General features: G+C 66.2%; 59 protein-coding genes, 1 tRNA gene and 1 other RNA gene (1 of these 61 only partly in view). 41 read left to right on the forward strand and 20 right to left on the reverse strand.

Annotation, left to right across the window (positions count from 1 at the left end; translation table 11 throughout):
• Window positions 1–174, forward strand: a 174-nt coding sequence (locus tag QM019_RS00005) for an integrase core domain-containing protein (RefSeq protein ID WP_282851539.1), incomplete at its 5' end; no start/stop codon positions are given.
• 513 nt (window positions 175–687) lie between these two features.
• Window positions 688–852 (forward strand): hypothetical protein, encoded by a 165-nt coding sequence (locus QM019_RS00010; RefSeq protein WP_282826984.1) that lies wholly within the window; start codon window positions 688–690, stop codon window positions 850–852.
• Window positions 853–880: 28 nt separating this feature from the next.
• Here the strand turns inward: QM019_RS00010 and QM019_RS00015 are convergent, their stop codons facing one another.
• The 3 genes from QM019_RS00015 to QM019_RS00025 all read right to left on the reverse strand — a co-directional run bounded on the left by QM019_RS00015 (window position 881) and on the right by QM019_RS00025 (window position 2,771).
• A complete protein-coding gene (locus QM019_RS00015; RefSeq protein WP_282826982.1) occupies window positions 881–1,048 on the reverse strand; it encodes a hypothetical protein in 168 nt (55 codons plus the stop codon).
• Between the two features lie 70 nt (window positions 1,049–1,118).
• A complete protein-coding gene (locus QM019_RS00020; protein WP_282851400.1) occupies window positions 1,119–1,262 on the reverse strand; it encodes a hypothetical protein in 144 nt (47 codons plus the stop codon).
• A gap of 225 nt (window positions 1,263–1,487) precedes the next feature.
• Window positions 1,488–2,771, reverse strand: a complete 1,284-nt coding sequence (locus tag QM019_RS00025) for an ATP-binding protein (protein WP_282826979.1) — start codon at window positions 2,769–2,771, stop codon at window positions 1,488–1,490.
• 173 nt (window positions 2,772–2,944) lie between these two features.
• Between QM019_RS00025 and QM019_RS00030 the strand changes: the two genes are divergently transcribed.
• The 4 genes from QM019_RS00030 to QM019_RS00045 all read left to right on the forward strand — a co-directional run bounded on the left by QM019_RS00030 (window position 2,945) and on the right by QM019_RS00045 (window position 5,192).
• Window positions 2,945–3,088, forward strand: coding sequence for an antitoxin (locus QM019_RS00030; protein WP_125106143.1), 144 nt, complete (start codon window positions 2,945–2,947; stop codon window positions 3,086–3,088).
• Window positions 3,089–3,191: 103 nt separating this feature from the next.
• A complete protein-coding gene (locus QM019_RS00035) occupies window positions 3,192–3,389 on the forward strand; it encodes a CsbD family protein (protein ID WP_125106142.1) in 198 nt (65 codons plus the stop codon).
• Between the two features lie 97 nt (window positions 3,390–3,486).
• A complete protein-coding gene (locus QM019_RS00040) occupies window positions 3,487–4,584 on the forward strand; it encodes an S-(hydroxymethyl)mycothiol dehydrogenase (RefSeq protein ID WP_125106141.1) in 1,098 nt (365 codons plus the stop codon).
• Window positions 4,581–5,192 (forward strand): MBL fold metallo-hydrolase, encoded by a 612-nt coding sequence (locus tag QM019_RS00045; protein ID WP_125106140.1) that lies wholly within the window; start codon window positions 4,581–4,583, stop codon window positions 5,190–5,192. The genes QM019_RS00040 and QM019_RS00045 overlap by 4 nt, the downstream gene beginning before the upstream one ends.
• A 72-nt stretch (window positions 5,193–5,264) precedes the next feature.
• On the opposite strand, the gene QM019_RS00050 is transcribed toward QM019_RS00045, so the two are convergent.
• The 5 genes from QM019_RS00050 to QM019_RS00070 form a co-directional block, all read right to left on the reverse strand.
• On the reverse strand, window positions 5,265–6,911 hold the full coding sequence (locus QM019_RS00050) for a thiamine pyrophosphate-dependent enzyme (protein WP_125107370.1): 1,647 nt from the start codon (window positions 6,909–6,911) through the stop codon (window positions 5,265–5,267).
• Between the two features lie 165 nt (window positions 6,912–7,076).
• Window positions 7,077–7,613 carry a MarR family winged helix-turn-helix transcriptional regulator gene (locus QM019_RS00055; protein ID WP_125106139.1) on the reverse strand — a complete coding sequence of 179 codons (537 nt, stop codon included), beginning with the start codon at window positions 7,611–7,613 and terminating at the stop codon, window positions 7,077–7,079.
• A 48-nt stretch (window positions 7,614–7,661) separates the two neighbouring features.
• Window positions 7,662–8,480, reverse strand: coding sequence for a hypothetical protein (locus tag QM019_RS00060; RefSeq protein ID WP_125106138.1), 819 nt, complete (start codon window positions 8,478–8,480; stop codon window positions 7,662–7,664).
• 11 nt (window positions 8,481–8,491) lie between these two features.
• Window positions 8,492–9,325 (reverse strand): alpha/beta fold hydrolase, encoded by an 834-nt coding sequence (locus tag QM019_RS00065; RefSeq protein WP_282851401.1) that lies wholly within the window; start codon window positions 9,323–9,325, stop codon window positions 8,492–8,494.
• On the reverse strand, window positions 9,326–9,805 hold the full coding sequence (locus tag QM019_RS00070; RefSeq protein WP_282851402.1) for an Lrp/AsnC family transcriptional regulator: 480 nt from the start codon (window positions 9,803–9,805) through the stop codon (window positions 9,326–9,328).
• A 166-nt stretch (window positions 9,806–9,971) separates the two neighbouring features.
• Here QM019_RS00070 and QM019_RS00075 point away from each other — a divergent pair, with 166 nt between their 5' ends.
• The 3 genes from QM019_RS00075 to QM019_RS00085 all read left to right on the forward strand — a co-directional run bounded on the left by QM019_RS00075 (window position 9,972) and on the right by QM019_RS00085 (window position 12,800).
• Window positions 9,972–10,940, forward strand: a complete 969-nt coding sequence (locus QM019_RS00075; RefSeq protein WP_282851403.1) for an ABC transporter substrate-binding protein — start codon at window positions 9,972–9,974, stop codon at window positions 10,938–10,940.
• Between the two features lie 88 nt (window positions 10,941–11,028).
• Complete coding sequence (locus QM019_RS00080) at window positions 11,029–12,006, forward strand: ABC transporter permease (protein WP_282851404.1); 978 nt, start codon at window positions 11,029–11,031, stop codon at window positions 12,004–12,006.
• Window positions 12,006–12,800, forward strand: a complete 795-nt coding sequence (locus QM019_RS00085; RefSeq protein WP_125106134.1) for an ABC transporter ATP-binding protein — start codon at window positions 12,006–12,008, stop codon at window positions 12,798–12,800. The genes QM019_RS00080 and QM019_RS00085 overlap by 1 nt, the downstream gene beginning before the upstream one ends.
• Window positions 12,801–12,865: 65 nt before the next feature.
• Here the strand turns inward: QM019_RS00085 and QM019_RS00090 are convergent, their stop codons facing one another.
• The gene (locus QM019_RS00090) at window positions 12,866–13,210 is read right to left on the reverse strand and encodes a hypothetical protein (RefSeq protein ID WP_282851405.1); all 345 of its coding nucleotides are present in this window, start codon (window positions 13,208–13,210) and stop codon (window positions 12,866–12,868) included.
• Between the two features lie 129 nt (window positions 13,211–13,339).
• Here QM019_RS00090 and QM019_RS00095 point away from each other — a divergent pair, with 129 nt between their 5' ends.
• The 4 genes from QM019_RS00095 (at window position 13,340) to QM019_RS00110 (ending at window position 16,918) form a co-directional block, all read left to right on the forward strand.
• On the forward strand, window positions 13,340–14,146 hold the full coding sequence (locus QM019_RS00095) for a carbon-nitrogen hydrolase family protein (RefSeq protein WP_282851406.1): 807 nt from the start codon (window positions 13,340–13,342) through the stop codon (window positions 14,144–14,146).
• A 33-nt stretch (window positions 14,147–14,179) separates the two neighbouring features.
• On the forward strand, window positions 14,180–15,070 hold the full coding sequence (locus tag QM019_RS00100; protein WP_241209073.1) for an ABC transporter ATP-binding protein: 891 nt from the start codon (window positions 14,180–14,182) through the stop codon (window positions 15,068–15,070).
• Window positions 15,071–15,132: 62 nt separating this feature from the next.
• The gene (locus QM019_RS00105; protein WP_282851407.1) at window positions 15,133–16,602 is read left to right on the forward strand and encodes a hypothetical protein; all 1,470 of its coding nucleotides are present in this window, start codon (window positions 15,133–15,135) and stop codon (window positions 16,600–16,602) included.
• Window positions 16,603–16,630: 28 nt separating this feature from the next.
• Window positions 16,631–16,918, forward strand: coding sequence for a DUF3039 domain-containing protein (locus QM019_RS00110; RefSeq protein WP_125106130.1), 288 nt, complete (start codon window positions 16,631–16,633; stop codon window positions 16,916–16,918).
• Window positions 16,919–16,920: 2 nt separating this feature from the next.
• On the opposite strand, the gene QM019_RS00115 is transcribed toward QM019_RS00110, so the two are convergent.
• Window positions 16,921–18,273, reverse strand: coding sequence for a nicotinate phosphoribosyltransferase (locus tag QM019_RS00115; RefSeq protein WP_282851408.1), 1,353 nt, complete (start codon window positions 18,271–18,273; stop codon window positions 16,921–16,923).
• A gap of 91 nt (window positions 18,274–18,364) precedes the next feature.
• Between QM019_RS00115 and murI the strand changes: the two genes are divergently transcribed.
• Genes murI through rdgB form a run of 3 tightly spaced genes read left to right on the forward strand, consistent with a single transcriptional unit; the run spans window position 18,365 to window position 20,525 of the window.
• Window positions 18,365–19,204: a glutamate racemase gene (murI, locus tag QM019_RS00120; RefSeq protein WP_282826957.1), complete on the forward strand. Its 840-nt coding sequence runs from the start codon at window positions 18,365–18,367 to the stop codon at window positions 19,202–19,204.
• On the forward strand, window positions 19,201–19,929 hold the full coding sequence (rph, locus tag QM019_RS00125; protein ID WP_125106127.1) for a ribonuclease PH: 729 nt from the start codon (window positions 19,201–19,203) through the stop codon (window positions 19,927–19,929). Before murI ends, rph begins: the two co-directional genes overlap by 4 nt.
• Window positions 19,926–20,525 (forward strand): RdgB/HAM1 family non-canonical purine NTP pyrophosphatase, encoded by a 600-nt coding sequence (gene rdgB, locus QM019_RS00130; RefSeq protein ID WP_282851409.1) that lies wholly within the window; start codon window positions 19,926–19,928, stop codon window positions 20,523–20,525. Before rph ends, rdgB begins: the two co-directional genes overlap by 4 nt.
• A gap of 31 nt (window positions 20,526–20,556) precedes the next feature.
• Here rdgB and QM019_RS00135 read toward each other — a convergent pair whose 3' ends face one another.
• From QM019_RS00135 to QM019_RS00145, 3 genes are all read right to left on the reverse strand, one after another.
• The gene (locus QM019_RS00135; protein ID WP_282851410.1) at window positions 20,557–20,769 is read right to left on the reverse strand and encodes a thioesterase superfamily protein; all 213 of its coding nucleotides are present in this window, start codon (window positions 20,767–20,769) and stop codon (window positions 20,557–20,559) included.
• Window positions 20,770–20,933: 164 nt separating this feature from the next.
• A tRNA-Leu gene (locus QM019_RS00140) sits at window positions 20,934–21,015 on the reverse strand.
• A gap of 39 nt (window positions 21,016–21,054) precedes the next feature.
• Window positions 21,055–22,077, reverse strand: a complete 1,023-nt coding sequence (locus tag QM019_RS00145; protein ID WP_282851411.1) for a nitronate monooxygenase — start codon at window positions 22,075–22,077, stop codon at window positions 21,055–21,057.
• Window positions 22,078–22,158: 81 nt separating this feature from the next.
• Here QM019_RS00145 and QM019_RS00150 point away from each other — a divergent pair, with 81 nt between their 5' ends.
• The 15 genes from QM019_RS00150 to smpB all read left to right on the forward strand — a co-directional run bounded on the left by QM019_RS00150 (window position 22,159) and on the right by smpB (window position 33,931).
• Window positions 22,159–23,382, forward strand: a complete 1,224-nt coding sequence (locus tag QM019_RS00150) for a TadA family conjugal transfer-associated ATPase (RefSeq protein WP_428831941.1) — start codon at window positions 22,159–22,161, stop codon at window positions 23,380–23,382.
• Complete coding sequence (locus tag QM019_RS00155) at window positions 23,379–24,245, forward strand: type II secretion system F family protein (RefSeq protein WP_282851413.1); 867 nt, start codon at window positions 23,379–23,381, stop codon at window positions 24,243–24,245. The genes QM019_RS00150 and QM019_RS00155 overlap by 4 nt, the downstream gene beginning before the upstream one ends.
• On the forward strand, window positions 24,242–25,186 hold the full coding sequence (locus QM019_RS00160; protein WP_282851414.1) for a type II secretion system F family protein: 945 nt from the start codon (window positions 24,242–24,244) through the stop codon (window positions 25,184–25,186). The genes QM019_RS00155 and QM019_RS00160 overlap by 4 nt, the downstream gene beginning before the upstream one ends.
• A gap of 38 nt (window positions 25,187–25,224) precedes the next feature.
• Window positions 25,225–25,425 carry a hypothetical protein gene (locus QM019_RS00165; protein ID WP_125106120.1) on the forward strand — a complete coding sequence of 67 codons (201 nt, stop codon included), beginning with the start codon at window positions 25,225–25,227 and terminating at the stop codon, window positions 25,423–25,425.
• On the forward strand, window positions 25,394–25,771 hold the full coding sequence (locus QM019_RS00170; RefSeq protein WP_282851415.1) for a TadE/TadG family type IV pilus assembly protein: 378 nt from the start codon (window positions 25,394–25,396) through the stop codon (window positions 25,769–25,771). The genes QM019_RS00165 and QM019_RS00170 overlap by 32 nt, the downstream gene beginning before the upstream one ends.
• Window positions 25,755–26,213 carry a TadE/TadG family type IV pilus assembly protein gene (locus QM019_RS00175; protein ID WP_282851416.1) on the forward strand — a complete coding sequence of 153 codons (459 nt, stop codon included), beginning with the start codon at window positions 25,755–25,757 and terminating at the stop codon, window positions 26,211–26,213. The genes QM019_RS00170 and QM019_RS00175 overlap by 17 nt, the downstream gene beginning before the upstream one ends.
• On the forward strand, window positions 26,213–26,638 hold the full coding sequence (locus tag QM019_RS00180; protein WP_125106117.1) for a pilus assembly protein TadG-related protein: 426 nt from the start codon (window positions 26,213–26,215) through the stop codon (window positions 26,636–26,638). The genes QM019_RS00175 and QM019_RS00180 overlap by 1 nt, the downstream gene beginning before the upstream one ends.
• Window positions 26,639–26,744: 106 nt before the next feature.
• Window positions 26,745–27,881 (forward strand): L-talarate/galactarate dehydratase, encoded by a 1,137-nt coding sequence (locus QM019_RS00185; protein WP_282851417.1) that lies wholly within the window; start codon window positions 26,745–26,747, stop codon window positions 27,879–27,881.
• An 8-nt stretch (window positions 27,882–27,889) separates the two neighbouring features.
• Window positions 27,890–28,558: a FadR/GntR family transcriptional regulator gene (locus QM019_RS00190; RefSeq protein ID WP_282851418.1), complete on the forward strand. Its 669-nt coding sequence runs from the start codon at window positions 27,890–27,892 to the stop codon at window positions 28,556–28,558.
• A 32-nt stretch (window positions 28,559–28,590) separates the two neighbouring features.
• On the forward strand, window positions 28,591–29,706 hold the full coding sequence (gene prfB / locus QM019_RS00195) for a peptide chain release factor 2 (protein WP_282851419.1): 1,116 nt from the start codon (window positions 28,591–28,593) through the stop codon (window positions 29,704–29,706).
• 53 nt (window positions 29,707–29,759) lie between these two features.
• Window positions 29,760–31,388, forward strand: a complete 1,629-nt coding sequence (locus tag QM019_RS00200; protein ID WP_428831938.1) for a sodium-dependent transporter — start codon at window positions 29,760–29,762, stop codon at window positions 31,386–31,388.
• Complete coding sequence (locus QM019_RS00205) at window positions 31,385–31,495, forward strand: methionine/alanine import family NSS transporter small subunit (protein ID WP_193128762.1); 111 nt, start codon at window positions 31,385–31,387, stop codon at window positions 31,493–31,495. The genes QM019_RS00200 and QM019_RS00205 overlap by 4 nt, the downstream gene beginning before the upstream one ends.
• Window positions 31,496–31,546: 51 nt before the next feature.
• On the forward strand, window positions 31,547–32,449 hold the full coding sequence (gene ftsE / locus QM019_RS00210; RefSeq protein WP_282851421.1) for a cell division ATP-binding protein FtsE: 903 nt from the start codon (window positions 31,547–31,549) through the stop codon (window positions 32,447–32,449).
• Window positions 32,449–33,363: a permease-like cell division protein FtsX gene (gene ftsX, locus QM019_RS00215; protein WP_193128764.1), complete on the forward strand. Its 915-nt coding sequence runs from the start codon at window positions 32,449–32,451 to the stop codon at window positions 33,361–33,363. The genes ftsE and ftsX overlap by 1 nt, the downstream gene beginning before the upstream one ends.
• 82 nt (window positions 33,364–33,445) lie before the next feature.
• Window positions 33,446–33,931, forward strand: a complete 486-nt coding sequence (gene smpB / locus QM019_RS00220) for an SsrA-binding protein SmpB (RefSeq protein WP_125106109.1) — start codon at window positions 33,446–33,448, stop codon at window positions 33,929–33,931.
• An 88-nt stretch (window positions 33,932–34,019) separates the two neighbouring features.
• Here smpB and QM019_RS00225 read toward each other — a convergent pair whose 3' ends face one another.
• Entirely contained in the window at window positions 34,020–35,870 is a 1,851-nt protein-coding gene (locus tag QM019_RS00225) for a hypothetical protein (protein ID WP_282851422.1), read from the reverse strand.
• Window positions 35,871–36,017: 147 nt separating this feature from the next.
• Between QM019_RS00225 and ssrA the strand changes: the two genes are divergently transcribed.
• Window positions 36,018–36,387, forward strand: a transfer-messenger RNA (tmRNA) gene (gene ssrA / locus QM019_RS00230).
• Window positions 36,388–36,505: 118 nt separating this feature from the next.
• Window positions 36,506–37,033: a type II 3-dehydroquinate dehydratase gene (aroQ, locus tag QM019_RS00235; protein WP_345957383.1), complete on the forward strand. Its 528-nt coding sequence runs from the start codon at window positions 36,506–36,508 to the stop codon at window positions 37,031–37,033.
• 12 nt (window positions 37,034–37,045) lie between these two features.
• Here the strand turns inward: aroQ and QM019_RS00240 are convergent, their stop codons facing one another.
• Window positions 37,046–38,269, reverse strand: a complete 1,224-nt coding sequence (locus QM019_RS00240) for a cobalamin-independent methionine synthase II family protein (RefSeq protein ID WP_282851540.1) — start codon at window positions 38,267–38,269, stop codon at window positions 37,046–37,048.
• 141 nt (window positions 38,270–38,410) lie between these two features.
• Between QM019_RS00240 and QM019_RS00245 the strand changes: the two genes are divergently transcribed.
• Window positions 38,411–39,856, forward strand: coding sequence for an MFS transporter (locus QM019_RS00245; RefSeq protein WP_282851423.1), 1,446 nt, complete (start codon window positions 38,411–38,413; stop codon window positions 39,854–39,856).
• Here the strand turns inward: QM019_RS00245 and QM019_RS00250 are convergent.
• From QM019_RS00250 to aroA, 3 genes are read right to left on the reverse strand one after another with little or no spacing between them, the layout of a single operon-like run.
• The gene (locus tag QM019_RS00250; protein WP_282825877.1) at window positions 39,853–40,665 is read right to left on the reverse strand and encodes an inositol monophosphatase family protein; all 813 of its coding nucleotides are present in this window, start codon (window positions 40,663–40,665) and stop codon (window positions 39,853–39,855) included. The genes QM019_RS00245 and QM019_RS00250 overlap by 4 nt on opposite strands.
• A gap of 29 nt (window positions 40,666–40,694) precedes the next feature.
• Window positions 40,695–41,759 carry a ribosome small subunit-dependent GTPase A gene (rsgA, locus tag QM019_RS00255; protein ID WP_282851424.1) on the reverse strand — a complete coding sequence of 355 codons (1,065 nt, stop codon included), beginning with the start codon at window positions 41,757–41,759 and terminating at the stop codon, window positions 40,695–40,697.
• Window positions 41,760–41,761: 2 nt separating this feature from the next.
• Entirely contained in the window at window positions 41,762–43,189 is a 1,428-nt protein-coding gene (aroA, locus tag QM019_RS00260; protein ID WP_282851425.1) for a 3-phosphoshikimate 1-carboxyvinyltransferase, read from the reverse strand.
• Between the two features lie 118 nt (window positions 43,190–43,307).
• Between aroA and QM019_RS00265 the strand changes: the two genes are divergently transcribed.
• On the forward strand, window positions 43,308–43,931 hold the full coding sequence (locus QM019_RS00265) for a sigma-70 family RNA polymerase sigma factor (protein WP_428831908.1): 624 nt from the start codon (window positions 43,308–43,310) through the stop codon (window positions 43,929–43,931).
• The gene (rsrA, locus tag QM019_RS00270) at window positions 43,928–44,170 is read left to right on the forward strand and encodes a mycothiol system anti-sigma-R factor (protein ID WP_125106100.1); all 243 of its coding nucleotides are present in this window, start codon (window positions 43,928–43,930) and stop codon (window positions 44,168–44,170) included. The genes QM019_RS00265 and rsrA overlap by 4 nt, the downstream gene beginning before the upstream one ends.
• Window positions 44,171–44,714: 544 nt before the next feature.
• Here the strand turns inward: rsrA and QM019_RS00275 are convergent.
• The gene (locus tag QM019_RS00275; protein WP_282851426.1) at window positions 44,715–48,398 is read right to left on the reverse strand and encodes a multifunctional oxoglutarate decarboxylase/oxoglutarate dehydrogenase thiamine pyrophosphate-binding subunit/dihydrolipoyllysine-residue succinyltransferase subunit; all 3,684 of its coding nucleotides are present in this window, start codon (window positions 48,396–48,398) and stop codon (window positions 44,715–44,717) included.
• Between the two features lie 146 nt (window positions 48,399–48,544).
• On the opposite strand from QM019_RS00275, the gene guaB1 reads away from it, so the two are divergent.
• Genes guaB1 through QM019_RS00300 form a run of 5 tightly spaced genes read left to right on the forward strand, consistent with a single transcriptional unit; the run spans window position 48,545 to window position 54,666 of the window.
• Window positions 48,545–49,975 (forward strand): GMP reductase, encoded by a 1,431-nt coding sequence (guaB1, locus tag QM019_RS00280; protein ID WP_282851427.1) that lies wholly within the window; start codon window positions 48,545–48,547, stop codon window positions 49,973–49,975.
• Between the two features lie 27 nt (window positions 49,976–50,002).
• Window positions 50,003–51,358, forward strand: a complete 1,356-nt coding sequence (locus tag QM019_RS00285) for a hemolysin family protein (RefSeq protein WP_282851428.1) — start codon at window positions 50,003–50,005, stop codon at window positions 51,356–51,358.
• The gene (locus QM019_RS00290; protein WP_125106096.1) at window positions 51,355–52,389 is read left to right on the forward strand and encodes a hemolysin family protein; all 1,035 of its coding nucleotides are present in this window, start codon (window positions 51,355–51,357) and stop codon (window positions 52,387–52,389) included. The genes QM019_RS00285 and QM019_RS00290 overlap by 4 nt, the downstream gene beginning before the upstream one ends.
• Window positions 52,390–52,414: 25 nt before the next feature.
• Complete coding sequence (locus QM019_RS00295; RefSeq protein ID WP_125106095.1) at window positions 52,415–53,332, forward strand: ADP-dependent NAD(P)H-hydrate dehydratase; 918 nt, start codon at window positions 52,415–52,417, stop codon at window positions 53,330–53,332.
• Complete coding sequence (locus QM019_RS00300) at window positions 53,329–54,666, forward strand: glycosyltransferase 87 family protein (protein ID WP_125106094.1); 1,338 nt, start codon at window positions 53,329–53,331, stop codon at window positions 54,664–54,666. The genes QM019_RS00295 and QM019_RS00300 overlap by 4 nt, the downstream gene beginning before the upstream one ends.
• Here QM019_RS00300 and metX read toward each other — a convergent pair.
• Window positions 54,663–55,230 carry the final stretch of a homoserine O-acetyltransferase MetX gene (metX, locus tag QM019_RS00305; protein WP_282851429.1) on the reverse strand. It continues 674 nt past the right edge of the window, so the window shows 568 of its 1,242 coding nt (coding positions 675–1,242); its start codon lies off the right edge, out of view; the stop codon is at window positions 54,663–54,665. The genes QM019_RS00300 and metX overlap by 4 nt on opposite strands.

Below are 55,230 nucleotides of genomic sequence, written 5' to 3' on the forward strand. Positions count from 1 at the left end.
CCCTGGAGGACCGTCGAGCAGGTCGAGCTCGCGACGCTCGAATGGGTGTGGTGGTGGAACCATCAACGCCTGCACGGCGAACTCGGCATGCGCACCCCGATCGAGATCGAGGACGCGTACTACGCTGACCTCGAATCAGGCCTCCCGGCGACCGCCGGACAGGGAAACCGATAGGAACGAAACCCAGGCCGATTCAGTACCGGGGGAGCGGCGGGCCGCATACAGGGCGTGTGTGAAGTCATCGAGGTATGTCACCTCATCGAGGATGGGAGAAGTGTGCGACGGGTGCCTTGCAGCCACATCATTGGGGCTGGATCGGGGGGCGAGGCTAGGCCGCGGTTCGCGGTGAGACGTGTTGCGCCCACGCGTTGAGCGATACGACAGGTGCGATCGCGGCGTACGACCCGGAGGTCGTAGGTTCAAATCCTGCCCCCGCAACCAATTCCGCAGAAGCGGCACGAACGCCCTGGCTCTCATGAGCCGGGGCGTTCCGCTTTCCTCAGCGATGCGTCGTCTGCCGTGCGGACGCTGGACGCTCATCGTGGCGTCTGGCGGGCTGGTAGCCGTGAGCGGACACGATGCGCTCCCTGACCATCATCTTCAGCGCCTTCGACCAAGCGCCCCGAAAAGCTTGGAGGCGTCGTCCTGGTCGTAGAAAAGCGACCCGAGGGCGGGCCGATTACGCTCATGACGGCCGGAGTCTCGAATCTGCCCACCGACACCGGTCGGGCCGTAGAACTCGCTGTCGAGGTCGTCAAAGGATTCGAGGCGCTCCGTACCAAGGTCGGTTCAGTCGACGCGCTCCTCGATGTTGAGCGGGAAGAATCCGTCGAGTCGAGCGGCGTGCCGTGAACAAGCCGGTCGTGCTGTCAATGCTTCACTACGAGCATCCGCCGCGCTGGGTCACGATCACCGGTCGAGGGTTGGCGTCGGTCACGGGGTTCGAGTCTGAGGTGTACCTGGCCGACAGCGCGAATCGCGAGATCTGGGCCGTCGCCTCCTTCGTCGATCGATTCAGTTCGTGCAGGATTTCCTGCGTCGGGGCCATGTCGGCGAAACGGCGCGATTCGACGACGGCTCTGGCGACTACCAGATCGAGGCCGACTGAGCCGCTGTGGCTACGAAGTGGCGCCGATGCTGCCCGACACGAGCGCGAACACGGCGAGCGCTCCGAGCTGGAGCTCTCGGTGTACGCGCCACTCTTCGACCTTCCGAAACGGGCCGGTGCGGTTCGTCGCGCGGCCCGTAAATCTGGTCGACACGGCCGCGATCGTGAGGCCGATCGCCGTTGAGAAGCGAATTGCGCTCTCCTCCAGCAACCTGCTGCTAACCCGCCAACGAGCAACATCGCCACCGCGCCATAGGCAGACGCCAGCACGCCCCAACCACGCCAGATAATCACGCGGACGATCTCGCTTCAGCGGCGCTCCCCGGAACATCCACCTGCAATCGCACAACGCGCGCTACTCGGGGGCGGGGCACTCCCACTAGAGCCTGGCGAGGCTTGTGATGTCCTCCTCGAACTCGGCCGCGACCTCCGCCGACACGGTCGTGCGCGTTTGGCGGATCGCCGCATCGAAGTCGGCCTGGCTCGGGCCCGCCTTGAGTGCGTCGCCGCCCGCCGCGACCGCTCGTTCAAACGCGTTCTGGGCCGCGCTACGGGACGCGAATTCGATGTCAGCGGGGGAGAAGCCCTCGGTGGCGGAGACGAGCGAGGCGTAGTCCACCGCATCCTTCGACCGCTCGGGCATAAAGCCTCGCCAGATCGCCGCCCGGGCCTCGGCATCGGGCAAACCGATCGGGATCACGTAGTCGAAGCGTCCATGGCGCAGGAATGCCGGGTCGAGAGCGCGGATGAAGTTGGTCGCGCAGATGAGCAGGCGGCCGGGCTTCTCTCGGAAGTTCGGGATGATCTTGAGCAGCTCGTTCGTCACGCCCTGCATCGGCGAGGGCGGCTCGCCACCGCGGCGCACGGCGATCTCTTCCACTTCGTCGATGAAGACGACGGCGTGGTCGAGCTCGTCGATTTTCTCGAAGGTTTCGCGCAGCTCGCCGGCGAGTCCCCTCGGTGACGCGGCCAAGCGCGAGGGAAACACCTCGACAAACGGCCACTCAAGCCGCGAGGCGATGCCCTTCGCAAACGTCGTCTTGCCGGTGCCCGGAGGCCCGAACAGCACGATCGCGCGCGGGGGCACGACCCCGAACTGTTCGGCGAGCTCTGGGTCGGAGAGCGGCAGCACGAGGCGGCGCTCGAGGGTCTGCTTTTCGTGCTGCATGCCGCCGATGTTGTCCCAGCGATTGCGGTCGAGCACGCGCCCGCCGAGATCGCGTAGCACGAGCACCTGCTCCTGCCGGATGGGGATCGCCCGCTCAAAATAGCGCAGGTGCCGCTTGTCGACGAAGCCAGCCCGCGTCAGCGAGCCGGCGTGCTCCTCGCCATCGGGCACGAGGATCGACATCTTCGAACTGCCCTGCGAAGCCAGGCGGCGCTCGAGTGCGCCGAGCAGCGCGCCGCTGATGCCGCGCCGGCGCCAGGTCGGGGCGACCGCGATGAAGACCACCCAGGCCTGGTCGTGGGCGGCTCGCGCGACCGCGGCACCAACGAGTTCGTCACCCGAGGTGGCCACTACCGCGGTGTCTACCCGGGTCGACGCGAGCACCTCGTTCAGTGAGTAGACCGGCTCGACTCCGGATGCGGCATAGCCCTCCCAGAGGCGCAGAAAGCCGTCGAGATCGGTCGGTTGGAGATCGCGGATGCGCCAGTTCGTCATGGTCTGCCTACTTCGGTGGAGGGACGCTCGTTGGCAACAGCGTACTGAACTCAGCCCGCGCTCCGCGCTGGCCAATATTGAATCGGGTTCACGAACTCAGGAAAACATGCAGGCGGACGTGTCAGCATCCCTGTGCCACAAGCGTGGCGCCAAACCGAAGATATGGAGTGATCATGGGCTTTCTCGATGACGCGAAGGAAAACGTCGGCAACTTCGTGAACGACGCGAAGGACAAGGTTGGGGACTTCGTCGAGGACATCAAGGACGGCAAGCTTGGCAACGAGGGCGACAAGAACGACGAGCAGCCCTCGGCCTAACTCGCCGGGCACTCGCCACCATTGGAGGCTCTGCCCAGACTGGCCTGTAAGGGTAGGTGGAGTTCCGCCGCACCAGTGGTGGTAATCACCGAAGGAGGATTGTATGGGATTCGCTGATGACGCCCGCAACAAGGGTGAAGAGCTTGTTGGCAAAGGCAAGGAAGGCGTCGGTGCCGCGACCGACAACAAGGACCTCGAGAACGAGGGCAAAGCCGACCAGGCCTCGGCCAACATCAAGCAGGGCCTCGAGAATGTCAAGGACGGCATCTCGGACGGCATCGACAAGCTTCGCGGCAAGTAAATCGTCCGCAGCAGTGGCGGGGTGATCATTTGATCGCCCCGCCACTGTCGCTGTTCACCCGTAATCTGAATTCGTAGGCACGCGCAAAGGAGCACTCATGCAGCAAGTACAGGGCGTCATCGCCCGGGCGAAGGACGCGCCCGTAGAACTCGTCACCATCAATGTTCCCGACCCTGGCCCTGGCGAGGCGGTTGTGCGGGTGCAAGCCTGCGGCGTGTGCCACACCGATCTCCACTATGTGCGCGGCGGTATTGGCGACGACTACCCGTACCTCCTCGGTCACGAAGCAGCGGGCATCGTCGAGGCGGTTGGCGACGGTGTCACGAACGTGGCGCCCGGCGACTATGTCGTGCTCAATTGGCGCGCAGTGTGCGGCGAGTGCCGCGCTTGTAAACGCGGTCAGCCGTGGTACTGCTTCAACACCGCCAATGCGACGCAGAAGATGACGCTCGAGGACGGTACGGAGGTCTCGCCGGCGCTCGGTATCGGCGCGTTTATTGAGAAGACCCTCGTTGCTGCGGGCCAGTGCACCAAGGTCGACCCGGCGGCACGCCCGGCGGCCGCGGGCCTCCTCGGCTGCGGCATCATGGCGGGCATCGGCGCGGCCATTAACACCGGCGCTGTGCAGCGCGGCGAATCCGTCGCCGTTATCGGCTGCGGCGGCGTTGGCGTCGCGGCGATTGTCGGCGCCAAGCTCGCGGGCGCGACGAAGATCATCGCGGTCGACGTCGATGACCGCAAGCTCGAGAAGGCGAAGGAACTCGGCGCGACTCACACCGTCAACTCGCGCAAGGTGGATGCGGTTGAAGCCATCCGCGCCGCAACCGACACCTTCGGCGCGGATGTGGTGATCGAGGCCGTCGGACGGCCCGAGACGTACGAGCAGGCGTTCTACGCTCGTGACCTCGCCGGCCGCGTCGTGCTCGTGGGCGTGCCGAACCCCGAGATGGAGCTCAAGCTGCCGCTCGCCGAGGTATTCGGCCGCGGTGGCGCGCTGAAGTCGAGCTGGTACGGCGACTGTCTGCCCGAGCGCGACTTCCCGATGCTCACCGACCTCTACCTGCAGGACCGCCTGCCACTCGACGCGTTCGTGTCGGAGGAGATCGGTATCAACGACATCGACGCGGCATTCGAAAAGATGCACCGCGGCGAAGTGCTGCGCAGCGTCGTCATTCTCGAGGAGGCACAGCAGTGACCGCACGCATCGATCACGGAGTCATCACCGGCACCTTCTCGCTCGACGGCGAGACTTTTGACGTCGACAACAACGTCTGGGTGCTCGGCGACGACTCCGAGTGCCTTGTCATTGACGCACCCCACGACGTTGACGAGATTCTCAAGGTCGTCGGCGATCGCAAGGTGCAGGCCATTGTCTGCACGCATGCCCACGACGATCACGTGCGGGTCGCTCCCGAACTCGCGGAGCGTACGGGCGCGCGCATCCTGCTGAACCCCGACGACCTGCAGCTCTGGGGCCTGACGCACCCCGAGCGCCGTCCCGACGGTGAGATCCACGACGGCGACACGCTCGAGATCGCGGGCAGCGTCGTTCGTGTGCTGGCGACCCCCGGCCACGCGCCTGGCGCGGTGTGTCTCGCGGTGCCCGAACTCGGCGTCGTCTTCAGCGGCGACACGCTGTTCCAGGGCGGCCCGGGCGCCACCGGCCGCAGCTTCAGCGACCGCGGCACGCTCGAGCAGTCGATTCGCGAGAAGCTCTTCCCGCTCGGCGACGAGGTCGTCGTCAAGACCGGGCACGGTGACGACACCACCATCGGTGCGGAGCGCGCACGCGACTGGGTCTAGCGAACCGGTGGCGACGGAAACGTCGGCGGGCCTGGCGATCGAATCGATCGCCAGGCCCGCTTGCATTGGTGGCTAGAACGCTTTCTGACGCTGGTCGACGATGAGGTGAATCAGTGCGAAGGTCTCACCGCGCTGCACGGTCTCGAGTGCGCGCTCGACCGCGGCCGGCACATCGGCGTCGGTCTCGACGCGGATGCCCACGCCGCCGAACGACTCGGCGAACTTCGCAAAGTCGGGGTTCTTGAGCTGGGTGCCCGAGACGCGACCCGGGTAGTGGGCCTCCTGGTGCGTGCGGATCGTGCCGTACTCGCCGTTATCCATGACGATGACGAGTGGCGTCGCGCCGTACTGCGCGGCGGTGGCAAGCTCTTGGCCGTTCATGAGGAACTCGCCGTCACCGGCGATCGTCACGACGACGCGACCCGGGAAGTTCAGGGCGGCGCTGACTGCCGAGGGCACCGAGTAGCCCATCGAACCGTTGCGGGCCGAGATCATCGAGGCGTAGCCGCGCGTGGGGAAGTAGCGGTGCGCCCAGTTGGTGTGCTCGCCCGCGCCAAAGGTGACCATGGCATCCTCGGGCAGACGCTCGACGAGGTTGCCCATGAGTGTCTCCATGGTCGCCTTGCCGTCGTTCGGCGTCGAGCTCGGTGCGGCCGACCAGGTCTGTTGCTTCGCGCGCAGGCGCTGCGTCCACTCACGCCACGAGGCCTTTTCGGGCAGGTCCATGCGTACGAGGTCGCGCACGAAGCTGTGCGGCTTGGCGACGATCTGGTGCGAGATCGGTCCGCTGCGACCCCGCAGCGAGGGGTCAATCGTGACGATGAAGTTGCGCTGGTTCCAGTTCTGGCGCGAGGTAAACCCGCTTGTGATGACGTCGCCGGGAACCGTGCCGACGAACACAATGAGGTCGGTCTCGTCGAGCAGGTCAGCCGAGAAGTTCGGCCGACCGTAGCCCAGGGGGCCGACGTAGGAGGGCGAGTCGAAGGGCACCGTGCCCTCGGTACGCCACTCGGCGGCGGCGGGCAGCGAGTGCTCCTCGAGCCACTTCGTGAGGGCCTCGGTCGACTGAACGCTCCAGTCGTTGCCACCCGTGACGAACAGCGGTTTCTCGGACTCGAGCAGCGCCGTGCGTAGCGACTTCCAGTCATCGACGGTCATGCCGCCGAGGGCCACGGGGATGGTCGGGTGAATCGGGGTGTCGATGAGCTCGGTGATGACGTCCTCGGGGAGACCGACGACGACGGGGCCCGGGCGACCCGACGAGGCCGAGAACATCGCCTCGGCGACAACCTCGCTCGCGCGGGCCGGATGGTCGAGCACCATGACGCGCTTCGCGCCCGAGGCGAACCAGCGCTTCGGGTCGAACTCCTGGAAGGCCTCCTTCTCGCGGTGCTCGAAGGGGATGAGGCCGACGAAGAGGACCATGGCCGTCGAGTCCTGCCACGCGGTGTGGAGCCCAACGTGGGCGTTCGCCGCGCCGGGTCCGCGCGTGACCATGGCGACGCCGGGCAAGTCGCCGAGCTTGCCGTCGGCCTCGGCCATGTAGGCCGCGCCGCCCTCGTGACGGCAGACGATCGTGTCGATCGACGAACCGTGCAGGCCGTCGAGCACGTCGAGGTAGCTTTCACCCGGCACCACGTACACGCGCTTCACACCGTGCGCCTCGAGCGACTCGACGATTTGATGACCGGCCGATTTGCGCTCGACGAGCTGGTTCATCTGTGCGGTGACGACGTCAATCGTCGGAATCGCGCCAGTGGCGGGGGTTTCCATGTAGCAAGCTCCTTTGCAGGTGGGATCAACCCAGAGTGGTCCTTCGGAATTCTGACAAAATTCCCGTTCAAGTTTTTTGAACGACGTTCACCAACCCGCCGGGGGAGTGCGCTACCTCGCGGACTCCTCTGGGTTGCCACCCGAGCAGCTCGGCTGCAGCTCCAGGGGGTCTCGATGCAGCTGCTGGTGGGGGTCGAGCTCATTGAGAATTGCGTCCATTGACCGGTGGAGTTCGCCGACCCCATCCGGACCCTGGGGTGCAAACACCACCTGCCGCACGAAATTCACGTGCTCGGGCGCCGACTCGACGAGGCGCGCGGCCCCGGCCTCGGTCAGCTCAATGTCGGTCGCCCGGCCGTCATGCTCGTTCGGCACGCGGCGCAGCAGGCCCTCGTCCTCAAGTCCGGAGATCACGCGCGAGAGACGGGAGAGGGTCGTGTTGGTGAACACCGCGAGCTGCTTCGTCTGGATGCGGTTGTGCGGCGCGTCTGACAGCATCGCCAGGGCGTAATACTCGGTGAGAGTGAGGTGCGCGTGCTTGCGCATGTGCGAGTCGAGGGCGCTCGGCAGCAACTGGAGGACGCCGAGGAGGCGCATCCATGCGGCACGTTCGTCAACGGACAGCCACTTCGGTTCTTCTTGCGCCATGTGCCGATTCTGCCACAAATTTACTTGAAGGATCAAGTAAATTTGTGGTTACTTTGTCTTCTTCGCCCGCAGTTGTTTGCGCTCCAGGCCGCGCTCGAGTTTCGCCTGCCGTCGCTGAAACCTCGGGTTCGCCGCATCGAGCTGGGCGAGCGTGTCGTCGCTGAGGTCGCCAACGTGCCATCGCGGCGCCGGCCCGAATGCGCCGTCGGCGGTGCGGATCACGTCGTTCGCGAGGGCGCGGTTACCGAGCGCGCCGACGGCGGCGCCGATACCAAAAGGCAGCAGTTTGCCGATGAGCCCGCCGAGGTGCGTGTCCGCGAACTTCGTCAGGAACGACGTCGAGAGTCGCTGGCCCAACTCGCCGACGAACACCTGGGGGAGCGCCTCGGTGACGAGTTCACCCCAGGCCGCCGACTTCAGCAGCGTCTGCGGGGCGCGGGTGCGCACAAACTCGGTGACGAGCTTGCGCCCGCGGTCACCGAGCAGGATGCCCATCACGAGCGCCCGGGCGCGCTCGGGGTCGTCGGTCGCGTCGCCATGGAGCTCCGCCACCGTGAGCGCGTAGAGCGCCGTGAGGTCGAGGAACGACACGACTTCGGCGCTAATGAGCGCGATACCGGTCGCGGTACCGATGCCGGGAATCGCGCTCGCCGCGCCGACGCCACCGCCCGTACCCATCGCGGTGCGCCGATACCACTTCTCGACCACGCGCAGGAGGTCATCGGGAGTCGCCTCCGGAGCGGCCCGTCTCAGGCGACGAACAAACGCGAGGGCCGCCGGGCGCTGCACGCGCAGCGCGCGGTCGAGTGCGCGCACGAGCACATCGCCACGCGATGAGGTTCGTTCGGTTGCGGATTGCTCAGTCATGAGGCGTCAGGCTAGCGTGCCAACTTGCTGAGCACCTCGTCGGCGTGCCGCGTATAGACCGAAAAGTGATTCGCCGTGCGGTCGAGATGAAACTCGCAATTGGGGATGCGTCGGGCGAGCTGCATACTGCCGCGCCAAGGGACCGAAAGGTCGCGCTTGCCCTGCCACATCGTGACGGGGATGCTCTGGTCGAGTTCCGCCGGATCAAAGCCCCAGTCGAAGAGCACGAGCGAGAGGTCCAGAGCTACGCCGCGGGGGCCGCGGCGGAAGGCGCCGACGACCGAGTCGAGAAACGCATCGCCGGAGGCATCCGGCAACCCAAACCTGCGGTCGAGTCCGAGGCCCGCGCGCTGTCTTGCCGAGGTGAAGAGGGAGTTGTGGCCAAGGGCGCCGACGCTCGCCGCGGCACCCGCAAAGATCGCAAGGTTCGGACCCATGGGCATCCCGGTGTACTGCGGGGGCCCCGCAGGCGCCAGGAGGCCGACGCCGGATACCTGCTCCGGCATGGCGAGCGCCGTGGCGAGCGCGTAGGCGCCGCCAGCGGAATAGCCAACGACGGCGAAACGCGACCACGACCTCGCGGCGACAAACGATTCGACGTCGTCGATAAAGTTCGCGACGTTACGGTGCGGGCGCCAGGTCGACAGGGCGAATCCGGGTCGTGAGAGGCACACGACCTGAACGCCAAAGTGCGCGGCCGCTCGGTTGTACAGAGCGGCCTCAAAGCGCGAACCGGGCGCACCGTGAAACGAGAGCACGGGAGGTGCCTGCGCATCGCCGAAGCGCACCCACTGCAGCCAGCGGCCGTCAGCCAGGGGGTGAGTGCCGGCGTAGGAGGGCAACATCTATTCGGTGATCTTTCCGTCCTGTGTCGCGTCGTCCATGAGCGGCAGCACCCGGTCGCGGGCGAGGTCGCGAAGCACGATCGAGGTGCTCGTTCGACCGACGGCCTCGAGCGAGCCGATGCGGTCGATGACGCGCTGCAGGTCGGTGTTTGAGTGGGCCACGACCCGAAGCAGCATGTCCCAGGGGCCGGCCATGGTCGAACAATCGATCACCTCGGGGATGCCGAGAAGCCGATCATGTAAGCCTTCATGCCCAACCCGCTGATCAATTTGCAACATCACCATCGCCTGAACGGGATAGCCCATCTGGCTTGGCTGTAGCTTCGGCACGATGTCCACGAGGATGCCGCGTTCACGCAGGCGGTTTAGCCGCGCTTGCACGGTGGGGCGGGCCACGCCCAAGTCCCGTGAGGCCGACAACACACTGGATTCCGGCCGCCGTGTGAACAGCTCCACGATCTGGAAGTCGAGTCGATCCATAAGTGCACCTTTGCATTCGTGAGGACTGTTGACAGAATGTATAACTAGTTGGGCCTTCCCGGCAATCTCCTGCTAGTTTTCAGTGTTAATCCCACTAGGGACAGACACGTATTTGACAAAGGGGTCGTAGAAAATGCGTATCCGTAAATCTCTTGCCGCTCTCGGTATGTTGGCTGTTGGCTCGCTGGCGCTTTCCGCCTGCTCGAACGGTGGTGGCGACGCCGCCTCGACCGATGGCGCCGCCTCGGGCGACTCGTTCAAGGTCGGCGTGATTCAGCTCGTGCAGCACCCGGCGCTCGACGCGGCCACCGCTGGCTTCGAGCAGGCCTTCACCGACGCGGGCATCGACGTCGAATTCGACGTGCAGGTCGCGAACGGCGAGCAGTCGACCGCCGCGACCATCGCCGCAGGCTTTGCCGGCGACCAGGACATTGACCTCGTGCTCGCCGTCGCGACGCCAGCCGCTCAGTCGGCCGCGACCGCCATCACGAACGTGCCGGTGCTGTTCACCGCGGTCACCGACCCGGTCGCCGCCGACCTCGTCGCGAGCGCCGAGGAGCCGGGCGGCAACGTCACCGGCACTACCGACCTCAACCCGGTCGCCGACCAGATCGACCTGATCACCCAGCTCGACCCGTCGGTTGAGTCGGTCGGCATCGTCTACTCCTCGGGTGAGGTCAACTCGCAGGTCCAGGTCGACCTGGCCCAAGAAAGGGCTGACGAACTCGGCCTCGAGCTGAAGACCGCCACCGTGACGAACGTGGGCGAGGTGCCGACCGCGCTCGACTCGCTCGGTGACGTCGATTCGATCTATGTGCCGACCGACAACACCGTCGTCTCGGGCATCGACACCGTGCTGACCTACACCGCCGACAAGCAGGTTCCGGTCGTCTCGGGCGACACGGGCCCCGTCGAGTCGGGCGCCGTTGCGACGCTCGGCCTTGACTACACGAAGCTCGGCGTTCAGACCGGCGAGATGGCGATTCGCATCCTCCAGGACGGCGAAGACCCCGCGACGATGGCCGTCGAAGAACAGACCGAGTTCGACCTCGTCGTGAACCCCGCGGGTGCCGAGGCCGTCGGCCTCGAGATTCCGCAGGAGATGCTCGACGAAGCCGCTACGGTCGTCGAATAATCCAATCCCACGTGCACACGGGTGGCCGCGCCACAATTGCGGCCACCCGTTTGTGCTCAAAACCCACCATTTTTGAGAGGAGACGCACGTGATTGGTGCATTTGAACTCGGCCTGATCTACGCCGTGGTGGCGCTCGGCGTGTATCTCACCTTCCGCATCCTGAACTTCCCCGACCTCACGGTCGACGGTAGCTTCACTACCGGCGCCGCTGTCGCCGCCGTGTGCCTGAGCTACGACATGAACCCCGTCCTGGCGATCCTGCTGTCATTCGCCGCGGGCGCCATTGCGGGCGCGATTACCGGTGTGCTCCACACCTACGGCAAGATCGACGGTCTGCTCGCCGGAATCCTGACGATGATCGCCCTGTGGTCGGTCAACCTGCGCATCATGGGGATATCCAATGGCACGGCCGCCCTTTCAAATGTCGGTATTCGCAGCTCGGAGAGCGCGTTTAGTGGCCTGCGCGAGGCCGGCCTGCTCGGCACCTGGGGTGCCGTCGGCATCCTCTTCGTCGCCGTGTTCGTCCTGAAACTCGTGATCGACTGGTTCTTGTCGACCGACCTCGGCCTTTCGATTCAGGCGACGGGGAACAACGAGCAGATGATTCGCTCGTTCGGCGTGAACACCGACGCGATGAAGATTCTCACGCTCGCGCTCTCGAACGGTCTCGTCGCGGTGGGCGGCGCGCTCGTCGCGCAGTACACCGGCTCGGCGGACATCTCGATGGGTGTGGGTCTGATCCTCATCGGCCTCGCGTCGGTCATTCTCGGCCAGGCGTTCTTCGGCAACCGCTGGGTGTGGCTTGCGAGCTTCGGCGTGATTGTCGGCGCCGTGCTGTACCGCCTCGTCATCTTCGCGGCACTTTCAGCGGGCCTCAGCAACACCGACGTTCGACTCATCACCGCCGTCATCGTCGTCATCGCGCTGCTGATTCCGCGCTTCGGCATTGGCAAACGACTCGGACTCGATCGCCTGATGCGTGGCAAACAGACCGAACCGGCCGCGGCTCCGGCCACAACCGAGGCTGAGCCCGCAGCGGTACCGGCAAAGGAGGCGCAGCAGTAATGCTCGACATCGACAAGATCTCCAAGACGTTCTTCCCGAACACCGTCAACGAAAAGAAGGCGCTCGCCGACCTCGACCTGCACCTCGCCGACGGCGACTTCGTCACCGTCATCGGCTCGAACGGTGCCGGCAAGTCCACACTGCTCAACGCGGTGTCGGGCAAGCTCAACGTCGACCGCGGTGACGTGCGCATCGACGGCACCTCGGTGCGACGGATGCCCGACTACCGTCGCGCGCGCTACATCGGCCGCGTGTTCCAGGACCCGATGGCGGGCACGGCGCCCGACCTCACGATCGAGCAGAACCTTGCCCTCGCCCTGCGTCGCGGCAAGCCACGCGGGCTGGGCATGGGCATCACCTCGAAGCGCAAGCAGCTCTTCCGGGACGAACTCGCGCACCTCGACCTCGGGCTGGAGAACCGGCTTACGACCCTAGTCGGGCTGCTTTCGGGTGGTCAGCGGCAGGCGCTGTCGCTGCTCATGGCCGGGTTCACGAACCCGTCCATCCTCCTGCTCGACGAGCACACCGCCGCGCTCGACCCGGCACGCGCCGCGCACGTGTCGGAGCTGACGCGCCGCATTGTGTCGGAGTCGGGTCTGACGACCCTGATGGTGACGCACAACATGCAGCAGGCGATCGACCTCGGCAACCGCCTCGTCATGATGCACGACGGTCGCATCATCTACGAGGTCGCGGGCGAGGCGAAGTCGAAGACCACCGTGGAGGACCTCCTCGGCCGCTTCGCCGCGATCAAGGGCGCGGTCATCGACGACAAGACGATGCTCGCTACCTAGTCATACCAACAAGACGAAGGGCCGCCCCACCGATTGGTGGGGCGGCCCTTTGTTTTGTGGTTGCGCTAGACGCGCTTTTCCCCCTCGTTGGGCTCGTCGTCACCCTCGTCGATGTCGTCAAATTCTTCGTCGTCGAGGTCGTCTTCGTCGTATTCGTCGTCGACCTCGTAGTCGTCGGCCCACTCGTCGAGCAGTTCGGCGGCCTCGTCGGAGTCGGCGGCCTCTTCGATCTCGACGTCGCCACCGCCCCAACTGCGGACGACGACCTCGATCTCTTCAGAGTCCTCGAGACTGTCGTGCAGGTTTGCCTCGTGCTCGGTCGCGAGCATGGCGGCCTCGTCTTCGTCCTTGGCCTCGACGACGAGACCCGAGACGACCTCGTACCGCAGCATCACGGCATACTTCGGCATGGGGGATTCCTCTCAACGGCGACACCCGGTGCGTCGCGACCACGACTGACGCTAGCGCGCTATTCCGTAGGAAACAAGTGACTCGGCGGCCGCGCAGGGGATTTGGGGAAAAGCCCGTAGGCTGGCCGCATGTCAGAGGCAATTGCATGCGCAGTGAGTCAGTTCGCACCAACCCTCGACGCGTCGAAGAATCTGCGCTTGCTTCGCGACCATCTCGCGATCGCGACCGACCGCGGCGCACGCATGTTCGTCGCACCCGAATACAGTTCGGGCTTCGACCGCGATTACGGCGACTGGATGCACTCGGTCGCGCAACCGCTCGACGGCGACTTCGCGACCGCGCTCGGCCAGCTGGCGGCAGAGTTCGGCGTCACCCTCGTGGCCGGGATGCTCGAGCAGGTCGGCGATGGCGTCGCGAACACGCTCGTCGCGTTCGGTGACACCGGTGAACTGCTCGCGGCGTACCGCAAGGTGCACCTCTATGACGCGTTCGCTGGACGCGAGAGCGAGTGGCTGACCGCCGGCGACCCGAGCGAGCCACCGGCAGTGTTTGAGGCGTACGGCGTCACGATCGGTCTGCAGACCTGCTACGACCTGCGTTTCCCGGAGTCGAGCCGTCGCCTCGTTGATGCGGGCGCTGACGTGCTCGCGGTGCCGGCCGAGTGGGTGCGCGGCCCGCTCAAGGAACACCACTGGCGAACGCTGCTCAGCGCGCGAGCGATCGAGAACGTCGCCTACGTCGTGGCGGCCGACCACCCGGCACCGATCGGTGTTGGTGGCAGCAGCGTCGTTGACCCTCGCGGCGTCACCATCGCGACGCTCGGCACCGACACCGGTGTGGCGATGGCCTGGCTGGATCCGGCAGAGGTCGCCGCAGCCCGAGATCAAAACCCAGCGTTACGTCTTCGTAAGTACACGGTGCGCGCGTCCGACTAAGTTGGCTGTGGGGGGATTGCTAGCTTGGAAGATGTGACGAAAACAGACGAACAGGGAGAGCGCGGGGAAAACCGCGATCTCGGCCTCGGCAAGAAGACGGCTGAGGGCCTGTCGACCATGACGCCGATGGCGCGTCAGACCGAGGCAGCGCCGCGAACGCACGGTGGTGAGGCCCTCTACCTCGCCGAGTTGACGAAGAAGTTTGGTCGACACACCGCGGTCGATCACCTGAGCTTCACCATTCCGCAGGGCTCCTTCTCGGCCATCGTTGGGCCGAACGGTGCCGGCAAGACCACAACGCTCTCGATGATTGCCGGTCTGCTTCCGCCGAGCCATGGCACGGTTGAAGTGTTCGGCATCGACGCGTGGCGTGACCGCGCGAAGGCACAGCAACTCATCGGCATTCTGCCCGACCGCCTGCGCATGTTCGACCAGCTCACCGGCGCACAGTTCTTGTCGTATGTCGGCGCAGTGCGCGGCGTCAAGGGTGAGACGCTGCGCGAGCGCATGGAATACCTCCTCGACGACTTCGGCCTGCGTGACGAGGCGAATCGATTGGTTGTCGACTATTCACTCGGTCTGCGGAAGAAGCTCGCGCTCGCCGCGACGCTTATACACGCGCCGAAGCTGCTGGTGCTCGACGAGCCGTTCGAGGCGATCGACCCGGTGTCGGCCGGCACGTTCATCGACGTGCTCAACAGCTATGTGAACCGCGGCGGCACGGTCGTGCTCTCGAGCCACTCGATGGACCTCGTGCAGCGAGTCTGCGATCACGTCGCCGTCATTGCCAAGGGCGAGCTGCTGGCTGAGGGCACCGTCGACGACGTTCGCGGCAATGTCTCGCTCGAAGAACGATTCCGCGACCTCGTTCGTGGCCCGGGGCAGACGGAGGGGCTGGATTGGCTCGAAATCTCCTTCGGGTGAGCTGGGGGAGCGTCGCTGCGTCCCTGCGGCCCCGCGCGCAAATCGGGGCCTCTACGCTTTGGATGCTCCTGCTCACGATTGTCGGTGCGCTCAGTGCCGGCGCGCTCATTCACAGCGGCACCGCTGGCAGCGATGCCGCGGCGCTGCTGTGGACCCCGCTGCTGGTGCTGCTCGTGCCGATCGCGGCCTTCGGGCTCGGCGTGCTCGGGCATCCGAGCGATGCCCTCGATGCGCGCCGTATCGCCGTGCACGGACGCGGCCCCGCACGTGCGGCGAGTACGACGCTCGCGCTCGGCTTTGTTCAGCTCACCTCAGCCATCGCTCTTGTGCCCTATGGTGCGCTTGGCCTCGCGCTGCAGCAGCGGCTCGACCCCGGCGTCGCCTGGTTGCTCGCCGCCGTCGGCTGGGCCGGCTGCGTGCTCGCGCATCGCCTCGGGGCACGTGCCGGACGCGCGGTTTCAGCGCGCCGCACGACCCGCGAGGTTGGCGCCCTGTTCTGGTACGCCGTGTCGGTGCTCGGCGCGACCGTCGCCTTCGCGCTGCTGTTCCTGCCGTGGCAGGAGGTGGCCGACGAGGCGGCCCAGCTCATCGCCCGAGGCCTCGACTGGGTGCCCGGCGCGAGCCTCGCGCTGGCCGGTTCGGTCGGCGACCTCGGCACGATCGTCGGAGTCAATGTCGCCGTAGTGCTGCTGGCCGCGGTGCTCGAATGGCTGCTTTCGCGCCGCGACGCGCAACGCGCAATGTATGTGCGGGGCAGCGGCGGCCGCGTCAACCTGGGCATCTTCGCTTCAGCACCGGGGTCTGCGACCTGGTCGATCGCGGCCCGCACCTGGCTCGCGTGGTTGCGTGACGGCCGCTACCGGCTGACGCTCATCACCATCGCGATCTTGCCGCCGCTGCTCGTGATCCCGTTGTGGATCGCCGGTGTCGGCGCGGCTGAGCTCGTGCTGCTGCCCGTGCCGATCTTTGCGCTGCTGTTTGGCTGGGCCTTGCACAACGACATCGCTTACGACTCGACCGCCCTGTGGCTCCACGTCACCGGTGGGCTGCCGGGCCGCGCCGACCGCCTCGGCCGCGCAATTCCCACGCTCATTACGGGTGTGGTGCTCATCCTCGCGGGCTCGGCGCTCGTGCTCTGGGTTACCGACGACGCGCTCCGGGCCGTCCTCGTTGCTTCGGTGTCACTGGCGCTGCTCGGCACCGGGGTCGGCGGCTCGTCGATCATGTCGGCGGTGTCGCCGTACCCGGTGGCGCGACCCGGCGAGTCGCCCTGGTCACAGCCGGTCTCAACGTGGGGCGGCTCGTTCGCCGTCCACGGCATCAGCCTGCTCGTCGAACTCGCGATCTGCGCACCCGCGATTTGGCTCAGCGTGCTCGCCCTACTGTCGGATGATTGGTCGGATGCGCTGCTCGCGGTCGGCGTCGCGCTCTGCACGGGTGTGCTCGCGTGCGTGGCTGGCATTCTCATCGGCGGCCAGGTCTTCACCGCTCGACGAACCCACCTACTCAACCGCGCCACTCTCATCGACTGAGACTCGAGGCCCCGAGTAGTCTTGGCGCATGACTGGATTCGCACGTACCGAAGATCCCGGCTCGATTGGGTCGGGCGGCAGCACGGATGTGCTCGACCGCGAACTCGAACAGCTCATCGAAGATGAGCAGTACGACGACGGCGACCACGACAAGTTTGCGCACTACGTGCGCAAAGAGAAGATTGTCGAGTCGGCCGTGACGGGCAAGCCGGTTCGGGCGCTCTGCGGCAAGAAGTGGCTGCCGAATTCAAACCCCGACCGGTTCCCGATCTGTCCTGACTGCAAGCGCATCTATGAGCGGATGCGCGGCGAATAGGCCTAGGCCCGGGTCGTGATCCCGTCCTCGTCGACGTAGAACGTCGTGAGGGCGGGTTCTCCCTTTCCGAGCCGGCGCGCGGTCCGAGGCAGCTCGGCGAGCGCCGCAGCGCAGTGCTCGCGGGCCGCGGCAACGCCGGCGGCACCAAGCCATTGGCGGTCGAGTTCGCCGTTGACGACGTAGTCGACATAGAGCGGGCGGTCGTCATGGTCGCCGATCGGCGCACCACCGAGCGAGATGAGCTCACCTGTCGCGACGCCGTTTTCACGACGGCGCAGCGGGAACTTCACGCCACCCACCGATTTCTTCCCGGGCGAGGCCTTCGCGACCGAAACCCACTCATCGGCCTCGTTCTTGCGGGCCACGAGCTTATAGACCATTCCGGAGGCGACCGAACCGGAGCCCGTGACGACGCTTGTACCCACGCCGTAGGAGTCGACGGGCGCCGCGGCGAGGCCCGCGAGGGTGTACTCGTCGAGGTCGTTTGTCACGGTGATCTTCGTGTTCACGGCGCCGAGATCATCGAGCTGCTCGCGCACCTCCCGCACGAGCACCGGGAGGTCGCCGGAGTCGAGGCGGACTCCGCCGAGGTCGGTGCCTGCGACCTCGACCGCGAGGCGAACGCCCTCGGTGACGTCGTAGGTGTCGACCAGCAGCGTCGTGCCGACGCCGAGCGCATCCACCTGGGCTTGGAAGGCCGCGCGCTCCGACTCGTGCAGGAGCGTCCAGGAGTGCGCCGCGGTGCCCATCGTGGGAACACCCCAGCTGCGGCCCGCCTCGAGGTTCGAGGTGGCCGAGAATCCTGCAATGTACGCGGCACGCGCGGCAGCGACGGCGCTGCGTTCGCCGGTGCGGCGCGAGCCCATCTCAGCGAGCGGCCGACCCTCGGCAGCCGAAACCATGCGGGCGGCGGCCGACGCGACAGCGGAGTCGTAGTTGAAGACGCTGAGCAGGAGGGTCTCGAGGATCACACCCTCGGCAAACGTCGCATGCACCTCGAGCAGCGGTGACTGCGGGAAGTAGACCTCGCCCTCGCGGTAGCCGCGAATCGAGCCCGAGAATCGGTAGTTCGCGAGCCAATCCAGCGTCTGCGCAGAAACGACGTTCGCGTCGCGCAGAAACTCGAGCTCCGCATCCTCGAACCGGAATCGTTCGAGCAACTCGATCGCGCGCCCGAAGCCCGCGACGACGCCGTAGCGCCGGTCGTTCGGCAGGCGTCGCGCGAAGAGCTCGAACATGCACTCACGATCGGCCGTGGCGTCCTGCAGGGCGGCTTCCACCATCGTGAGTTCGTAGTGGTCGGTGAGGAGCGACGTCGCTGAGGGCAGTGCCGGGCGTGCTTCGGGGTTCGACATAGGCACAGAGTAACGAATCGGGGGAGTGCCGCCGCTGTACCTGGTCGCATCCGCAGGCATTGCGATGGCCAGCCGGGTACGATTGCCGGTTGTGAGTAACGCACCGATTGGCATTTTCGACTCCGGAGTCGGGGGTCTCACGGTTGCACGCGAAGTGCGCGCCCAACTGCCGCACGAGTCGATCGTGTACATCGGCGACACCGAGCACACGCCCTACGGTCCGCGGCCGATCGCCGAGATCCGCAAGTTCTCGCTCGAGATCCTCGATCAGTTAGTCGATGAGGGCGTGAAGATGCTCGTGATCGCCTGCAATTCGGCCTCCGCGGCTGTTTTGCGCGATGCCCGCGAGCGCTATTCGGTGCCGGTGATTGAGGTCATCGCGCCGGCTGTGCGCGCGGCGGTGAGCGCCACTCGTTCGGGCCGAGTCGGCGTGATTGGCACGCACGCGACGATCAGTTCGCGCGCCTACAACGACGCGTTTGCTGCCGCCGTCAACGTGCAACTGTTTTCGCAGGCGTGCCCGGCGTTCGTTGAGCATGTCGAGGCTGGCGATACGACGAGCGAAGAGCTCATCGCGATTGCCCGCGAATACCTCGCGCCGCTGCAGCAGCAGCAAATCGACACGCTCGTACTCGGGTGTACCCATTACCCGCTGCTGCAGGGTGTGCTCGGCTATGTCATGGGCGGCGACGTGCGGCTGGTGTCGAGCGATGTCGAGACGGCGAAGGATGTCTATCGCACGCTGCTCACGCGCGGCTTGTTGCACGACGGCACCACCGAACCCACATATGAATACCGGGCAACGGGCGAAAATACCGCTGCCTTTGTCACCCTCGCGAGCCGCATCCTCGGCGGCGAGGTGTCGAGAGTTGAACATCACCCCACCGGCGTAATTGACCTCGCCGGCCACACTCTGAAGGAGAACTCATGACCACTCGTGCTGATGGTCGCGCCGTTGACGAGCTTCGCGAAGTCTCGATCCAGCGGGGCTGGAGTGAGCAAGCCGAGGGGTCGGCCCTGATCTCGTTCGGCCGCACGCGCGTGCTCTGCACGGCGTCGTTCACGCCGGGTGTGCCGCGCTGGCTCACGGGCAAGGGCACCGGCTGGGTAACGGCCGAGTATTCGATGCTGCCCCGCGCCACGAACGAGCGTTCGCAGCGCGAGTCGGTGAAGGGCAAGATCGGCGGCCGCACCCACGAGATCTCGCGTCTGATCGGCCGCTCGCTGCGCGCCGCGATCGACATGGAGGCGCTCGGCGAGAACACGATCGTGCTCGACTGCGATGTGCTGCAGGCCGACGGCGGCACGCGCACCGCGGCCATCACCGGCGCGTTCGTGGCCCTCTCGGATGCCGTGGACTGGGCCCGCACACAGAAGCACATCCCGCGCAAGGCCGAGGTGCTCGCCGCATCCGTCTCGGCAATCTCGGTGGGCATCATCGACGGCACGCCGATGCTCGACTTGCCCTACGAAGAAGATGTTCGCGCCGAGACCGACATGAACGTCGTGATGACCGGCACCGGCAAGTTCATCGAGGTGCAGGGCACGGCCGAGAAGGCGCCGTTCGACGGGACCGAGCTCAATGCGCTGCTTGCCTTGGCGATCAAGGGCAACGCCGACCTTGCCCGCATCCAGTCCGAGGTGCTCGCGCGATGACGCAGCGGGCCGTCCTCGCATCGAAGAACGCCCACAAGCTCGCGGAGCTGCAGCGCATCCTTGGCGCTCAGCTGCCCGAGCTCGAACTGCTGTCGTACGACGGCAAGGCCCCCGTCGAGTCGGGCCTCACGTTCGAAGAGAACGCGCTGATTAAGGCCCGCGCGGCGGCACAGTCAACCGGTCTTCCTGCGATTGCTGACGACTCGGGTATCTGCGTCGAGGTGCTCGGCGGTATGCCCGGGATCTTCTCGGCGCGGTGGTCGGGGCCCGACCGCTCGGATGCCGACAATGTCGACCTGCTGCTCTGGCAGCTGAGCGATGTACCCGATTCGGCCCGCGCGGCGCAGTTCGTGGCGGTCGCCGCGGTTGCGCTGCCCGACGGCACTGAGTTCACGGTGCGCGGAGAGTGGCCGGGCCGGATCGTGCGCGAGGTGCGTGGCGCGGGTGGCTTCGGCTACGACCCGGTGTTTCTGCCCGAGGGCGAGACGGAGTCGGCCGCCGAGATGACGGCGGAGCGTAAGGACAGCATGAGTCACCGCCGACGCGCCTTCGAGGCGATTGCGCCCGAGCTGCAGCGCCTGCTGAGCGCGGCGTAGTCGCCTGCCCTGCGCGCTGGTGGGCTGACGCTTAGGCCTCGGCGAGCGGGAAGACGAGAAGGATGCTCGACGCCGGAGCGACGACCTTGGCCTGGTCGCCGGGCACCTCGCGGTCGGCGAAGACGACGCGGTGGCCGGGCATTGTCACGGGGCCAACGCCGAGGAGCGGACCGCTCGTCGACGTGACTGGACGCGGGTACATCACCGTGATCTCGATGGAGGTGTTCGCGACGCCTGCCGGCAAGGTCGTTCGTGTGGGTGGCACAACCGAGCGCTCGTGGTGGCTGACGTATCGAACGCACGTCAACTGCGATCAGCGGCGTCCACGATGGGACTGGGCTGGCGGCGGAAACAGCGACGGCCCGATTGCCCGGCAAATTGCTGGGGCAGTCGGGCCGTGGCCTCAAGTGCGGAAGGCGGGACTTGAACCCGCACGCTCGAAAGCACAGGAACCTAAATCCTGCGTGTCTGCCAATTTCACCACTCCCGCGCGACTCCCCATCTTAAGGGTTTCTGGGGAGTGGCGGTGTCACAGCGCTTCGCTGAAGCGGGAGAGGAGCTCCTCGGTGGTCTCGTCGCGGCAACTGCGGTAGTTCTCGCCCGCCCACAGGTTGAGGTACTCGGGGCTGTCGCTTGAGGCATCACGAATCGGCTTGGTCAGGAAATGCACGATCGGGTAGCTCGCTGGTGCGACGAGATCGAACTCATCTATGAAGCGATTCCGGAGGCCGCGAGCGTTGCGGCCGGAGTAGGCGCGTGTCACGACGGTCTCGCGAGTTCCGGCGAGCAGCGCCTCCCGGTGAGGCGGGCGCGTGCCCGCCTCCTGCACGGTGAGGAAGGCAGTGCCGAGGGCCACCGCATCCGCACCGGCGTCGAGGAGGCTCCGGGCGCGCTCGGGTGTGTCGATGCCGCCGGTTGCGATGATGCTGGCGCGGGCCACGCGTGCGAGGGGCAGGATGCGCGCAAGCAACTGGTCGAGCGAGAGCGAGTCGGGGATCGTGGACTGATCGAAGTTCGCGCGGTGGCCACCTGCTGCGGGGCCCTGCACGATCAGGACTTCAGGCCCGGTCTCAAACGCCATCACGGCGTCCTCGACACTCGCGATCGTGACGCCGATGGCCGTGCCCACGGCGCGGAGCCGCTTCACGACCTGGAGATCGGGCATCCCGAACGTGAACGTGACGAGCGGGACGGGAGACGCCTCGAGGGCTTCGATCTTTTCGAAGAACGCGTCGTCGCCCGGGTCACACACCTCGGGCACCTCGACACCGAGACGTTCGGCGAGGGGGATGAGCCGCTCTCGGTAGCGTTCAGCCGCAGCGACGTCGGCCGGAGTCGACTCGGGGACGAATAGGTTGACCGCGAATGGCTCAGCGGTGAGGGCGCGGGTCGCGGCCAGTTTCTCGGCGAACGCCTCGGCCGAGAGGTAGCCACCTGCCAGGGTTCCGAGAGCCCCGAAGTTACTCACGGCGGCAACGAGTTCCGGCGTGGTGGGGCCTCCTGCCATCGGCGCCTGAACGACGGGCAGCCGGCGAGCATGCAAGTCAATCACCTGGCCAGTCTATGCATTTGGGCCGACCTGTGGATAACTCGAACATGGTTTTTGCGATTTCGTCATGATGCTCTCGTGAACATTGCCGTGAGTGCCATTGCCGATCGGGTCCGCGACCGTGTCGAACGCGAGGGCATCGAACTCGCTCCCGGGTCGAAGCAGGCGAGCGAACTCGTGCGGGCTGAAGTCCGGGCCTACGGCGAGCGCGCCACGGGCGAAGAAGCGCGCCTCTTGCATGACGAGCACGCGACCGTGCGCGACGTGCTCGCAAACGTCACTGGCTTCGGAGCGCTGCAGCCCTACCTCGACGACCCTGAGATAGAAGAGATCTGGGTGAACGCGCCGAGCCGCATCTTTGTCGCCAAGAACGGCCGCTCAGAGCTGACAAACACTGTCATCAGCGAGAACGAGTTGCGCGATCTCGTCGAGCGGATGCTGCGGTCGACCGGTCGCCGACTCGACTTGAGCAGCCCGTTTGTCGACGCCTCGCTGCCCGATGGCAGCCGACTGCACGTCGCGATTCCCGAGATCGCTCGACGACACCCGGCCATCAACATCCGCAAGTTCATCCGCCGCATCCGCGACCTGCAGGCGCTCGTTGAGCGGGACTCGCTCACGCCGCAGGCAGCCAGGCTCCTGCGTGGGGCCGTGCGCTGCGGGCTCAACATTCTCGTGTCCGGCGCCACACACACCGGCAAGACCACGATGGTGGGCGCGTTGCTGGCGGCGGGCGAAGCGAGTGACCGCGTCATCACGGTTGAAGAGACCTTCGAGCTTGATGTGGTCACGCGCGACGTCGTCGCGCTCCAGTGTCGACCGCCCTCGCTCGAGGGCCGCGGCGAAATCACGCTCCGACGACTCGTGAAAGAGGCGCTCCGCATGCGGCCCGATCGGCTCGTGGTGGGCGAGGTGCGTGAGGCCGAGGCACTCGAGTTGCTCGTGGCGCTGAACTCGGGCGTCCCGGGCATGTGCACCATCCACGCGAACTCCGCCCGCGATGCCCTCGTCAAGCTTGCGACGCTACCCCTCCTCGCGGGCCGCAATATCGACGCGAGCTTCGTCGTGCCGACCATCGCCTCGACGATCGACCTCGTGGTGCATCTCGAGCACACGCCAACCGGCGGGCGCCGTGTCGCCGAGATCCTCGCCCCCACGGGCGCGGTGAATGCCGGGGTCATCGAAGCCACGACGCTATTCCGCCGTGAGCGCGAGGAGCTTGTCGCCACTGGCATGACACTGCAGCGCGACGAGAAGCTCCGTCGCCACGGCCTTGACGGCACGCAACTCATCGGGGCAGTCTCGTGACGGCCTGGCTGATCGCGATCGTCGCGGCGCTCGGCGTCGCCCTGTGTCTGTCAGCCTGGATCTGGCCACGCGAGCACGACGACGAGCTCGTGGCGCACTCACGACTCGGCTTCGTGGAAGATGCGCTGCTGCGCGCTGGCCTGCCGAAGTTTCCGGCCCTCGCGTTCATCGCGCTTGTCGCCGTGTGTGGCATCGCGACCGCCGCAATCGCACTGGCTCTGAGTGGCGTGATCGCCCTCGGGGTGCTCGGCGCGGTCGCAGGCTGCTGGCTTCCGATTCTTGCGATCCGCATGCGGGCGACAAAACGCCGGGAAGCACATCGGGGCGCCTGGCCAGACGCGGTCGACCATCTCATTGCGTCGATCCGCAGCGGCCTCGGCCTGCCCGATGCAGTGGCTCAGCTCGCGACTAAGGGACCAGAGACACTGCGCGACGACTTTGAGCAGTTTGTGCGTCGCTACCGCGCAACGGGTTCGTTCGCGACCGCGGTCGACGAAGTCAAGGAGCGGCTTGCCGACCCGGTGGGCGACCGTCTGCTCGAAACACTGCGCATGGCGCGCGACGTCGGCGGCACCCAGCTCGTGCCGGTGCTGCGCGCGTTCTCGGAACACCTGCGCGAAGCCCAGGCCGTGCGACACGAGGCAGAAGCACGGCAGGGATGGGTGGTGAACGCCGCTCGCTTGGGCGCGGTCGCGCCGTGGCTCGTACTCCTGCTGCTCGTGAGTCGGCCCGAGGCCGCGGCGGCCTACAACACCCCCGTCGGCTTCATCGTGATTCTGCTCGGGCTCGGCATCACGGTGCTGGCGTACCGCCTCATGATCGCTCTGGGCCGTATCCCGGATGAGGGACGGTGGTTCGCGTGATCACGTCGCAGCCGCTTGCGCTCGCCCTGCTATTCGGCACGGTACTTGGGCTTGGTCTCTGGTCGGTGGTCGCCACGCTGCCGCAGCTGCGTCGCCCCCGGCTGATCGACCGCGTCGCACCGCATCTCGTCGACATCGCACCAGCGGCGCGCGAGCACGCTCTGCGCCGAGTCATCGACCCGCTCCCAATCCTTGGGCAACTGCTTTCGCCGCTCATCGCGTGGTTACGTCGCATCCTCGGCGAGGTCATCGGCGGCAACGACCTCGTTGCCATGCGACTGCGCCAGGCGGGCCAGACGACGAGCGTCGAGCGGTTTCGCACCCAGCAGGCAGTCTGGGCACTCGTCGGAATCGTGCTCGGTCTGGTGTTCGCCCTGGCAAGCCTCCGAAGCGCGGCCAACCAGGCGCTCGTCATCATCGTGATGCCACTCCTGGGCGGGGTGATTGCGGTCGCGGTCCGCGAACTGCTGCTGCGACACGCGGCGAGCGCCCGCATCCGCCGAATCGCAAGTGAGTATCCGACCGTGCTCGAGTTCATGAGCCTGTCGCTCGCCGCCGGCGAGGGAATCTTCGACTCGCTCGTGCGGGTGAGCGCGCTCGGTAACAGTGAGCTCGGGCGCGAGTTTGCGGGTGTGGTGCGCCGGGTTCGTGCCGGCGCCGCACTCGGCCCGTCGCTTCGGGAACTCGGCCGAGACCTCGGCCACGTCCCGCTTGCCCGCACCTGTGACCACCTGCTCACGGCGATGGAGCGCGGCGCACCACTTGTCGAGGTGCTGCAAGCCCAGGCGAGCGACGCGCGTGACCTTGGCAAGCGCGAGTTGCTCGAGGTCGCGGGCCGCAACGAGCTCCGCATGATGGTGCCGCTCGTCATGTTGATCCTCCCCGTCACGGTGCTCTTCGCGCTGTATCCGTCGTTCTTCATCATCTCCACCTCCTTCTAACGCCACCCGACACGCTCCACCGCATCGAAAGGAACCCCGTGCAACTCCTCCTCTGGCTCCAGACCACCCTGATCTCCGTGAGCGCGCGAACCCGCGACGAAGAACGCGGCGACGTACCTGGCTGGATCCTCATCGCCATCATGAGCGCGGGGCTGGTCGTGCTGATCTGGGCCCTCGCTGGTCCGCTCCTGACCCAGGTATTCGAAGATGCGGTCAATCGCGTCACGAGTAACTTCTGACCGGGGCGCGGCACCGGCCGAGTGGTCGCTCGTCGCCGGGATACTGACGCTGCTCTTCCTCACCGTCTTGCAGTTGGCGTTCTTCATGCACGTGCGCACGACGATCATCGATGCGGCGGCCGAAGGTGCGCGGGTCGCGGGGCTGCGAGAGGGCTCGCCCGCGGCCGGGGCCGAGCGCACCGAATATCTCGTCACGAGCGCGCTTTCGGCGGCGTACGCGGAAGACATTGTCGTCTCGCAGACCGGCGGGCTCATTGAAGTGCGAGTCACCGCACCGCTGCCGTTCATCGGACTGCTCGGATTCCCGGACGGAATGGAGGTCGTCGCCCATGCACCGATGGAATGACCTCGTCCAGCGACTCGGCCAGCGGCTCGGCGACGAACGGGGCTCGGCAAGCCTCGAGTTTCTCGGCGTAGGTGTGTTACTGCTCGTGCCCGTCGCCTACGGCACCCTCACGCTTGGGCAGGCGGAACAGGCCATGCTCGGCAGCGAACTTGGCGCGAGGAACGCGGCGCGCGTCCTGGCGGCCGACGGCATCGACCAACTCAGCCTCGCGAATCACCACATTACGATCGCCCTTGAGAATCATGGGCTCGACCCGGAACTCGCGTCGGTCGACGTGCGCTGTGCGCCAACCCCGGACTGCACGGTGGCGGGCGAGACACTGACTGTCACCGTGCGCTACGAACTCGAATTGCCACTGATGTTCGGCACGAGTGACTTGCTCAGCATCCCCGTCGAGGCGAGCAGCACATTTCCGCAACAGCGATTCGCGACGGGGGAGTGATGCACCGAAACGTCGCCGAAGACCGCGGTTCGATCACACCGCTCGCGATCGTCTATGTTGTCGTGGCGCTCCTCGTCGCGCTCGTCATCGCGGCCGCTGGCAGCCTATATCTCGAACGTAAGCAGCTGCTCGAGCTCGCGGATGCGGCCGCGCTCGCCGCTGCGCAGTCCTACGACCTCGACTCCGTCCACCTCGACGTCGACGGCGTGCGGGTGCAACTGGATCCCGAGCAGGTCCGTGAGCGAGCGGCCGACTACGTTGCCCGCTATGGACCCGAGGATGCGCGGGTCACGCAAGTGCACGTGAGCGGCGACACGGTCGCGATCACGGTGACCGGTACCTGGTACGCGCCGATCGTCAACGACGTCGTGCCGGCGACCATCGAGGTGACGGTGACGGCGACCGCGGTATCCGAACTCCGGTAGCTCGCACGATCAATCTGGGATAGATGCCGAATCTGTATGACGGATCGCAAACCTGTCTGATAGCTTTGGGTGTGATCCGACAGGTCACCTCAAAGGTGAAGGAACCATGACATACACGCCCGACACCATCTCCTCGATCACCCTCTCGACGCTGCGACTGCCCCTCGCACGCCCGATTTCCGATGCGAAGGTTCTCACCGGCCGGCAGAAGCCGATGACCGAGGTCATCTTCCTTATCGCTGAAATCGAGACCGCGCAGGGCTTCAACGGCCACGGCTTCAGCTACTCGAAGCGCGCAGGCGGCCCCGCCCAGTACGCTCACGCGAAGGAAGTTGCCTCGACCGTCATCGGCGAAGACCCGAACGACATCGAGAAGCTCTATACCAAGCTGCTCTGGGCCGGCGCATCCGTTGGTCGTGCCGGCGTCGCGACACAGGCGCTCGCCGCGATCGACATCGCGCTCTATGACCTCAAGGCGCGGCGCGCAAACCTGCCCCTCGCAAAGCTGCTCGGCAGCCACCGCGACTCGGTGCGCACCTACAACACCTCCGGCGGCTTCCTGAGCTCGCCCATCGACGAGGTCGTCGAGAACGCGTCGAAGTCGCTCGAGGCCGGCATCGGCGGCATCAAGATCAAGGTTGGCCTGCCCGACCGCAAGGAGGACATGGAGCGCGTGCGTCGCGTGCGCGAGCACGTCGGCCCCAACGTGCCGATGATGGTCGACGCGAACCAGCAGTGGGACCGCGCAACGGCGATGCGCCTCGGCCGCCAGCTCGAGGAGTACAACCTCGTGTGGATCGAGGAGCCGCTTGACGCCTACGACTTCGAGGGCCACGCCGAGCTTGCTCGCGCCCTCGTCACGCCGATCGCCACCGGTGAGATGCTCGCCTCGGTCGGCGACCACAAGCAGCTCATCGCAGCGTGCGGCTGCGACACGCTGCAGCCCGATGCCCCGCGAGTCGGCGGCATCACCAACTTCCTGCGCATCCTCGCCCTTGCCGACGAGGCGGGCCTCGACATCGCACCGCACTTTGCGATGGAGATCCACGTGCACCTCGCCGCGTGCTACCCCCGCGAGACTTGGGTCGAGCACTTCGACTGGCTCGACCCGCTGTTCGAAGAGCGCCTCGAGACCCGTGACGGCCGCATGTTCGTGCCTGAGCGCCCGGGCCTCGGCATCACCTTCAGCGACCAGGCTCGCGCGTGGGTGACCGAGTCGGTCACGGTCACCGAGCGTGGTTAGCTAATCGCATGACGCGAGCCGAAGAGATTGCCGACGACCTCGCCGCAAGAATCGTTGCGGGCGAAATCGCGCCGGGGGAGCGGCTGCCGAGCGAGCAGCGCCTCACGGAGGCCTACGGCGCAAGCCGCACGGTGATTCGCGAGGCGGTTCACCGGCTGCAATCTCGGGGCCTCGTGCACACCAAGGTGGGGTCGGGGAGTTACGCCCTGGCCCCACCTGCGCCCCGGGCGGACGATGCCGACTGGCTCACCGCATCCGGGTCGGAGGAGCGTGCAGAACTGCACGAGTTCCGTATCGCCCTTGAGGCCGAATCGGCAGCCCTCGCCGCGCGACGGGCGTCAGCGCGGCAGCTCGCGGCGATCGCTCGAGCGCTCGAACGACTCGCCGACGCGAGCCGCCCCGCAGACACCGTCGAGGCCGACGTCGCCTTTCACCGGGCCGTTGCCGAAGCCGGGGCCAACCGCTTCCTGCTCGAAGCGACCGACCGGCTCGGGCCCCGCGCGATCGTGCTGCCCCCGGCTCGCCTGACGGATTCGGACCGTGCCGCCACCGCGGCGATGCTCGCCGAACACGGCGCGGTGCTCACCGCGATCGAGGCGCAGGATGCGGTGGGAGCGAACGCGGCCATGCGGGCACACTTACTTGCCTCGGTCGCGCGCCGCGAACACGACGCCTGACCCCGACCGCGCACGAGTAGGCTGGAGGGATCATGATCAATCTCGACTTTTCCGCCGAGATCGCTGATTTGCGGTCGACGTTTGCCTCGATCACCGAGGTGCTCAACCCGGAGGCGCTCGCCGCTCGGGCGCAAGAGCTTGAGGCCGTTGCCTCGGCCCCCGACCTGTGGGACGACGTCGAGAATGCGCAGCGGGTCACGAGCGACTTGTCGCACGCGCAGGCCGACCTCAAGCGCATCCAGAGCATTGAGGCGCGCCTCGACGACCTCGAAGTGCTTATCGAACTTGCCAACGAGGGCGACGACGAGGCGACCGCGGCCGAGGCCAAGCAGGAGCTCGAAGCGATCACGAAGGTGATCGGTGACCTCGAGGTGCAGACGCTGCTCGACGGTGAGTTCGACCCTCGCCCCGCCGTTATCACGATTCGCGCCGGGGCCGGCGGCGTCGACGCCGCGGACTTTGCCGAGATGCTGCTGCGCATGTACACGCGCTGGGCTGAGCAGCACGACTATCGGGTCAACGTGCTCGACACCTCGTACGCCGAGCAGGCCGGCGTGAAGTCGGCCACGTTTGAGGTTGACGAACCGTACGCCTTCGGCACCCTCTCGGTCGAGGCGGGCACGCACCGCCTCGTGCGGATGAGCCCGTTCAATTCGGCCGGCTCGCGCGAGACGAGCTTCGCCGCGGTCGAGGTCGTGCCGCTGATCGAGCAGGCGGACCACATCGACATTCCCGACAACGACATTCGCGTCGACGTGTTCCGGTCGTCGGGCCCCGGCGGCCAGTCGGTCAACACGACCGACTCGGCGGTGCGCATCACGCACCTGCCGACGGGCATCGTCGTGAGCTGCCAGAACGAGAAGTCGCAGATTCAGAACCGGGCCGCCGCGATGCGCGTGCTCCAGTCGCGCCTGCTGCTGCAGCGCCGCGAAGAGGAAGAAGCGAAGAAGAAGGAACTCGCGGGCAACATCACCGCGAGCTGGGGCGATCAGATGCGCTCGTACGTACTCGCCCCCTACAAGATGGTGAAGGACCTCCGCAGCGGTCACGAGTCGGGCAATCCCGATCGCGTGTTCGGCGGCGATCTCGATGAGTTCATCTCGTCGGGCATTCGCTGGCGCAAGACGACCCAGTCGGAATCCATGTAGCATCGGCGCGAACGGGGTTTCTCGAAGGAGCCAGCCGGCCACTGCAAAGGAGCATGACCGTGTCCCACGAAGTAGGCACACCGCAGCCACGCCAGAAGCGTGAGTTCTTCGGCTCGCGCAACATGTTCATCCTCGCGGCCATCGGCTCGGCCGTTGGGCTCGGCAACATCTGGCGGTTCCCGTACGTCGCCTACGAGAACGGTGGCGGCGCCTTCATCGTGCCGTACGTCATCGCGGTGGTCTGCGCGGGCATCCCGCTGCTCTTCTTTGACTACGTGATCGGGCACCGCTACGGCGGCTCAGCGCCGCTGTCGATGGCCCGCATCTCGCGCTGGCTCGAGACTATCGGCTGGTGGCAGGTGCTCATCTGCTTCATCATCGGGCTCTACTACGCGGTCATCGTGGCCTGGGCTGCGATGTTCATGATCTACTCGATCACCGGCGCGTGGGGCGACGACGCGAACGGCTTCTTCTTTAACGACTTCTTGCAGATGAGCGACACGGTCGCATTCACCGGCGAGTTCGTCGGCCACATCTTCTGGCCAGAGCTCATGGTGTGGGTCGTGACCTTCATCCTCATCTTCCTCGGGGTGAACAAGGGCATCGCCGGCGCCAACCTCATCTTCATGCCGCTGCTTGTGATCATGTTTGTGATCATGGTGGTGCAGGCCCTCTTCCTCCCGGGCGCGATGGACGGCCTCAACGCGTTGTTCACACCAGATTGGTCGGCGCTCGGGCGCGGCGAGGTGTGGGCCGCGGCTGTGGGCCAGATCTTCTTCTCGCTCTCGGTCGGCTTCGGCATCATGATTACCTACGCGTCCTACCTCAAGCGCAAGTCCGACCTCACCGGATCTGGCCTTGTCGTGGGCTTTTCGAACTCGGCGTTCGAGATCCTCGCGGGCATCGGCGTGTTTGCGGCGCTCGGCTTCATGGCTCAGGCTGCCGGCACCACAGTGGATGAGACGGCGACCTCGGGCATCGGCCTCGCATTCGTGGCGTTCCCAACGATTATTTCGCAGGCGCCACTTGGTGCACTCATCGGCGTGCTCTTCTTCGGCTCGCTCGTGTTTGCCGGGTTCACGTCGATGGTGTCGATCATCGAAGTCGTCGTCGCCGGCGTGCGCGATAAGCTCGGGCTCACCCGCCAGGTCGCCGCGCTCGTGGTCATCGTGCCGATGGCGATCATCTCGCTGCTGCTGTTCCCGACGACCGCCGGCCTGTACTTCCTCGACGTGTTCGACGCGTTCGTCAACCAGTACGGCATCCTCGCCGCCGCGTTGGTGGCGATCATCTGCGTTGGCTGGATCTGCGGCAAGTTGCCACTGTTCTCGCGCCACCTGTCCAAGCTCTCGAGCATCCCTGCCAACTGGGTCTGGATTCTCTTCGTGGGCGCGATCGTGCCGCTCGCGCTCGCCTACATGCTCTACACGCAGCTCACGAAGGACCTCTCGAGTGTCTACGGCGGGTACCCGCCCGAGTTCGTCGCGGTGTTCGGCTGGGGCATGGTGATCGCGCTCGTCGTGGTCGCGATTATTCTCGCGGCCCTGCCTTGGTCGAGACGCATCGACACGGGCTTTGACGAGGCGGCGGAAGATGCTGAGGTTGACGAGATTTACGAGGCGCGACTCGCCCGCGAAAGCGACGAGCGGACCGCAACGAACGGAACGGAGGCCACGTCATGAACGGCGATGCAATCGTCATGATGGTTGTCGCAATTGTCGTGATCTGGGGAGGGATGGTTGCTGCGTTCATCAACCTTCGCCGGCGCAGCACAGATGGTGATGACTAACCGCGCGTCGCGCGGCTAATCGCCGCGGCGCCCCGTAGCGTATGGGGCGTCATGATTAGATTCGATCACGTCTCCAAGGTCTACCGCGAGCAGCACGGCGCTGCGCTCGACGACGTGACCTTCGAGATTCTCCGAGGCGAATTCGTCTTCCTTGTCGGTCCGTCGGGCTCTGGCAAATCCACCGTGCTGCGGCACGTGCTCCTCGAGGAGCACCCCACAGACGGCCAGGTGCACGTACTCGGCCAGGATCTCAGCAAGATCTCCAACCGCAAGGTGCCCTTCTACCGCCGCAACGTTGGCATGGTTTTTCAGGACTTTCGCCTCCTCGTCAACAAGACGGTCTACGAGAACGTCGCGTACGCGCAGAAGGTGATCGGACGTTCGCGTGCCCACATCCGTCGCTCGGTGGCGGATGTGCTCGACACGGTTGGTCTCGCCGGCAAAGAAGATCGCTTCCCCCACGAGCTCTCCGGCGGTGAGCAGCAGCGCGTCGCGATTGCCCGCGCTGTGGTGAACAAGCCCGCGATCCTGCTCGCCGACGAGCCCACCGGTAACCTCGACCCGGCGACCTCGCGCGAGATCATGCGCGTGCTGCGGCGAATCAATAAGAACGGCACCGCCGTGCTGATGGCCACGCACGACGTGTCAGTCGTCGACGAGGAGCGCCAGCGGGTACTCGAACTCGCCGATGGTGAGCTCGTCCGCGATGAGGCGGGCGGCGTGTACACCCCCGAGATCGTCATTTACGAAGAGCCCGAGGCGCCCGAGGTGGCGACGAAGCGCAAGCCAACCATCGCCGAGTCGATGGCGGCGCGTGTCGCAGAACCAGACCAGCGCGCCCACCAGGCCGACTCCGATATCGACTCGCCCACCTCGCGCCTCACCGAGGACGACGATGGCGAAGAACTCGAGCACAATATCGACGGCACCGCGAGCAATGGGGGTGAGCGCTAATGTTCGGCTTCATCATGGGCGAGATGTGGCAGGGCCTGCGCCGCAACACCTCGATGGTCATCTCGGTGATCCTCGTCACGTTCGTCTCGCTGACCTTTGTCGGCGCCGCGATCCTGCTGCAATTCCAAATCCAGAGTATGAAAACGTACTGGTACGACCGGGCGCAGGTCGCAGTCGACTTCTGCACCGAGCAGTCACAGTCACCAAACTGCACCGGCGGCGTCGCGACGCAGGATCAGATCGATGCGGTCGAGACGGAACTCCAGGGCGACGCGCTGTCGCCATACGTGAACGAGTACTTCTTTGAGTCGCAGGACGACGCCTATGGGCGATTCGTCGAGCAGTTCAAGGACGACCCGCTCGTCTCGTTCGTGACGCCCGAGCAGCTCAACCAGGCGTTCTGGGTGAACATGGTCAACCCCGAGGACTCCGACATCGTCATCCAATCGATCACCGGCATGCCCGGCGTCGAATCGGTGACCGACCAGCGGCAGTTCCTCGACGGTATCTTCGCCGTGCTCAACGGCGCGAGCATCACCGCGTTCGCGGTCGCGCTCGTCATGCTCGTCGCGGCCGTCTTGCTCGTGGCCACGACCATCCGTCTCTCGGCCTTCTCGCGCCGACGCGAGCTGCGCATCATGCGCCTCGTTGGCGCCTCGAACGGCTTCATTCAAGCGCCGTTCATCCTCGAGGGTGTGTTTGCCGGCCTGGTCGGTTCGCTGTTCGCGGCAGCGGCCGTGCTCGGGGGCACGCACTTCTTCGTGCAGGGGTACCTCCAGCCCCGGATGCCGGGGATGCAGCTGGTCTCGATTTGGCCGGAGGCGGCGATCTCCGCCGGCGTTGTCGTCGCCATCGGCGTCCTCTTGGCGGGGCTCGCCTCGAGTATGTCGATTCGCCGCTACCTTCGCGTCTAGCGGACCGGTTGATCGCATCCGTGGCAAGGCCCTAGACTAAGACTTTGCCCGGAACAGCGACGAGCCGGCGGAGGAGGACGCGATGGCGAAGAAGCAAGACGATGGTCGTCAGGTCGTGGCGTCGAACCGCAAGGCGCGGCACGACTACAACATCGAAGACACCTACGAAGCAGGCATGGTGCTGACCGGCACCGAGGTTAAGGCCCTGCGGCAAGGCCGCGCGTCACTTGTCGACGGCTTCGCGCACGTCGAGAACGGCGAGATGTGGCTCGAGGCGGTCTTCATCCCCGAGTACTTCCAGGGCACGTGGAACAACCACGCGCCGCGCCGCAAGCGCAAGCTGCTGCTGCACCGCGACGAGATTCGCAAGATCTCCGGCAAGACCCGCGAGGGCGGCTACACGATCGTGCCGTTGCAGCTGTACTTTGTTGACGGCCGCGCGAAGGTTGAGATCGCGGTCGCCAAGGGGAAGCGCGAGTTCGACAAGCGGCAGGCGCTCCGTGAGCGACAGGACAGCCTTGAGGCGCGTCGCGCCATGCGATCCCGCGGCTACGTGGGCGAGGGCTAGGCCCGCGGCCGGCAGATCGCTCTCGACAATGGAGGAGGGTCCCGCACCGATTGGTGCGGGACCCTCCTCCATTGGGCTGGAGGTTCGATTAGCCGATAATCGCGCTCGCCGTCGAGTCGGCGTCGCTCTTCAGGCCATCGAGGTAGGTCGCGATCGAGGAACCGGTGCGGGTGAGCGAGGAACCGACGTTCGGCTCGATCGACTGCCATTCGGTGAGCACGGCGGTAGCCGCCGTGTCCTCGGCCGACTGCGCATCCTGGATCAGGCCATCGAGGTCGGGGTAGAGCGTCTGCCCAACCTCAACCGTGGGGGCCGTGTTGCGCAGGTGGTCGACGACCGCCTGGTTCGCGTCGGCGGCGTTCTGGTACTCCGTCGCCGCGACATCGCAGACCGACTGGAATGCGTCGAGGAAGCAGTTCTCGCTGTACTGCTTCGCGAGCCCGGCGTAGTAGTCGACGTAGGTCGACTCGTAGGCCGCCGCGAAGGTTTCGCGCGTGTCGTCGTTATAGAGGTCGGGGCAACCCGACGCGTTCGAGCACGGGAAGTAGATCGCGCCGTCGTTCGTCGTGATTTCGCCACCGTTCTCGATGACGTAGGCGTCCGGCATCGTCGTGTTGAGGTCGTCGCGGTAGTTCTGCTGCAGCTCCGCGTAGGCGGGCAGCGAGTCGCAGACTTGCTGCTGCGCCGCGAGGTAGGCGTCCGACTGTGTGAGGAAGGTCTCGGCCGCGTCTCGCGAGGAGGCAAGCGCGTCGGCATCGGCCTGCGCTTGCTGATATGCCTCGGATGCCTCGGCACCCTCATCGGCAGGAAGCTCCGGAACCGTGGTGTCGGCGAGGTGCTGGCGCGTGTCCTGGCCGCCCGCGATGTCGCCGCACGCCGAACTCAGCGAGTCGATGCCGTCGGTGGTGAGGTCAAAGAACGTCTGGCTCGAGGCCGACAGTACCGAGGAGATCTCGGGCGCGGTCACAGCCGCGAGGTTCTCGGCGTTCCAAGCGGCGTTGTAGTCCTTCAACTCCTGCTGGAACGTGGCGGCGAGGTCGTCGCCGCGCTGCACGTTCTGATTGTGGATGAACCACGGGATGCCGATCGCGGCGGCGGCGATGACGATGACGGCGACGATGGCGGTCACGATGAAGCCGGTGCGGCGGAACCACGGCTTCCTTTTCTTCGGCTCGGAGCGGGGCGGCTCATTGCTGCCTGGGCCGCCTGGGCTACCTGGGCCACCTGGGCCACCCGGCCCAGCCGTAGGAGCACCGTAGTCGGAGCTGGAACCGTTGCGTGAGTCACCGGGGAACGCGGCGGGCGGCGCCCCGAACGACTGGGTTGCGGGTGCCTCGGTCTGGAACGACGGCATGGTGTACGCCTGCGTTGGCTGTGAGTCAGGCGACGAGCTCGCGCCCTCGTTCAGGGCCTCGCGCTCGTACGGAGTTGTGGGGGCATCGTCCGCGACGTCGGCCGGGAATCCCGCGGTCGGGTATGCCTGGGTTGCGCGCTCGTCGTGCGCGGCTTCCTCGCGTGCGGCGTGGGCATCGCCATCCGCGCCGAGCGCCGCGGCGAACGAGCCGTCGCTCGCGTTCTCGTCTGCTTCGCTCGGCGAGGCGACGAACGAGGGCGACGCGGGTGCGTCGGCGGATGCGGTCGAGTCGCTCGAGCTCGCGCCGAACGCGGGTGGGGCGAAGGCAGACCAGCCGCCCGAAGACTCGGTCTGTGAAGTGTCGTTGCCCGCGGGGGCCTGGGGCTCGGCGCTCGGGCCGCTCGCCGCATCCGACTCGGGGGTGTCGAGCGGCGGCAGCGGGGGAAGGTCGGGCATCGCCGGGGTCGACGACGCGTCGTCGTTCGCACCCGCACCCGCCGTGGGGTTGTGCTCAGGCTCGTTCTCGGGCCTGTTGTCGTCATTGTTGCGGCCGAACGGGCCGGCGCTGCCATCGTTCCAACTCATAGACCTAACAATACGGAGTCGGTGGGCGAAATGACGCGGGGCGCAGCAGAAATCAGGCTTGGGTTGCACGCCGAAATGGAATATACTCGAACGTCCCGGTGTTTCATCGGGTACAACTCAATAGCGATGCACGAGCTTCGCAGTCTCGGGGGTGATCGGTTTCGACATCGTTGGGGAAACTGCGTGAAGCGGGTCGAGGACGCGGGGTTATCTCGTAAACGCCCCTCGCAAAACATAAGTGCCAATAACAAGCGCACTGACTTCGCCCTCGCTGCCTAAGTAGCGAGCTCGAGTCCGTCAGCCTAGGTTTGCGTTCGACCTAGATCCTGACGTCATTTTGAACGCTTGCTACGAAACTGTGTTGCAGGGTTTCGTGGGACTCTAACTGTGACTGGGTCCGTCGACCAAGGTGTTTGCCCCAATGGTCGGGACCAAGTAAAACGTTTGGCAAACTGCACCCGGAGAAGCCGCAGACTCGTCGCGATGGACGAGGGTTCAATTCCCTCCACCTCCACGATTGTCCCGAGCCGCATCGGTGTCACTGACACCGATGCGGCTCGGGACTTTTTCGATGGGTCGGGCGCCATACCGCTCGCCGAGCCTGGCGCTCGTCGATGCGCGCCTACACTGCGAGCATGCGCATCTTTGTTCTCAACGGCCCCAACCTCAACACGCTGGGCAGCCGCAACCCCGAGGTCTACGGTACCGAAACCCTCGCTGACGTCGAGTCGCGGTGCGCGCGCCGGGCAGCGGAGCACGGCGCGACGGTCGAGTGCTACCAGACGAATCACGAGGGCGAGCTCATCGAACTGATCCAACGCGCCCGTACTGACGCCGAGGGCATCGTGCTCAACGCCGGGGCCTACACGCACACGTCGGTGGCGATCCACGACGCGCTGGAGTACGCCGAGACGGCGACCGTCGAGGTGCACATCTCGAATGTGCACCGTCGCGAGCCCTTCCGGCACACCTCATATGTGTCGCCCCAGGCGGATGCGGTGATCGCGGGTGCGGGAACGCTCGGCTACGAGCTCGCCATCGAATACCTTGTTGAGCAGCACCAGAAACGCAGCAAGCCCTCGACCCGATCGAACGGGCTGCCGTTCGATCGAATCAAGGACTTGCGCGATATTACCTTTGAGGACAAGAACCCGTCGGCATAGCGCCTGGCGCGACTAGCCGAACAGTCGTTGCGACGCGAGCTGCGCGCCCGCGGTCAGCGACTCGAGCTTCGCCCACGCGATGTCGGGATGGATGCGGCCGCCGAAGCCACAATCGGTCGACGCGATGATGTTCTCGGCGCCAACGACCGACGCGAAGTTCTCAATGCGGTCGGCCACGAGTTCCGGGTGCTCGACTACGTTCGTCGAGTGCGAGACCACGCCGGGCACGATCTGCTTGCCGGCAGGGAGCTTCACGTCGCGCCACAGCTTCCACTCGTGCGCGTGGCGAACGTTGGCCGCCTCGAAGGAGTAGGTGCCCGCGTTGATCGTCAGCATCTGGTCGATGAGGTGGCGGAACTCGATGTCGGTCGTGTGCGGACCGTGCCACGAGCCCCAGCAGAGGTGGAAGCGAACGCGGTCCGCGGGCAGCCCCTCGAGCGCGTGGTTCAGGGCATCAACGCGAACCTGTGTGAAGGCAAGGTAGTCCTCGACCGTCGGCTCGGGCACGACCTGGTCCCAGCTCTCGGCGATCGACGGGTCGTCGATTTGCACGATGAATCCGGCGTCGACGATCGCCTTGTACTCCTCCTTCAGCGCCTCGGCGCTGGCCCACACGACGTCCTCGTCGGTCTCATAGAACGTGTTCTTGAGTCGGGCTGCCGAGCCGGGCGAGAGCGCGGCGACGAAACCGTCATTGGCGGCGCCAAGCTCGTCGAGTGCGGAGCGGAGGCCGGTGACGTCGGCCGCCACCGCGTCCTGGCCGATGTAGCGTAGTTCGGAGGTGATCGCCGGCGGCGTGGCCTTCGATCGCCCCGCGAGCACGCCGTTCTCAGGGTCGAGGTAGGCATCGTGGAACAGCGTGCGGTCACGACGGTGAGCGAAGTCGGCGAGGCGAACCTTGCCGGGCTCCGACGTGATGACCTCGCCGTTCTCGTCCCAGCGGTCGCCGGCCGTGCTCGGGGTGAGACCCGCGAGGCGCGTGAACGAGTAGTTCCACCACCCGCCGTAGTCGACCGACTGGGTCATGAGGTGGCCGTACTCGCCATCGTTGACGATGTCGATCCCAGTGTCGATCTGGCGCTGGACGACGGCAACGACCTCTTCGTGCAGAACACCGGTGAACTCGTCCCAGCTGAGGGCGCCTTCCTGGTGGCGCGCGTTGGTTTCGAGCAGGCGCTTGGTGCGGGGGAGCGAGCCAACGTGGCTCGTGCGGATCCGTTCGGTCGACACAGCTATCCTTCAGTCTTGGTTTGTTCACCGTATCGTCCGCCGCCTGAGCCGCCGGCCACGCTGTCAAACTCGGTCACATTCCACAACGCGCTTCGTTTGCTTCGCCGGATGTCCTAGGGCGTCGCCGCGGCGGCCTAGACTGCACAGGTGCAAGAAACCCGTACGACGCAGCAGAACCGCTGGCCCGCCTTCATCGTCTGCATCGCCGTCGCGATCGCGACGATCCTCGACCTCGCGAAGGTCAACGTCGCGATCGCGCCGATCGAGACAACGCTCGGCGCCTCGTCGTCCGAGGCGCAGCTGATCGTCGCCGGGTACATCCTTGCGTTCGGCATTTGCCTCGTGCCAGCGGGTCGCCTCGGCGACATCTGGAACCGCAAGGCGATGTTCGTCATCGGGCTGTCGGTCTACGTCACCGCGAGCCTCGCGTGCATGCTCGCGCCGTCGTCCGGCATCCTCGTGCTCTCGCGACTGCTGCAGGGTGTGGCCGCGGGCATCCTCATGCCGCAGGTGATTGGTCTCATCCAGAACCTATTTCAGGGCAAGGAGCGCGGGTCGGCGTTCGGTATTTTCGGCGCAGCGATCGGCCTCGGCACGGCATTCGGCCCGACTATCGGTGGCCTGTTCATCGGTGCGTTCGGCGACGAGTGGGGTTGGCGCTGGATCTTCGGCATGAACGTGCCGATCGGCCTCATCATCTTGCCGTTCGCGATCTGGCTGCTGCCGGGGCGCCAGCGTCACAACGCCAGCAACGACCTCGACCTCCCCGGCGTGTTCCTCATGGCCGGAACGGTATTGCTCATCATGCTGCCGTTCGTGCTGACGACCGGCACCTCGGCCGACAGCCCGGCACGATGGTGGATGCTGCTCGGCGCAGTCGTGTTTGCCGTCGCGTTCTACCTGTGGGAGCGCCGCTACGTGCGGGAGGGCAAGAGCCCGGTCATCGACTTCACCCTGTTCCAGCATCCCTCGTACCGGTACGGGGTCATTTTTACGTCGTTGTTCTTCGCGATCATGCCGCCGATGTTCTTCCTGATGACCCTGTTCAATCAGCAGGGCCTCGGCCATGAAGCGGTCATCGTCGGCATGATCACGATTCCCTATGCGATCATCTCGGCGATCGTCTCGGCCATCGCGGGCCGCTACACCTATCGTCACGCGGCCTCGATGGTGTTGATCGGCGCGTCGCTGTTCACGCTCGCATTGGTCGCGCTCGCGTTGCTCGGTGCCTTCGCCGACGGCGCCGCCATGCCCATCCTGATGGCGATCGTGCTCGCCTTCGCGGGGGTTGCGCCCGGCATAGTGATGCCCGCGAATCAACTGCGTACGGTGAAGGATGTGCCGCTCGAGTCGGCCGGCGTCGCCGGCTCGTTCATGCAGGTGGGCCAGCGACTCGGCAACGCAATGGGCATCGCGATCGGCACCTCGATCTACTTCGCCCTCTCGAACGAGGGCACCGAAACCGCGTTTCGCGCGGCGTTCGCGTGGGCCATGGTCTTCGTGATCGCCGTCGGCGTGGTCGCCGTGATCATCGCCGCCCTCGACTTCGCCGCTCAGCGACGTTCCGCGCGTACGGCGAGAGACCTCGGCTAGCTCCTGAACAGCGCGAGCGCCGCTTCGTGGAGCAGGCCATTCGTTGCAAGGGCCGTGCCGTGCCAGGGGCCTTCGGCGCCGTCGATGGCCGTGAACGTGCCGCCCGCCTCTTCGATAATCGGCACCAGCGCGGCCAGGTCGTAGGGCTGCAGGCCGACTTCACACGCGAGGTCGAACGCGCCCTCGGCCACGAGCATGTACGGCCAGAAGTCACCGATCGTGCGCGAGCGCCACGCGCGCTTGTTGAGCTCGAGAATCGGCTCGACTGAGGCCTCCTCCTGCCAGTACTTGAGTGATCCGTAGCTAATCTGTGCCTTATCGAACGACTCGACGCCCGAGACCTCGATGCGGCGGTCGGTCGCGGTGTTCGAGTCGGCGAGGTCATCGTCAAGGTAGGCGCCGAGCCCGGTAGCACCCCACCAGCGGCGGTTGAGCGCGGGGGCCGACACGACGCCGACTTCGGGGCGGCCATCGATGACAAGTGAGATCAGGGTGGCCCAGATTGGTACGCCGCGCATGAAGTTTGCGGTGCCGTCAATCGGGTCGATGATCCATTGCCGGCGAGAGGTGCCCTGCGTGCCGTATTCCTCGCCGAAGACTGAGTCGCTCGGGCGTTCCTGCTCGAGACGTTGGCGGATGGCCCGCTCGACGGCGCGGTCGCCATCGGTGACGTGGGTGCGGTCCTCCTTCACATACACGCCGAGGTCGCGTGCCGTGAAGTACCGCATCGAGATCTCGTCCGCGAGATCGGCGAGCTGCCGGGCAAGGCGAAGATCGGCGGTGATGGGATGCAGCAGTTCGAGGGCCATAGCTGGATTATCGCAGCACGCCCGCGAACTTAGCCCTCGGACGCGCTCATCGAGACAATGAGTCGGCGCAGCGAGGCCACGCGTGCCCGGCCGAGCGCATCAAGCTCGCCCCGTTCGGCCGCGGCATCGAGCTCGCAGTCGGGGGCATCCTCGAGATGCGTGCATCCGCGGGGGCACTCGGCGACGATCTCCGCGAGCTCTCCGAACGGTGCGAACACCGCGTTGGGGGAGACGTGCCCGAGCCCGAACGAGCGAACGCCGGGGGTATCGATGATCCAGCCGGAGGGGACGACGGGCAGGGCGAGCGACGACGAACTCGTGTGTCGGCCGCGCCCGGTGACTTCGTTAACGTGCCCAGTCGCGCGCTGGGCGTCGGGCGAAATGGCGTTGACGAGGGTCGATTTGCCGACGCCGGAGTGTCCGACCATGACGGTGACGCGGTCGGCGAGCGAAGCGAGGAACTCCTCGTGGGGTGGCTCGCCGAGCGCCGAGGTAAACACCGGCACATCGAGCGGCGCGACGAGTTCGCGCACCGCCTCGGGGTCGGCCAGGTCGGTCTTCGTGATCATGAGGAGCGGTGAGATACCGGCGTCGAAGGCGGCCACGAGGTAGCGGTCGATGAGCCGAGGACGGGGTTCAGGATTCGCGGCCGCGACCACGACGCAGAGTTGCTCGGCGTTCGCGACGATGATGCGTTCGACGGTGTCAGAGTCGTCGGCCGAGCGACGCAGTAGGGTGCGGCGGCCCTCGACCCGGATGATCCTCGCGAGCGAACCGTCGCCGCCGGTGACGTCGCCGACGAGCCAAACCGTATCGCCAACAACGACCGACTTCTTGCCGAGTTCGCGCGCAGTGGTCGCGACCACGCTGTGTGCTGCGCCTTCGGGTATCCCCGCGATCACGGGCGCGCCTTCGCCGACGAGGCAGGTATAGCGCCCCCGGTTCACTGTCGTGACGAAACCGGGCACCGCATCCTCGTGGCTGGGGCGCTGCTTGGTGCGGGGCCGCGAGCCCCGGCGTGGGGCGCGCACACGAACGCGGTCCTCATCGAAATCGCCGTACGCGTCGAATGCGTCGGTGCGGTCCCACCCCACGATTAGAGTTCCAGCAGCGAATCGAGCGAAATCGGAGACTCAGCGTCGTCCTGCTCGCCGAGCAGGGTGCGCCACATGCCCGGAAAGTCGGGCAACGTCTTCGTGGTGCACTCGACGTCGTCGAGCTGCACCTCGTCGACCGCGAGTCCGATCAGCGCACCGGTCGTGGCCATGCGGTGGTCGGCGTAGCACTGCCAGAGCGCACCGTGCAGCGGGGCCGGCCGAATAATGAGGCCGTCCTCGGTCTCCTCGACGTCGGCGCCGACGCGGTTCAGCTCGGTTGCCAGGGCAGCGAGGCGATCGGTCTCGTGCCCGCGGAGGTGACCCACGCCGCGAATATTGCTCTCGCCTTCGCAAAGCGCGAGCAGGCCCGCGATGTTCGGGGCGAGCTCACCGCCGACCGACAGGTCGAGGTCGACGCCGGCGGGGCGGGTGCCGGCGACGATGCCGCGCTCGACGGTGCATGTGAGCACACCGTGCTCGAGCGTGATCTCGGCGCCGAAGCGCGGCAGCAGCTCGCGCAAGAGGTCGCCGACCTGCGTGGTTGACGCGGGCCAGTTGGGGATGCGCACTGTGCCGCCCGCAATGATGGTCGCGATGAGGAAGGGCGCGGCGTTCGAGAGGTCGGGCTCGACCGTAATCTCGCCGCCGGCGATGTCGCCCGGCTCGACGCGCCACGTACGCGAGTCGATCGCCTCGGCGCTGATCCCGCGACGCGTCAGGACATCGAGCGTCATGTTGATATGGGGCAACGACGGCAGCGATTGACCGGTGTGCGTCAGCGTGAGCCCCTGCTCGAAGCGGGGCGCCACGAGCAGCAGGCCAGAGACGAACTGGCTCGATGCGCTGGCATCGATGTCGAGCACGCCGCCGGGGATGCGTCCGGTGCCCTGCACCGAGAACGGGAGGCGCTCGCCGGTGTCGCCGCTCACCTTGACCCCGAGGCCGCGAAGCGCCGCGAGCGTGGGGGCCATCGGGCGTCGGCGCGCGCCCTCGTCACCGTCGAACGTGACTGGGCCCAGCGCGAGGCCGGCGAGTGGCGGGACGAAGCGCATGACCGTGCCCGCGAGACCGCAGTCGATCGAGACACCGCCGGAGAGCTCTTCCGTCGGCGTGATGACGAGATCGTCGGAAGCGTTGTGTGAGCTGGCTACCCGCTCGATGCCCGTGCCGAGCTCCTCGAGGGCCTGTGCCATGAGGATCGTGTCGCGCGCGTGCAACGGAGCGTGCAGCGTGGTCGGCTCGTGGGCGATCGCCGAGAGCACGAGCTCGCGGTTGGTCAGTGACTTCGAACCGGGTACCTCGATATCGGCATCGAGCGGCACCTCGGCCATCGGGGCCCGCCAATAGCCGGGCTCGCCGGAAGTCGCCTCGTGCACGCCGTCACCGTACAAATCGAACTCATCGCCGGAATATCTGAAGATCTCCATCGGTTACACACACTATCGCGCAACCGCGCGCGAGGGATGAAGCATTGCATCGGCAGACCGGGAATGGAGGACGATGAGCGCCGTGTTAACAAGGGTTCTCACCGTAGACTCGTCTGCGATGAATTCCAGTGATGATGCACCGCGGCGTGCCAGCGACCACGCCGACGACTCGACGAGCCTCGCAACGCTCTTTGAGGAACAGGCGATTCCGCTGCTCGATCAGCTTTACGGCCATGCGATGCGCATGACGCGCAACCCAGCCGACGCCCAAGACCTCGTGCAGGAGACCTTCACGAAGGCGTTTCAGTCGTTCAAGTCGTTCAAGCAGGGCACCAACCTCCGGGCGTGGCTGTACCGCATCCAGACGAATCTCTACATCAACAACTATCGCAAGCAGCAGCGCACGCCCTACCAGAACCCACTCGAGGAGCTTGAGGACTGGCAGCTTGGCGGTGCCGAGTCGTACACGTCGACGACCACCTCACGGTCAGCTGAGGCGGAGGCGGTCGACAACCTTCCATCCGATGCCGTGAAGGATGCGCTGGCCGAGATTCCCGAGGAGTTCCGGGTCGCGGTGCTGCTCGCTGATGTGCAGGGCTTCTCCTATAAGGAAATCGCCGAAATCATGGACACCCCCACTGGCACGGTCATGAGTCGATTGCACCGAGGGCGCAAGCTGCTCCGGGATCGACTCCGCGACTACGCCGGGGAATACGGAATTGGAAGGGAGCAGGAATCATGACCGACTGTGGCTGCGATAAAGCACGTCTGGAACTCGAGGAGTACCTGCGTCAGGAAATATGCACCACGGATCGTGAGGCCATCAAGGAGCACCTTGCGACGTGCGAAGACTGCTCGGGCGAGGCCCACGTCAACCAGGTGATCACGCAGGTTGTTCGTCGCTCGTGCAATGAAGAAGTCGCGCCCGAGGAACTGCGCGCCCGGGTCCTCAGCTCGCTGCGCGGTGGCGCACCTGCATAGACGCCGTCTTCGGCACCCGAGGCCGAGACACAGCCGACCCCGCAGCACGCTACGGGGTCGGCTTTCGTTTCCGCCGCGACCGGTTCAACGTCCCCGGCATGCTGTTCTGCGGCGCGGTCGGCACCGCGATGTTCGGCGCGCTTCGACATCGAGGCGCTGCTCATCGTTGTAGCGATCACGCAGCGCGCCAGGGGACGAAACGAGCGAAGCAGCCGCGTCAGGACTGTCGGTAATCTGATGACCGCAAAGGTGACGGATGCCTGCGAGCGGGCACGCCAGTTCAATATCGGTACGTTCGTTCAGGCGACGGGGCAGTTCGTAGCTAACGAAGGTATGCCGTGTTGGGCGAATGGGGGGTCATAGGCGCCACGTGCCGGCGGGCACCCACCTCGAGATTCGCTATTTCTCGGGGCGAGGCCGATCGCCCGCGTGGCTGCGAACCAGCACGAACAAGAAGTTCGTCAAGGGCTACTGACAGCGCCCCTCGTCAACAACACGGCCGGCCCGCAGCTGTTGCTCCGGGCCGGCCGTTTGCGTGTTGGCGTTAGTGGCCGAGGGCTCTGTTGATGAGCGCCTGCTGCTGTTCCTGGTGCGCCTTCATGGTGCCGACCGATGGGGCGGATGCCTCGGGTCGCGTCACGGCGGCGAGCGGACGGTCGAGCTTCGGCGCGAGGCCCGACAGCAGGAAGCTCCAGGCACCCTGGTTCTCGGGCTCTTCCTGTGCCCAGACGAGCTCGGCGTTCGGGTACTGCGCGAGGGTTTGCTTGAGCTCGTCGAGGGGCAGCGGGAAGTACTGCTCGAGGCGCACGAGGGCGACCGACTGGTCGCCCGACTTCTCGAGTTGCTGCTGGAGGTCGTAGTGGAGCTTGCCGGAGTGGATCACGACGCGCTTCACCGCGGCCTTGTCAGCCACGCGGGTGTCGTCGAGGACCGTCTGGAACTTGCCCGACGTGAAGCCCTCGACCGGCGAGGTCGCGCCGCGAAGACGCAGCATCGACTTCGGTGTGAAGACCACCAGCGGTTTGCGCGGTCGGGCGTAGGCCTGGCGGCGCAGCAGGTGGAAGTAGTTCGCCGGCGTCGACGGCTGCGAGACCGTCATGTTGTCCTGGGCCGCGAGCTGCAGGAAACGCTCGATGCGGGCCGAGGAGTGGTCGGGGCCCTGACCCTCGTAGCCGTGGGGGAGCAGCAGCACGACGCTCGAGCGTTGGGCCCACTTCTGCTCACCCGACGAAATGAACTCGTCGATCACGACCTGCGCACCGTTGACGAAGTCACCGAACTGGGCTTCCCACAGCACGAGCGCGTCGGGGCGCTCCACCGAATAGCCGTACTCGAAGCCGAGCGCGGCGTACTCCGACAGCAGCGAGTCGTAGACCGTGAACTTCGCCTGCGACTCCGACAGGTTTTGGAGGGGAATCCAGTTCTGGTCAGTCTTGCGGTCGTGGAGTAGCGCATGGCGCTGGGTGAAGGTGCCGCGGCGCGAGTCCTGACCGGACAGGCGCACCGAGGTGCCCTCCATGACGAGGGAGCCGAGGGCGAGCAGCTCGCCGTAGGCCCAGTCGATGTCGCCCTCTCGCGACATCTTCGCGCGCTTGTCGAGCACACGCTGCAACTTTGGGTGCACCGTGAAGCCCTCGGGCGGGGTGCTGAACGCCTCGCCGATGGTCGTCACGACCTCGTTCGCGACCGCGGTCGATTCGGGTTCCGACGGGCTCTGCTCTTCGTTCGCACCGACCGTCGACAGCTCCTGCGCCGAGATCGAGGCGGTGTGGGCCTCGTGCGTCTCGGCGAAGGCGCGCTCGAGCTCTGAGTGGAAGTCCGACTGTGCCTTCTCGTACTCCTCCTCGGAGAGGTCACCGCGACCGACGAGGTTCGCCGCGTAGAGCTTGCGGACCGAGCGCTTGTTCTCGATCAGGTCGTACATGAGCGGCTGCGTCATCGACGGGTCGTCTCCCTCGTTGTGGCCGCGTCGGCGATACGAGATGAGGTCGATGACGACGTCGCGGTTGAAGCGCTGGCGGTAACGGAACGCGAGCGACGCGACGTGGGCGACAGCCTCGGGGTCGTCGCCGTTCACGTGGAACACCGGTGCCTGAATCGACTTCGCCACGTCCGACGAGTACATCGACGATCGGGCGTCCTGCGGCGACGTGGTGAACCCGACCTGGTTGTTGATGACCACGTGGATCGTGCCGCCCGTGCGGTAGCCGCGCAGCTGCGACATCTGCATGGTCTCGTAGACGATGCCCTGGCCCGCCATCGCGGCGTCGCCGTGCACGAGCACAGGGAGGACGCTGTAGGTCTGTGCGTCGTTGCGGTCTTGCTTGGCGCGCACGATGCCCTCGAGCACGCCGTCGACGGCCTCGAGGTGCGACGGGTTCGCCGCGAGGTAGATCGGAATCTCGCCGCCCTTGGGCGAGGTGTACGTGCCCTCGATGCCGAGGTGGTACTTCACGTCGCCCGAGCCGGTCACGAGACCGGCCTTGGCGCCCTCGAACTCGCGGAACATCTGGTTGTAGGTCTTGCCCGCGATGTTCGTGAGCATGTTGAGGCGGCCGCGGTGGGCCATGCCCATGACAATCTGCTCGATGCCGTCGTCAACCGCATCCTGACCGATCTGGTCGATCAGCGCGATGACCGACTCAGAGCCCTCAAGCGAGAAGCGCTTCTGTCCCACGTACTTGGTCTGGAGGAAGGTCTCGAAAGCCTCCGCCTGGTTGAGCTTCGTGAGGATGCGCAGTTGCTCGTCGTGCGTGGGCGCGACGTACGGGTGCTCGAGCTCTTCCTGGAACCAGGTGCGCTGGTCGGGGTCCTGGATGTGCATGTACTCGATGCCGATGGTGCGGCAGTACGTGTCGCGCAGAATGCCGAGGATGTCGCGCAGCTTCATGGTGCGCTTCGTGCCGAAGCCCGCCGTGACGAAGTGGCGCTCCAAGTCCCAGAACGTGAGGCCGTGCGACTCGATCTCGAGGTCGGCGTGCGTGCGCTGCACGTAGGTGAGCGGGTCGATGTCGGCCATCATGTGGCCGCGCACGCGGAACATGTTGATGACCTGCTGCACGCGGGCGGTCTTGTTTACCGCCGACGCAACATCGACGTGGACGTCCTTCGACCAGGTGATTGGCTTGTAGGGGATGCGCAGCGCCGCAAAGATCTCTTCGTAGAAGTTGTCGTTGCCCGTGAGCAGCTCCGAGACGATCTTGAGGAACTCGCCCGAGCCGGCACCCTGAATCACGCGATGGTCGTAGGTCGATGACACCGTGAGGCGCTTCGAGATCGCGAGGTTGTCGATCGTCTCCTGCGCCATGCCCTGGAAGGCCGCGGGGTAGTCGAGCGCACCAGCACCGATGATGGCGCCCTGGCCGCGGGTGAGCCGCGGCGCCGACTGCACGGTGCCGATGCCGCCCGGGTTGGTGAGCGAGATCGTCGCGCCCGCGTGGTCGGCAGCGGTGAGCTTGCCGGTGCGGCCCTTCTTGATGAGCTCCTCATAGGCCTCGAGGAACTCGCGGAAGTTCATCTCTTCGGCGGCCTTGATGCTCGGCACGACGAGGCCGCGCGAGCCGTCCTTGTTCTGCACATCGATCGCGATGCCGAGGTTGACGTGGGCTGGCTGAACGACCGAAGGTTTGCCGTCAACGATGTCGTAGTAGACGTTCTGGCTCGGGAACTTGTCGAGCGCGCGCACGAGCGCGTAGCCGAGCAAGTGTGTGAACGAGATCTTGCCACCGCGCGTGCGGCGCAGGTGGTTGTTGATGACGATACGGTTGTCGATCATGAGCTTCGCGGGGATCTCGCGGTAGCTCGTCGCGGTCGGGATCGACAGCGAGTCGTCCATGTTCTTCGCGATGGCCTTTGCCATGCCCTTGAGCGCGGTGGTCTCGGCCTGGCGCTCGGCGGCGGGCGCGGCATCCTTCTTCTCGGTCTTGGCGGGAGCCTCGGCGGGAATCGGTGCGGCGGTCGCCGGGCGGGCCGTCGTGCGGCTCTGCTTGCTGGCGGCGGGCTGCGCGGTCGGCGCGGCAGCAGGCTGGGCGGGCGCGGTCGGCTTTGACGCGCTCACGGGTGCCGAGGCTGACTGCGAAGCGGCGTAGCGCTCGAGGGTCGGCCACCAGGCCTCATCGACGCTGCTCCGATCCTCTTTGAATTTCGCGTACATCTCTTCTACGAGCCAGTCATTGGCTCCGAAGTCAGGCACTGAGCTGGTGGATTCCGGACCGGTGGTCGTCGACACGCGAAAATCGCCGCCTTCTACTCAAATTGACGTTCTTGACGCCACCAAGAAGAGGCAGCGTCCGGTCGTCAAGCCTAACGACTTTTCCTTGCAGACACCTACATCAGTCCCCAGGCACAGTTGTGGGAAAGATTAGGCTTGCTGATATGCAGTTCTACGGCCAAGTGCCTCAGCATGACCTCACCTATTCCGACGTCTTCCTCGTGCCGTCGCGTTCCGACGTTGGCTCGCGCCTCAACGTCGATCTCTCGACGCCGGACGAGACCGGCATGCGCATCCCCCTGGTTGCCAGCAACATGAACGCGGTGTCGGGTGAGCGTATGGCCGCGGCCCTCGCGCGTCGCGGCGGCCTCGCAGTGCTGCCGCAGGACCTCGACGACGAGGCAGCGCTTGAGCAGCTCGCCTGGGTGAAGGGGCAGGACCCCTTGGTTACCAGCCCGTTCCGCTTCTTCGGTGAGACCACCGTTGCGGAGGTGCTCACGCACGTGCCGGCCGTCGCGGGCCAGGCGATCGCCGTCGAACGCGACGCCGAGATCAGCATGCTGCTGCAGGCGAGCGACCTCGAGCACATCCCCGCCGATGCCACCCTCGACAACCTCACGCACCTCGCCGCTCCGGAACTTTCGGTATCGCAGGATGCCCGATCTGCATTCAATGAGCTCGAAGCGCTGCCGGGCAAGTTCGCGGCCGTGCGTCGTGACGGCGAACTGATCGGTTCGCTCTCGCAAGCCGACGCGCTGCGCTCGAGCATCTATCCGGCCGCGGTGGATGCGCTGGGTCGCCTCCGCGTCGCCGCCGCCGTCGGCATCAATGGCGACGTCGTCGCTCGCGCGCGCCGTCTCGTCGAGGCTGGCGCCGATGTGCTCGTGCTCGACACGGCGCATGGACACCAGGAATCGATGCTCCGCGCGATCGAGGGAGTGCGCGGCGCCGAACTCGGCGTGCCGATCGTCGCGGGCAATGTCGTCTCGGCCGCAGGCACGCGTGACCTGGTCAACGCCGGCGCCAACATCATCAAGGTCGGCGTCGGCCCCGGCGCGATGTGCACGACGCGCATGATGACGGCCGTGGGGCGACCCCAGTTCTCGGCGGTGCTCGAGAGCGCGGAGGAAGCGGCGAAGTATGGCGCGACGGTGTGGGCCGACGGCGGCGTGCGCTACCCGCGCGATGTCGCGCTGGCCCTCGCGGCCGGCGCGGGCGCGGTCATGGTCGGTTCGTGGTTTGCAGGCACCGTCGAGGCGCCCGGCACGGTGCTCACGGATGCCCAGGGACGCCGCTACAAGGAGTCGTTTGGTATGGCGTCGTCACGCGCCGTCGCGGGCAGGTTTAGCAAGCTCGACCCGTACGAGCGCGCGCGCAAGTTGCTCTTCGCGGAGGGCATCTCAAACTCGACCATTCTCATCGACCCGGAGCGACCGAGCGTCGACGACCTTGTCGACATGATCACGACCGGCCTGCGCTCAAGCTTCACCTACGCGGGCGCGCGCTCGATTCGAGAGTTCCACGAGCGCGCCAAGGTCGGTCTGCAGTCGGCCGCCGGCTACGAGGAGGGCAAGCCGCTGCCGGTCTCGTGGTAGGCGTCGCTGGTAGAGTTCCGCGCAACTATGGACTGGTTACTCCTCGCCGTCGGCATCCTTCTCTGCTTCGGCACCGGGGTGTTTGTCGCGACCGAGTTCACTCTCGTGAATCTCGACCGCAACGACCTCGAGCTGCGCCAGCAGCGCGGTGAAAAGCGGCTCGGTCCGATCATCTCGGCGCTGAAGCACACCTCGACGCACCTCTCGAGCGCGCAGTTGGGCATCACGCTGACGACGCTGCTCACCGGCTACACGATGGAGCCGGCCATCACGAACCTGCTCGGAGACTTCTTTGTTGCCCTCGGGCTGCCCGCGGATTGGGTGTCGGCCGTCGGCACGATCGTGGCGATGATCATCGCGACGGTGCTCTCCATGGTCATCGGTGAGCTCATCCCCAAGAACTTTGCGCTCTCGTTGCCGCTGCAGCTGGCGAAGATCGTGGTGCCCATTCAGAACGTTTTCACGGCGGTGTTTCGCCCGGCCGTCCGCGTGCTCAACGGCTCCGCAAACGGCGTAATCCGCTCGATGGGCGTCGAACCCCAAGAGGAGCTCTCGGGCGCGCGGTCGGCCGAGGAACTCTCGAGTCTCGTGCGCCGCAGCGCGCTCGTCGGGGTACTCGAGGCCGACAAGGCGGTGCTCCTCAACCGCACGTTGCGCTTCAGCGAGCTTTCGGCCGAGGACGTCATGACGCCCCGCTCGCGCGTGCAGTCGATTCAGGCCGACGCCTCCGTCGCTCAGCTCATCCAGCTCGCGCACACCACTGGTTTTTCGAGGTTCCCGGTGGTCGAAGACGATGTCGATGACATCACCGGCATCGCGCACCTCAAGCACGCGGTCGCCGTGCCGCGCGAGCGACGTCCCAGCGTGCCGGTCGGCGCGATTAAGAACGATGCCGTGTTCGTGCCCGAGACGCTGTCGGTGGATGCGGTGCTTGGCCAGGTGCGCCGCGAGGGCTTCCAGATGGTCATTGTCCTCGACGAGTACGGCGGTACGGCCGGCATCGTGACCCTCGAAGACCTCGTCGAGGAGATCGTGGGCGACCTCGTCGACGAGCACGACCACGCGGCGGTCGAGATCATCCGGCGCCGCGACCGCATCAGTATCGACGGCCTCTTGCGCCCCGACGAGCTGCGAGAGCGACTCAACGTGCACCTCGACGAGGACGGGCCCTTTGAAACCCTGGGCGGCTATGTCATGCGCGAACTTGGTCGCGTGCCGGTGGTCGGTGATGCTGTGGAGCATCCAGAGGGACGATTCGAGGTCGAGGCGATGGACGGTCGTCGCGCCGCCCGCCTCGCGTTTGTTCCCGGCGAGCGTTACGTGAGCCGCGAGGAGCACCTTCGACGCGAACGCGGTGACGAGGGGCAGGGGAGCCACCGATGAGCGATCTTATGGGCATCGTCTGGCTTGTCGTGCTGCTGCTGTTCAACGCATTTTTCGTGGCAGCGGAGTTCGCCGTCATCTCGGCGCGACGCTCGCAAATCGAACCTCGGGCCGATCGCGGCTCGAAGTCGGCGCGCACCGCGCTGTTCGCGATGGAGCACGCGACGCTCATGCTCGCGACCACGCAGCTTGGCATCACGATCTGCTCGCTGCTGATTCTCAACGTCTCCGAGCCCGCGCTGCACCACCTGCTTGAGGGGCCGCTCGCGTGGCTGGGGCTCAGCACCGAGTGGGTCACCATCGTCGCGTTCGTCATCGTGCTCCTGCTCGTGACCTACCTGCACGTCGTGTTTGGCGAGATGGTGCCGAAGAACCTCGCATTCTCGGTGCCGGATCGCGCGGTGCTGTTGCTGGCGCCTCCGCTCGTGTTTCTTTCGAAGGTGTTCCGGCCGGTCATCTGGCTGCTCAACGAGCTCGCGAACCTCTCGCTCCGTGCGGTGGGCGTGAAACCGAAGAACGAGGCGACCAGCGCATTCACGTTCGACGAGGTCGCTGGCATCGTCGAGCAGTCCACCCGCGAGGGCATTCTCGCGGACGACGCCGGCACCCTCGCGAACACTTTCGAGTTCACCTCGAAGCGCGTCGGCGAGGTAGCCGTGCCCGTCGGGGCCATTCGAGCGCTCGCCACCGACTGCACCCCGCACGACCTCCAGCGGGCTGTCGCCGAGTACGGCTTCTCGCGATACGTCATCGCTGACGCGAGCGGTCCGGTCGGCTACGTCCACATCAAGGACGTGCTCGATGTGCCCGATGACGCGTTCGACTCGCCGCTGCCGTCCACGAGCATTCGTTCACTGACTTCGCTCTACGAGGGCACCGAGCTCGAGGATGCGCTGGCCTCGCTGCGCCGCACCAGCCGCCACCTCGCGCGGGTCGTGAGCAAGACCGGCGACACCATCGGCGTGCTCTTCCTCGAGGACGTCATCGAGGTGCTCGTCGGCGAGGTCCACGACGCGACGGCACGGCGCTAGCGTCATTGCCGGTAGATTGGCTGGGATGATTGCGTCAGATGATGAGCAGCGGTTTCAGGCGGTGCTGGCCGCCGATGTGCGATCGACCCTCGAACTGCCCGGCGAAGAGGACGATAAGTATCGTCGCGGCGTCGTGCAGTTGGCGACGGGCTCGCTGACGTATCCGGGCGCGGCCGTGCTGAGCGCGCAGGCGTCTTGCCGCGCCGGCGCGGGCATGGTTCGTTACGCCGGCCCCGAGCGCGTCGCCGCGGCGGTGCTCGCCGTGCGGCCCGAGGTGGTGCACGGTCACGGCCAGTACCAGTGCCTCGTGATCGGCTCCGGGATCCCGGATGCCCGCGAGGACGACCGCGGCGGGCTGCTCGCCGAGGCGCTCGAGCGCGGTGTCCCGGCGATCGTTGACGCTGGGGCACTCTCGCTCGTCGAACCCGGCATGAAGGGCGTCGTCGTGACCCCGCACGCTCGCGAGCTCGCCGGACTGATGCGCCGGCTCGGTCTGGCCGACTGGTCGGCCGAAGACGTGGCGCGCTCCGAGGGAGAAGCGGCCATCGAGGCATCGGAACTGCTCGGCTGCACCGTGCTGCTCAAGGGCCGCGTCACCTATGTCGTCGAGGGGGCGGACCGCCGCAAGCTGCGTGCACCGAACTCATGGCTCGCGACAGCGGGCACCGGCGACGTGCTCGCCGGCATCATCGGCACGATTGTTGCCGGGCAGGCCGGCCGCGGCGCCCCGCTGTGCCTCGCGACCACCGTCGCAGCGGGAGCCTGGTTGCACGCCCGCGCTGGCTGGCTCGCGTCGCAGCGCAACGCGGGCATCGAGGTGGCACCGACGACGGTGCACGCGCCCCTGAGCATGCTCGACCACGGACCGCACGGGGGGCCGATCCTCGCGTCCGATGTCGCAACGGCGTTGCCCGGCGTGATCGCGGCCGTGCTCGCGAAATGACGACGAGAATCTTTGCCCCGGGCCGACCCCGCCGGTGGACGCTCGAGAACGAACTTTGGACCCTCTGGCTCCTCTTCATCGGCGTGCACGCCTTCTACGGCTGGGTCGCGTCTTGGCACCCTTCGGTGCCGTTTAACGATGTCACTGGCGTGTACCGCGGCTGGGTTGAGTCGGGTTTTGCCACCGGTTCATTCCCCGGTGTCCAGGAGGCGTTCGTTTACCCGGTCGGCGCGCTCGGTCCGATGCTCCTGACGAACCTGATCGGTCCAGGCGAGGCGTATGGCCTCGCGTGGATGATCATCGTCATCGTGCTCGACTGCATCGCGTTGTGGTGGCTCACGATGCGTCAGAACAGCAACGCCTCGGCCGGACTCCGGCGCGCGGCGGCGTGGTGGTGGCTCGCCTTCCTTGTGCTGCTCGGGCCCATCGCGCTCGGGCGCATCGACACCCTGACGGTGCCGATCGTGCTCATCGCGCTGCTTGAGATCCGCTCGCGCGTGCGCACCTCGGGCTTCTGGCTCACTATCGGGGCCTGGTTCAAGGTCTGGCCGGCCGCCGCGTTCGCCGGCGCATTCGCCATCATCGAGCGCCGCTGGAAGCTCGTGCAGGGCGCGCTCATCGCGTGCGCAGTGGTGCTGCTGCCGGTCATGGTGTTCAACGGTACCGACGGGCTGCGCAACGCCTTCAGCTTCGTCACCGGGCAGACCGGCCGTGGCCTGCAGCTCGAGTCCGCGGCCGCGAGCGTCTTCCTCGTGCTCAAGTCGCTTGGCAACAGCGACTACGAGGTGCGATTCGACTACGACATTCTGACGCAGCAGATCTCGGGCCCGGGCGTCGATCTCGTCGGTGACGTGCTCACGCCCCTCATGTTCGTGATGGTGCTGCTCCTGCTCGCCCTTGGGTTCTGGTGGCACCGCAAGGGCGCCGGCATTGCCCGCGTGTTCCCAGCGCTGCTGCTCGCGCTCGTCACCTCGTTCATCGTGTTCAACAAGGTCGGATCGCCGCAGTTCATGACCTGGCTCGCGCCGATCATCGTGCTCGGGCTGGTCTGGGATGGCCGCAGATTCGCGCCGCTCGCGTGGATCTCGCTCGTCATCGCGGGGCTCACCCAGTACATCTACCCGTGGTTCTACTGGACCGTCGTTGGTGCTGCACCGATCGGTGCGTTCGCGCTGTTCGTGCGCAACGCCCTGCTCGTCGTGCTACTCGTGTCCGCGGTCTTGTACATGCGACCGCTCAAGGCGGCGAGGGCCGTGGTTGCCGCGGACGCCGAACCGGCCGCGACCACGGACGACGAGGACGCGAGCTCCGAAGAGGGCACCCTCGCTAACTAGGCCGTTGCCGCCGCGTGCGGCGGCAACGGCTCGTCCGCGAGGAACGCGCGCACGGCGCCGCCGACCTCGCGAATCTCGAGGAGAAAGCCGTCGTGGCCGAACGGTGAGTGCACCGTGAACGCGACATCGCCGGTAACCGAGGTCGGGATTCCGGCGGCGATGCGGTGCTGGGTATCGATGCGAAAGAGCGTGTCCGAGTCGACGCCGATGACGAGGGTGCGGGCGCGCACCTGCTCGAGCGCCGCATCCACCCCGCCTCGGCCGCGACCGACGTCGTGCGTACTCATCGCGTTGGCGAGCACGATGTACGTGTTCGCGTCGAAGCGACGCGTGAATCGGTTGCCGTGGAAGTCGAGGTACGACTCAACCGAGTAGCGACCGTGGCCGCCCGCGGGTGAGACCGAGGACTGCCAGGCACGACCGAAGCGGTCCTCGAGTTCACTGTCGCTGCGGTAATTGAGCATGGCCATGCGTCGAGCCAGGGCGAGGCCGCGATATGGGCCCTCACCCGCGCCGGCGTCGTAGTAGTTGCCGTCGCGCCAGGCCGGGTCGAGCCGGATCGCG

The sequence above is a fragment of the Gulosibacter sediminis genome, from assembly GCF_030011715.1.
GTDB classification, from domain to species: domain Bacteria; phylum Actinomycetota; class Actinomycetes; order Actinomycetales; family Microbacteriaceae; genus Gulosibacter; species Gulosibacter sediminis.

Excerpts from the sequence above, each read along its gene's own strand:
- QM019_RS00090 (WP_282851405.1), bottom strand. The coding sequence starts at position 13,210 with ATGCCGAAGTATGCCGTGATGCTGCGGTACGAGGTCGTCTCGGGTCTC.
- QM019_RS00295 (WP_125106095.1), top strand. The coding sequence starts at position 52,415 with ATGATTGCGTCAGATGATGAGCAGCGGTTTCAGGCGGTGCTGGCCGCC.
- QM019_RS00010 (WP_282826984.1), top strand. The coding sequence starts at position 688 with ATGACGGCCGGAGTCTCGAATCTGCCCACCGACACCGGTCGGGCCGTA.
- QM019_RS00110 (WP_125106130.1), top strand. The coding sequence starts at position 16,631 with ATGACTGGATTCGCACGTACCGAAGATCCCGGCTCGATTGGGTCGGGC.
- QM019_RS00285 (WP_282851428.1), top strand. The coding sequence starts at position 50,003 with ATGGACTGGTTACTCCTCGCCGTCGGCATCCTTCTCTGCTTCGGCACC.
- QM019_RS00050 (WP_125107370.1), bottom strand. The coding sequence starts at position 6,911 with ATGAACCAGCTCGTCGAGCGCAAATCGGCCGGTCATCAAATCGTCGAG.
- ftsE (WP_282851421.1), top strand. The coding sequence starts at position 31,547 with ATGATTAGATTCGATCACGTCTCCAAGGTCTACCGCGAGCAGCACGGC.
- QM019_RS00190 (WP_282851418.1), top strand. The coding sequence starts at position 27,890 with ATGACGCGAGCCGAAGAGATTGCCGACGACCTCGCCGCAAGAATCGTT.
- QM019_RS00065 (WP_282851401.1), bottom strand. The coding sequence starts at position 9,325 with ATGTTGCCCTCCTACGCCGGCACTCACCCCCTGGCTGACGGCCGCTGG.
- QM019_RS00030 (WP_125106143.1), top strand. The coding sequence starts at position 2,945 with ATGGGCTTTCTCGATGACGCGAAGGAAAACGTCGGCAACTTCGTGAAC.
- QM019_RS00225 (WP_282851422.1), bottom strand. The coding sequence starts at position 35,870 with ATGAGTTGGAACGATGGCAGCGCCGGCCCGTTCGGCCGCAACAATGAC.
- QM019_RS00180 (WP_125106117.1), top strand. The coding sequence starts at position 26,213 with ATGCACCGAAACGTCGCCGAAGACCGCGGTTCGATCACACCGCTCGCG.
- QM019_RS00055 (WP_125106139.1), bottom strand. The coding sequence starts at position 7,613 with ATGGCGCAAGAAGAACCGAAGTGGCTGTCCGTTGACGAACGTGCCGCA.
- QM019_RS00170 (WP_282851415.1), top strand. The coding sequence starts at position 25,394 with ATGCGGTCAATCGCGTCACGAGTAACTTCTGACCGGGGCGCGGCACCG.
- rph (WP_125106127.1), top strand. The coding sequence starts at position 19,201 with ATGACCACTCGTGCTGATGGTCGCGCCGTTGACGAGCTTCGCGAAGTC.
- rsrA (WP_125106100.1), top strand. The coding sequence starts at position 43,928 with ATGACCGACTGTGGCTGCGATAAAGCACGTCTGGAACTCGAGGAGTAC.
- prfB (WP_282851419.1), top strand. The coding sequence starts at position 28,591 with ATGATCAATCTCGACTTTTCCGCCGAGATCGCTGATTTGCGGTCGACG.
- aroA (WP_282851425.1), bottom strand. The coding sequence starts at position 43,189 with ATGGAGATCTTCAGATATTCCGGCGATGAGTTCGATTTGTACGGTGAC.
- QM019_RS00040 (WP_125106141.1), top strand. The coding sequence starts at position 3,487 with ATGCAGCAAGTACAGGGCGTCATCGCCCGGGCGAAGGACGCGCCCGTA.
- guaB1 (WP_282851427.1), top strand. The coding sequence starts at position 48,545 with ATGCAGTTCTACGGCCAAGTGCCTCAGCATGACCTCACCTATTCCGAC.
- QM019_RS00265 (WP_428831908.1), top strand. The coding sequence starts at position 43,308 with ATGAATTCCAGTGATGATGCACCGCGGCGTGCCAGCGACCACGCCGAC.
- QM019_RS00105 (WP_282851407.1), top strand. The coding sequence starts at position 15,133 with ATGCTCCTGCTCACGATTGTCGGTGCGCTCAGTGCCGGCGCGCTCATT.
- QM019_RS00205 (WP_193128762.1), top strand. The coding sequence starts at position 31,385 with ATGAACGGCGATGCAATCGTCATGATGGTTGTCGCAATTGTCGTGATC.
- QM019_RS00115 (WP_282851408.1), bottom strand. The coding sequence starts at position 18,273 with ATGTCGAACCCCGAAGCACGCCCGGCACTGCCCTCAGCGACGTCGCTC.
- QM019_RS00070 (WP_282851402.1), bottom strand. The coding sequence starts at position 9,805 with ATGGATCGACTCGACTTCCAGATCGTGGAGCTGTTCACACGGCGGCCG.
- QM019_RS00200 (WP_428831938.1), top strand. The coding sequence starts at position 29,760 with ATGACCGTGTCCCACGAAGTAGGCACACCGCAGCCACGCCAGAAGCGT.
- QM019_RS00300 (WP_125106094.1), top strand. The coding sequence starts at position 53,329 with ATGACGACGAGAATCTTTGCCCCGGGCCGACCCCGCCGGTGGACGCTC.
- QM019_RS00075 (WP_282851403.1), top strand. The coding sequence starts at position 9,972 with ATGTTGGCTGTTGGCTCGCTGGCGCTTTCCGCCTGCTCGAACGGTGGT.
- ftsX (WP_193128764.1), top strand. The coding sequence starts at position 32,449 with ATGTTCGGCTTCATCATGGGCGAGATGTGGCAGGGCCTGCGCCGCAAC.
- QM019_RS00060 (WP_125106138.1), bottom strand. The coding sequence starts at position 8,480 with ATGACTGAGCAATCCGCAACCGAACGAACCTCATCGCGTGGCGATGTG.
- rdgB (WP_282851409.1), top strand. The coding sequence starts at position 19,926 with ATGACGCAGCGGGCCGTCCTCGCATCGAAGAACGCCCACAAGCTCGCG.
- QM019_RS00035 (WP_125106142.1), top strand. The coding sequence starts at position 3,192 with ATGGGATTCGCTGATGACGCCCGCAACAAGGGTGAAGAGCTTGTTGGC.
- QM019_RS00015 (WP_282826982.1), bottom strand. The coding sequence starts at position 1,048 with ATGGCCCCGACGCAGGAAATCCTGCACGAACTGAATCGATCGACGAAG.
- QM019_RS00250 (WP_282825877.1), bottom strand. The coding sequence starts at position 40,665 with ATGGCCCTCGAACTGCTGCATCCCATCACCGCCGATCTTCGCCTTGCC.
- QM019_RS00025 (WP_282826979.1), bottom strand. The coding sequence starts at position 2,771 with ATGACGAACTGGCGCATCCGCGATCTCCAACCGACCGATCTCGACGGC.
- QM019_RS00290 (WP_125106096.1), top strand. The coding sequence starts at position 51,355 with ATGAGCGATCTTATGGGCATCGTCTGGCTTGTCGTGCTGCTGCTGTTC.
- aroQ (WP_345957383.1), top strand. The coding sequence starts at position 36,506 with ATGCGCATCTTTGTTCTCAACGGCCCCAACCTCAACACGCTGGGCAGC.
- QM019_RS00175 (WP_282851416.1), top strand. The coding sequence starts at position 25,755 with ATGCACCGATGGAATGACCTCGTCCAGCGACTCGGCCAGCGGCTCGGC.
- QM019_RS00185 (WP_282851417.1), top strand. The coding sequence starts at position 26,745 with ATGACATACACGCCCGACACCATCTCCTCGATCACCCTCTCGACGCTG.
- smpB (WP_125106109.1), top strand. The coding sequence starts at position 33,446 with ATGGCGAAGAAGCAAGACGATGGTCGTCAGGTCGTGGCGTCGAACCGC.
- QM019_RS00095 (WP_282851406.1), top strand. The coding sequence starts at position 13,340 with ATGTCAGAGGCAATTGCATGCGCAGTGAGTCAGTTCGCACCAACCCTC.
- QM019_RS00085 (WP_125106134.1), top strand. The coding sequence starts at position 12,006 with ATGCTCGACATCGACAAGATCTCCAAGACGTTCTTCCCGAACACCGTC.